This window comes from Streptomyces sp. NPDC034099, from assembly GCF_055575415.1.
This window is the reverse complement of record NZ_JBVISR010000004.1, coordinates 333,473-389,067: the sequence shown is the minus strand read 5'-3', so window position 1 is coordinate 389,067 and position 55,595 is coordinate 333,473. Positions and strand designations below refer to the sequence as shown.

51 protein-coding genes (2 of these 51 running past the window's edge) are annotated in these 55,595 nt (G+C 74.8%); 23 read left to right on the top strand and 28 right to left on the bottom strand.

Going from position 1 to position 55,595, the window contains the following annotated elements:
- Nucleotides 1–396, bottom strand: partial view of a helix-turn-helix domain-containing protein gene (locus ACZ56V_RS14235; protein WP_467378824.1) — the beginning only. It extends 486 nt beyond the left edge of the window; the window shows 396 of its 882 coding nt (coding positions 1–396); it begins with the start codon at nt 394–396; the stop codon falls past the left edge of the window.
- 386 nt (nt 397–782) lie between these two features.
- On the opposite strand from ACZ56V_RS14235, the gene ACZ56V_RS14230 reads away from it, so the two are divergent.
- Both ACZ56V_RS14230 and ACZ56V_RS14225 read left to right on the top strand, forming a co-directional pair.
- A complete protein-coding gene (locus ACZ56V_RS14230; protein ID WP_468942257.1) occupies nt 783–1,658 on the top strand; it encodes a helix-turn-helix domain-containing protein in 876 nt (291 codons plus the stop codon).
- On the top strand, nt 1,655–1,867 hold the full coding sequence (locus tag ACZ56V_RS14225; protein WP_398911539.1) for a DUF397 domain-containing protein: 213 nt from the start codon (nt 1,655–1,657) through the stop codon (nt 1,865–1,867). Before ACZ56V_RS14230 ends, ACZ56V_RS14225 begins: the two co-directional genes overlap by 4 nt.
- Nucleotides 1,868–1,878: 11 nt before the next feature.
- Here the strand turns inward: ACZ56V_RS14225 and ACZ56V_RS14220 are convergent, their stop codons facing one another.
- The 3 genes from ACZ56V_RS14220 to ACZ56V_RS14210 form a co-directional block, all read right to left on the bottom strand.
- Entirely contained in the window at nt 1,879–2,244 is a 366-nt protein-coding gene (locus ACZ56V_RS14220) for a PH domain-containing protein (protein WP_398911540.1), read from the bottom strand.
- A 102-nt stretch (nt 2,245–2,346) separates the two neighbouring features.
- Nucleotides 2,347–3,963, bottom strand: a complete 1,617-nt coding sequence (gene metG, locus ACZ56V_RS14215; RefSeq protein ID WP_468942253.1) for a methionine--tRNA ligase — start codon at nt 3,961–3,963, stop codon at nt 2,347–2,349.
- 120 nt (nt 3,964–4,083) lie between these two features.
- Complete coding sequence (locus ACZ56V_RS14210) at nt 4,084–5,466, bottom strand: VWA domain-containing protein (protein WP_468942251.1); 1,383 nt, start codon at nt 5,464–5,466, stop codon at nt 4,084–4,086.
- A gap of 264 nt (nt 5,467–5,730) precedes the next feature.
- Here ACZ56V_RS14210 and ACZ56V_RS14205 point away from each other — a divergent pair, with 264 nt between their 5' ends.
- Entirely contained in the window at nt 5,731–7,809 is a 2,079-nt protein-coding gene (locus ACZ56V_RS14205) for a PhoX family protein (protein WP_468942248.1), read from the top strand.
- Between the two features lie 9 nt (nt 7,810–7,818).
- Here the strand turns inward: ACZ56V_RS14205 and ACZ56V_RS14200 are convergent, their stop codons facing one another.
- The 3 genes from ACZ56V_RS14200 to ACZ56V_RS14190 form a co-directional block, all read right to left on the bottom strand.
- On the bottom strand, nt 7,819–8,208 hold the full coding sequence (locus tag ACZ56V_RS14200) for an ADP-ribosylation/crystallin J1 (protein WP_468942245.1): 390 nt from the start codon (nt 8,206–8,208) through the stop codon (nt 7,819–7,821).
- Nucleotides 8,209–8,252: 44 nt separating this feature from the next.
- Nucleotides 8,253–9,173 (bottom strand): hypothetical protein, encoded by a 921-nt coding sequence (locus ACZ56V_RS14195; protein ID WP_398911548.1) that lies wholly within the window; start codon nt 9,171–9,173, stop codon nt 8,253–8,255.
- A gap of 72 nt (nt 9,174–9,245) precedes the next feature.
- On the bottom strand, nt 9,246–9,743 hold the full coding sequence (locus ACZ56V_RS14190) for a hypothetical protein (RefSeq protein ID WP_467378839.1): 498 nt from the start codon (nt 9,741–9,743) through the stop codon (nt 9,246–9,248).
- A 77-nt stretch (nt 9,744–9,820) separates the two neighbouring features.
- Here ACZ56V_RS14190 and ACZ56V_RS14185 point away from each other — a divergent pair, with 77 nt between their 5' ends.
- Nucleotides 9,821–11,080, top strand: coding sequence for a PP2C family protein-serine/threonine phosphatase (locus tag ACZ56V_RS14185; protein ID WP_398911551.1), 1,260 nt, complete (start codon nt 9,821–9,823; stop codon nt 11,078–11,080).
- A 64-nt stretch (nt 11,081–11,144) separates the two neighbouring features.
- Nucleotides 11,145–12,212: a serine/threonine-protein kinase gene (locus ACZ56V_RS14180; RefSeq protein ID WP_467378841.1), complete on the top strand. Its 1,068-nt coding sequence runs from the start codon at nt 11,145–11,147 to the stop codon at nt 12,210–12,212.
- Nucleotides 12,213–12,227: 15 nt separating this feature from the next.
- On the opposite strand, the gene ACZ56V_RS14175 is transcribed toward ACZ56V_RS14180, so the two are convergent.
- The gene (locus ACZ56V_RS14175; protein WP_468942240.1) at nt 12,228–12,911 is read right to left on the bottom strand and encodes a hypothetical protein; all 684 of its coding nucleotides are present in this window, start codon (nt 12,909–12,911) and stop codon (nt 12,228–12,230) included.
- 382 nt (nt 12,912–13,293) lie between these two features.
- Entirely contained in the window at nt 13,294–13,476 is a 183-nt protein-coding gene (locus tag ACZ56V_RS14170; RefSeq protein ID WP_467378844.1) for a hypothetical protein, read from the bottom strand.
- Nucleotides 13,477–13,588: 112 nt separating this feature from the next.
- Between ACZ56V_RS14170 and ACZ56V_RS14165 the strand changes: the two genes are divergently transcribed.
- Nucleotides 13,589–14,938 (top strand): helix-turn-helix domain-containing protein, encoded by a 1,350-nt coding sequence (locus ACZ56V_RS14165; RefSeq protein ID WP_398911555.1) that lies wholly within the window; start codon nt 13,589–13,591, stop codon nt 14,936–14,938.
- A 25-nt stretch (nt 14,939–14,963) separates the two neighbouring features.
- Here the strand turns inward: ACZ56V_RS14165 and ACZ56V_RS14160 are convergent, their stop codons facing one another.
- The 5 genes from ACZ56V_RS14160 to ACZ56V_RS14140 all read right to left on the bottom strand — a co-directional run bounded on the left by ACZ56V_RS14160 (nt 14,964) and on the right by ACZ56V_RS14140 (nt 20,664).
- The gene (locus ACZ56V_RS14160; protein WP_468942236.1) at nt 14,964–15,827 is read right to left on the bottom strand and encodes a hypothetical protein; all 864 of its coding nucleotides are present in this window, start codon (nt 15,825–15,827) and stop codon (nt 14,964–14,966) included.
- A 135-nt stretch (nt 15,828–15,962) separates the two neighbouring features.
- Entirely contained in the window at nt 15,963–17,633 is a 1,671-nt protein-coding gene (locus ACZ56V_RS14155; protein WP_468942234.1) for a glycoside hydrolase family 13 protein, read from the bottom strand.
- A gap of 100 nt (nt 17,634–17,733) precedes the next feature.
- The gene (locus ACZ56V_RS14150; protein WP_398911560.1) at nt 17,734–18,714 is read right to left on the bottom strand and encodes a nucleoside hydrolase; all 981 of its coding nucleotides are present in this window, start codon (nt 18,712–18,714) and stop codon (nt 17,734–17,736) included.
- Nucleotides 18,715–18,824: 110 nt separating this feature from the next.
- On the bottom strand, nt 18,825–20,048 hold the full coding sequence (gene thrS, locus ACZ56V_RS14145; RefSeq protein ID WP_468942231.1) for a threonine--tRNA ligase: 1,224 nt from the start codon (nt 20,046–20,048) through the stop codon (nt 18,825–18,827).
- 244 nt (nt 20,049–20,292) lie between these two features.
- The gene (locus ACZ56V_RS14140; RefSeq protein WP_398911562.1) at nt 20,293–20,664 is read right to left on the bottom strand and encodes a DUF6479 family protein; all 372 of its coding nucleotides are present in this window, start codon (nt 20,662–20,664) and stop codon (nt 20,293–20,295) included.
- Between the two features lie 171 nt (nt 20,665–20,835).
- Here ACZ56V_RS14140 and ACZ56V_RS14135 point away from each other — a divergent pair, with 171 nt between their 5' ends.
- Nucleotides 20,836–22,467: a right-handed parallel beta-helix repeat-containing protein gene (locus ACZ56V_RS14135; protein ID WP_467378854.1), complete on the top strand. Its 1,632-nt coding sequence runs from the start codon at nt 20,836–20,838 to the stop codon at nt 22,465–22,467.
- Nucleotides 22,468–22,483: 16 nt separating this feature from the next.
- Here ACZ56V_RS14135 and ACZ56V_RS14130 read toward each other — a convergent pair whose 3' ends face one another.
- A complete protein-coding gene (locus tag ACZ56V_RS14130) occupies nt 22,484–23,362 on the bottom strand; it encodes a serine hydrolase (RefSeq protein WP_468942227.1) in 879 nt (292 codons plus the stop codon).
- 352 nt (nt 23,363–23,714) lie between these two features.
- The gene (locus ACZ56V_RS14125) at nt 23,715–24,647 is read right to left on the bottom strand and encodes a LysR family transcriptional regulator (protein ID WP_398911566.1); all 933 of its coding nucleotides are present in this window, start codon (nt 24,645–24,647) and stop codon (nt 23,715–23,717) included.
- Nucleotides 24,648–24,762: 115 nt separating this feature from the next.
- Between ACZ56V_RS14125 and ACZ56V_RS14120 the strand changes: the two genes are divergently transcribed.
- Nucleotides 24,763–25,818 (top strand): CE1 family esterase, encoded by a 1,056-nt coding sequence (locus ACZ56V_RS14120; protein ID WP_468942224.1) that lies wholly within the window; start codon nt 24,763–24,765, stop codon nt 25,816–25,818.
- A 17-nt stretch (nt 25,819–25,835) separates the two neighbouring features.
- Nucleotides 25,836–27,491, top strand: coding sequence for a penicillin-binding transpeptidase domain-containing protein (locus tag ACZ56V_RS14115; protein WP_468942221.1), 1,656 nt, complete (start codon nt 25,836–25,838; stop codon nt 27,489–27,491).
- A 45-nt stretch (nt 27,492–27,536) separates the two neighbouring features.
- Here ACZ56V_RS14115 and ACZ56V_RS14110 read toward each other — a convergent pair whose 3' ends face one another.
- Nucleotides 27,537–28,676, bottom strand: coding sequence for a cytochrome P450 family protein (locus tag ACZ56V_RS14110; RefSeq protein ID WP_468942218.1), 1,140 nt, complete (start codon nt 28,674–28,676; stop codon nt 27,537–27,539).
- A gap of 118 nt (nt 28,677–28,794) precedes the next feature.
- On the opposite strand from ACZ56V_RS14110, the gene ACZ56V_RS14105 reads away from it, so the two are divergent.
- Entirely contained in the window at nt 28,795–29,532 is a 738-nt protein-coding gene (locus ACZ56V_RS14105; RefSeq protein WP_468942215.1) for a TetR/AcrR family transcriptional regulator, read from the top strand.
- A 12-nt stretch (nt 29,533–29,544) separates the two neighbouring features.
- Here ACZ56V_RS14105 and ACZ56V_RS14100 read toward each other — a convergent pair whose 3' ends face one another.
- From ACZ56V_RS14100 to ACZ56V_RS14090, 3 genes are all read right to left on the bottom strand, one after another.
- Entirely contained in the window at nt 29,545–29,763 is a 219-nt protein-coding gene (locus ACZ56V_RS14100) for a twin-arginine translocase TatA/TatE family subunit (protein ID WP_398911571.1), read from the bottom strand.
- Between the two features lie 105 nt (nt 29,764–29,868).
- On the bottom strand, nt 29,869–30,324 hold the full coding sequence (locus tag ACZ56V_RS14095) for a tellurite resistance TerB family protein (protein ID WP_468942212.1): 456 nt from the start codon (nt 30,322–30,324) through the stop codon (nt 29,869–29,871).
- Between the two features lie 79 nt (nt 30,325–30,403).
- On the bottom strand, nt 30,404–31,381 hold the full coding sequence (locus tag ACZ56V_RS14090) for a sporulation protein (RefSeq protein ID WP_468942668.1): 978 nt from the start codon (nt 31,379–31,381) through the stop codon (nt 30,404–30,406).
- A gap of 270 nt (nt 31,382–31,651) precedes the next feature.
- Here ACZ56V_RS14090 and ACZ56V_RS14085 point away from each other — a divergent pair, with 270 nt between their 5' ends.
- The 6 genes from ACZ56V_RS14085 (at nt 31,652) to ACZ56V_RS14060 (ending at nt 39,802) form a co-directional block, all read left to right on the top strand.
- Nucleotides 31,652–33,043 carry a hemolysin family protein gene (locus ACZ56V_RS14085; protein WP_467378869.1) on the top strand — a complete coding sequence of 464 codons (1,392 nt, stop codon included), beginning with the start codon at nt 31,652–31,654 and terminating at the stop codon, nt 33,041–33,043.
- Nucleotides 33,040–34,062, top strand: coding sequence for a hemolysin family protein (locus ACZ56V_RS14080; protein WP_398911573.1), 1,023 nt, complete (start codon nt 33,040–33,042; stop codon nt 34,060–34,062). The genes ACZ56V_RS14085 and ACZ56V_RS14080 overlap by 4 nt, the downstream gene beginning before the upstream one ends.
- 328 nt (nt 34,063–34,390) lie before the next feature.
- Complete coding sequence (locus ACZ56V_RS14075; protein ID WP_467378873.1) at nt 34,391–35,632, top strand: sensor histidine kinase; 1,242 nt, start codon at nt 34,391–34,393, stop codon at nt 35,630–35,632.
- A complete protein-coding gene (locus ACZ56V_RS14070) occupies nt 35,629–36,303 on the top strand; it encodes a response regulator (protein ID WP_467378875.1) in 675 nt (224 codons plus the stop codon). Before ACZ56V_RS14075 ends, ACZ56V_RS14070 begins: the two co-directional genes overlap by 4 nt.
- A gap of 137 nt (nt 36,304–36,440) precedes the next feature.
- The gene (locus tag ACZ56V_RS14065; RefSeq protein WP_398911579.1) at nt 36,441–37,289 is read left to right on the top strand and encodes an ABC transporter ATP-binding protein; all 849 of its coding nucleotides are present in this window, start codon (nt 36,441–36,443) and stop codon (nt 37,287–37,289) included.
- The gene (locus ACZ56V_RS14060; protein ID WP_467378878.1) at nt 37,286–39,802 is read left to right on the top strand and encodes an ABC transporter permease; all 2,517 of its coding nucleotides are present in this window, start codon (nt 37,286–37,288) and stop codon (nt 39,800–39,802) included. Before ACZ56V_RS14065 ends, ACZ56V_RS14060 begins: the two co-directional genes overlap by 4 nt.
- Nucleotides 39,803–40,161: 359 nt before the next feature.
- Here the strand turns inward: ACZ56V_RS14060 and ACZ56V_RS14055 are convergent, their stop codons facing one another.
- Genes ACZ56V_RS14055 through ACZ56V_RS14045 form a run of 3 tightly spaced genes read right to left on the bottom strand, consistent with a single transcriptional unit; the run spans nt 40,162 to nt 43,765 of the window.
- Nucleotides 40,162–42,711: an FtsX-like permease family protein gene (locus ACZ56V_RS14055; protein ID WP_468942205.1), complete on the bottom strand. Its 2,550-nt coding sequence runs from the start codon at nt 42,709–42,711 to the stop codon at nt 40,162–40,164.
- 2 nt (nt 42,712–42,713) lie between these two features.
- Entirely contained in the window at nt 42,714–43,469 is a 756-nt protein-coding gene (locus tag ACZ56V_RS14050) for an ABC transporter ATP-binding protein (RefSeq protein ID WP_356367390.1), read from the bottom strand.
- On the bottom strand, nt 43,466–43,765 hold the full coding sequence (locus ACZ56V_RS14045) for a hypothetical protein (protein WP_398911582.1): 300 nt from the start codon (nt 43,763–43,765) through the stop codon (nt 43,466–43,468). The genes ACZ56V_RS14050 and ACZ56V_RS14045 overlap by 4 nt, the downstream gene beginning before the upstream one ends.
- Before the next feature lie 198 nt (nt 43,766–43,963).
- Between ACZ56V_RS14045 and ACZ56V_RS14040 the strand changes: the two genes are divergently transcribed.
- The 3 genes from ACZ56V_RS14040 (at nt 43,964) to ACZ56V_RS14030 (ending at nt 46,488) form a co-directional block, all read left to right on the top strand.
- Nucleotides 43,964–45,214, top strand: a complete 1,251-nt coding sequence (locus ACZ56V_RS14040; protein ID WP_468942201.1) for a sensor histidine kinase — start codon at nt 43,964–43,966, stop codon at nt 45,212–45,214.
- Nucleotides 45,215–45,354: 140 nt separating this feature from the next.
- Nucleotides 45,355–46,026 (top strand): hypothetical protein, encoded by a 672-nt coding sequence (locus ACZ56V_RS14035; protein WP_467378886.1) that lies wholly within the window; start codon nt 45,355–45,357, stop codon nt 46,024–46,026.
- A 258-nt stretch (nt 46,027–46,284) separates the two neighbouring features.
- The gene (locus ACZ56V_RS14030) at nt 46,285–46,488 is read left to right on the top strand and encodes a cold-shock protein (RefSeq protein WP_059299396.1); all 204 of its coding nucleotides are present in this window, start codon (nt 46,285–46,287) and stop codon (nt 46,486–46,488) included.
- Nucleotides 46,489–46,586: 98 nt separating this feature from the next.
- Here ACZ56V_RS14030 and ACZ56V_RS14025 read toward each other — a convergent pair whose 3' ends face one another.
- Nucleotides 46,587–47,936 carry a hypothetical protein gene (locus ACZ56V_RS14025; RefSeq protein WP_468942197.1) on the bottom strand — a complete coding sequence of 450 codons (1,350 nt, stop codon included), beginning with the start codon at nt 47,934–47,936 and terminating at the stop codon, nt 46,587–46,589.
- 113 nt (nt 47,937–48,049) lie between these two features.
- Here ACZ56V_RS14025 and ACZ56V_RS14020 point away from each other — a divergent pair, with 113 nt between their 5' ends.
- The gene (locus ACZ56V_RS14020; protein WP_398911586.1) at nt 48,050–49,288 is read left to right on the top strand and encodes a molybdopterin-dependent oxidoreductase; all 1,239 of its coding nucleotides are present in this window, start codon (nt 48,050–48,052) and stop codon (nt 49,286–49,288) included.
- A gap of 331 nt (nt 49,289–49,619) precedes the next feature.
- On the opposite strand, the gene ACZ56V_RS14015 is transcribed toward ACZ56V_RS14020, so the two are convergent.
- The 3 genes from ACZ56V_RS14015 to ACZ56V_RS14005 are packed head-to-tail and all read right to left on the bottom strand — an operon-like array spanning nt 49,620 to nt 51,792.
- Nucleotides 49,620–50,438 (bottom strand): class I SAM-dependent methyltransferase, encoded by an 819-nt coding sequence (locus tag ACZ56V_RS14015; protein WP_468942194.1) that lies wholly within the window; start codon nt 50,436–50,438, stop codon nt 49,620–49,622.
- Nucleotides 50,435–51,073, bottom strand: coding sequence for a TIGR04282 family arsenosugar biosynthesis glycosyltransferase (locus ACZ56V_RS14010; protein ID WP_398911588.1), 639 nt, complete (start codon nt 51,071–51,073; stop codon nt 50,435–50,437). Before ACZ56V_RS14010 ends, ACZ56V_RS14015 begins: the two co-directional genes overlap by 4 nt.
- On the bottom strand, nt 51,070–51,792 hold the full coding sequence (locus tag ACZ56V_RS14005) for a glycosyltransferase family 2 protein (protein ID WP_398911589.1): 723 nt from the start codon (nt 51,790–51,792) through the stop codon (nt 51,070–51,072). Before ACZ56V_RS14005 ends, ACZ56V_RS14010 begins: the two co-directional genes overlap by 4 nt.
- Nucleotides 51,793–52,227: 435 nt before the next feature.
- Here ACZ56V_RS14005 and ACZ56V_RS14000 point away from each other — a divergent pair, with 435 nt between their 5' ends.
- Both ACZ56V_RS14000 and ACZ56V_RS13995 read left to right on the top strand, forming a co-directional pair.
- Nucleotides 52,228–52,899: a response regulator transcription factor gene (locus ACZ56V_RS14000; RefSeq protein WP_468942191.1), complete on the top strand. Its 672-nt coding sequence runs from the start codon at nt 52,228–52,230 to the stop codon at nt 52,897–52,899.
- Nucleotides 52,900–52,901: 2 nt separating this feature from the next.
- Nucleotides 52,902–54,014: a sensor histidine kinase gene (locus ACZ56V_RS13995; protein WP_356367375.1), complete on the top strand. Its 1,113-nt coding sequence runs from the start codon at nt 52,902–52,904 to the stop codon at nt 54,012–54,014.
- A 52-nt stretch (nt 54,015–54,066) separates the two neighbouring features.
- Here ACZ56V_RS13995 and ACZ56V_RS13990 read toward each other — a convergent pair whose 3' ends face one another.
- Nucleotides 54,067–55,071, bottom strand: coding sequence for an NAD-dependent epimerase/dehydratase family protein (locus ACZ56V_RS13990; RefSeq protein WP_468942187.1), 1,005 nt, complete (start codon nt 55,069–55,071; stop codon nt 54,067–54,069).
- A 202-nt stretch (nt 55,072–55,273) separates the two neighbouring features.
- On the opposite strand from ACZ56V_RS13990, the gene ACZ56V_RS13985 reads away from it, so the two are divergent.
- Nucleotides 55,274–55,595, top strand: the 5' portion of a protein-coding gene (locus ACZ56V_RS13985) for an LPXTG cell wall anchor domain-containing protein (RefSeq protein WP_467378895.1). It continues 74 nt past the right edge of the window; the window shows 322 of its 396 coding nt (coding positions 1–322); the start codon lies at nt 55,274–55,276; its stop codon lies beyond the right edge, outside the window.

Genomic DNA, 55,595 nt, shown 5'->3' with positions numbered 1-55,595 from the left:
GGTGCGGTGACCGGGCCTGTTGCAGGAGACCGTGCGGGTGACGATCCGGCCGGTGGCGGTGCGCTCCCGACTGCGGATCAGGTAGCCGTGGGCTTCGAGTTCGTTCAGGGCGGCCGCGATGCGGGTGGGCCCCTCGGGGAAGCGGTTGGCGAGCGTCTTGATGTCGACGGCGGTGCCCGGCCGCACGGACTGGATGTAGCAGCCCAGTCCGATGGCGAGCCCGGACAGCTCCGGATGCTGCACCAGGTCGTTGCCGATCACCGTGAAGTTCTCGGTGTGGCGGACGTGGTCGTGGGTGACGCCGGCGAACGGTCTTCCCCCGGGCCCGTCGGGGTGGTTTTTGCGCGCGATACGGGACTGGGCGCGCAGGGGCGCGCTAGGGTTTTCGGTGTCCATCGGGAAGCCCTACTTCCTCGGTGGTCAGGCCCTCGCATCGGGATGCCAGTCCCGGCGGGGGCCGTCGCATGTCTGGGGTTGTCTGTCGTGTGCTGCTGGCGCCGAGCGTAGGGCACGCAACTGGGCGCATATCCAGCCCACTTGGGCATATTCACTCTCGGGAGTGACGCTGCGTGCCGGGAGGGAGGGGGTGGGGTTTGGTGGGGTTCTTTCTCTCCAGTGAGTAGTGCATAGGGGTCGCAGGTCGGACCGGAGCATGGGACCTCAGGTTCCGGTGGCTGCGGGGACGGGCCGAGGGGGATCTGTCCGGTCGTGTCCGGGCTTGTCGGGCGGTCGTTCACGGGTAGGGCGTGGCTGGCACGAAGCGGTACGACGGAGGGGCGCGCATGTCGGTGGACGGCGAGGTTCGGCAGCTCAGGACCGAGGCTGACGAGCCGGGGTGGGAGGTGGACCCGGACGATGAGTGGGGTGTGGCGGTCATCGCCACCGTGGGGCGGCAGTTGAAGCTGCGGCGCGAGGCGGTGGGCATGCGGGCCGGTGACTTCGGGAAGGCCGTGGGGTACGGCGAGGACCTCGTCTACAAGATCGAGGGCGGGAAGCGGATTCCCCGGCCGGAGTATCTGGAGAGGGCCGATGAGCTGTTGGGGGCGGGTGGGCTGCTCGCCGCGATGAAGGAGGACGTGGCGAGGGTCCGGTATCCGAAGAAGGTGCGGGATCTGGCGCAGATGGAGTCGCGGGCGGTCGAGATCGGGACGTACGTGTGCCACAGCGTCAGCGGGCTGTTGCAGACATCCGCGCATGCCAGGGCAGCTTTCGAATCACGACAACCCCCGTACTCGGAAGGCGAGGTCGAGCGCATGGTCGCCGCTCGCATGGCCAGGCAGTCGATCTTCGATCGGGACCCTGCCCCTGCCATCAGCTTCGTCCTGGAAGAGGCGCCTATCAGGCGCCCTCTTGGAGGCACAATGGTGTGGCGACAGCAGCTCGAACGTCTGTTGGAGGTGGGGCGGTTGCGTAACGTCACCCTCCAGGTGATGCCCACGCACCGCGAAACCCACCCCGGTCTGGACGGCAAGATCGAATTGCTGAAGTTCGAGGACGGAACGGCCGTGGGACGCTCCGATGGTGCTTTCAACGGGCGGCCGATCCACGACCCCAGGCACCTCCGCGTTCTTGAGCTGCGCTATGGCACCATCCGGGCGCAGGCACTCCCGCCGGGGGAGTCGCTGGCCTTCATCGAACGACTGCTGGGAGACACATGATCCACAAGGGCCCCACCGGGGACGCCTCCGAACTGGCATGGTTCAAAAGCAGCTACAGCGACGGCAACGAAGGTGACTCCTGCGTCGAGGTGGCGACCACGCCCGGCACCGTCCACGTCCGCGACTCCAAGCACCGTGACGCGAGCCCACGCCTCGCCTTGTCGGCGCAGACGTGGGCCGGGTTCGTGGCGTACGCGTCCGGGAGTTGACGTCCGGAGTACTACCGGGCCACGAACTGGGTCAGGATGGCCTGGACCTCGTAGATGTCGACGCCCTTGGTGAAGGTCTTCTGGATGGGCGCCTGGGAGCCGGAGAGCCAGATCTTCAGTTCGGCGTCCAGGTCGAAGTGGCCGGCCGTCTCCACCGCGAAGTGCGTGATGCTGCGGTACGGGATCGAGTGGTACTCGGTCTTCTTGCCGGTGATGCCCTGTTTGTCGATCAGGATCAGACGGCGGTCGGTGAACAGGATGGTGTCGCGTATCAGCAGGTAGGCGGCGTGCACCTGCTCACCGTGGCCGAGCAGACGCGCGTACTCCTGCTGCGCCTGGCCCGGATCGATGCTGTGCGCGTTGCCGAACAGTGCCATGGATGTCCCCCCACGTGAGCTGGTTCTTCGTTCGATCTTCGCAAACGCGGAGGGCCCGGGAGAAGCGTCCGCCTCTCCCGGGCCCCTGCTGTAGCGAGCGCGTTACGCGGCCGGCTTCTCCTCGAGACGCGGGAAGAGCACCGCGCCCTTGGTGACCGTCGAGCCCGCCGGCAGTCGGCCCCAGTCCGCCGCGTGCTGGACCTGCTGGTCCGCCAGGGCCCCCAGGGAGGGCTCGGCGCCGAGGGAGTCCCAGAGCTTCTGGGAGGTGTCCGGCATGATCGGGTTGAGGAGGACCGCCACCGCGCGGAGGGACTCCGCGGCCGTGTAGAGGATCGTCGCGAGGCGGGCCTTGCCCTCCGGGCTGTCGTCCTTCGCGACCTTCCAGGGCTCCTGCTCGGTGATGTAGCCGTTGACCTGCTTCACGAAGTCGAAGACCGCCAGAATGCCGCCCTGGAAGTCCAGCTCCTCGCCGATCTTCCGGTCGGCCTCCGCGACCGCCTTGGTCAGACCGTCGTGGATCGCCTTCTCCGCGTCACCGTCGGCCGTCGCGGCCGGCAGCTCGCCGCCGAAGTACTTGTTGACCATCGCCGCCACGCGGGAGGCGAGGTTGCCGTAGTCGTTGGCCAGCTCGCTGGTGTAGCGGGCGGAGAAGTCCTCCCAGGAGAAGCTGCCGTCCTGGCCGAACGCGATCGCGCGCAGGAAGTACCAGCGGTACGCGTCCACGCCGAAGTGCGTGGTCAGGTCCTGCGGCTTGATGCCGGTGAGGTTGGACTTCGACATCTTCTCGCCGCCGACCATCAGCCAGCCGTTGGCGGCGATCTTCCCGGGCAGGGGCAGGCCCTGCGCCATCAGCATGGCCGGCCAGATGATCGCGTGGAAGCGGAGGATGTCCTTGCCGACCAGGTGCACGTCGGCCGGGAACGTCGACTCGAACTTCTCGGGGTTCTCGTTGTAGCCAACCGCCGTGGCGTAGTTCAGCAGGGCGTCGACCCACACGTAGATGACGTGCTTGTCGTCCCAGGGGACCGGCACACCCCAGTCGAAGGTCGAGCGCGAGATGGAGAGGTCCTGGAGGCCCTGGCGGACGAAATTCACGACCTCGTTGCGCGCGGACTCGGGCTGGATGAAGCCCGGGTTGGCCTCGTAGTGCGCGAGCAGCTTCTCGCTGTACTCGCTGAGCTTGAAGAAGTAGTTCTCCTCGCTGAGGATCTCCACCGGCTTCTTGTGGATCGGGCACAGCTTCTGCCCCGCGTACTCGCCCTCGCCGTCGAGCAGCTCGCCGGGGAGCTTGTACTCCTCGCAGCCCACGCAGTACGGGCCCTCGTAGCCGCCCTTGTAGATCTCGCCCGTGTCGTACAGGTCCTGCACGAACTCCTGGACGCGGTCGGTGTGCCGCTTCTGCGTGGTGCGGATGAAGTCGTCGTTCGCGATGTCGAGGTGCTCCCACAGGGGCTTCCAGGACTCCGTGACGAGCTTGTCGGCCCAGGCCTGCGGGGTGACCCCGTTCGCCTCGGCCGTACGCATGATCTTCTGACCGTGCTCGTCCGTGCCGGTGAGGTACCACACCTTCTCGCCGCGCTGGCGGTGCCAGCGGGTGAGCACGTCGCCTGCGACGGTCGTATAGGCGTGGCCCAGGTGAGGAGCGTCGTTGACGTAGTAGATGGGGGTCGAGACGTAGTACGCCTTCGCCCCCTGCTTCTCGGTTCCAGTGGCCGCCATGGGCGAAATCCTACTGGGCCCGTGGAGATCGACTCACACGCGTTTCGGGGGGTGGACGGGGGGTCCTGCTCCCCGTCCACCCCCCGGGGGGTGGTGCGTGATCACGCGGTCGCGGTGCGGTTACGGGCGCCAGGTCGCCAGTACGCCCTCGTAGAGCTCCTTGTCGGTCAGCTCCTTGGGAGTCTCGCCGGCCAGGAAGTGCGACGCGTTGTCCGTCTTGAGCTTGCGGAGGTAGTCGAACGCCTTGTTCTCCGGGTCACCGAAGGCGACGAAGGAGAAGTGGACGTTCGGGTGGTCCGCGGCCGCCTTGGTGAGGGCCTGGGTGGCGGGGGTCTTGGCGTCGGGGGCGCCGTCGGTCTGGAAGACCACCAGGACGGGGGTGCCGGGGGCGTCCTTCTCGGTGTGGTGGGCGAGGACGGCCTCCACGGCGGCGTGGTAGCTGGTGCGGCCCATGCGGCCGAGCGCTGCGTGCAGCTCGTCGATCTTGTTCTCGTGGTCGGTGAGGGTCAGCTCGCCGGTGCCGTCCACTTCCGTGGAGAAGAACGTGACGGGGACCTTGGCCTCGGGGTCGAGGTGCGCCGCGAGGGCGAGGGTCTGCTCGGCGAGGGCCTGGGCGGAGCCGTCCTTGTAGTACGGGCGCATGGAGGCGGAGCGGTCGAGGACGAGGTGGATCTTGGCGCGGGTGCCGGTGAGATTGTATTTCTTCAGGGTGGTGCCGGCTGCCTTGTAGGCGGTGGTGAGGGCGGGGGCGCGGGAGCGGAGCTTCGCGGGGGGTGTGGCCGGCCCTGACGCCTCGGCTTCGCCTTCGGCGTCCGTGTTCCCACGGGGTGCCTCCGGCTGGTCGGTGGGCTTCGACGCCTCGGCTTCGCCTTCGGCGTCCGTGTTCCCACCCGCACCGCCCGTGCTGGTTTCGTTGTCGGGTGCTGGTGGCCCCTGTGGGGCGTCCTCGCCGTCGGCGGGTGCGGGTTCAGGGGTGGTGGTCGGCTCAGCCTTCGGCTCCGCCTCGGCTTCGGGTTCCGACTTGGCCTTCGGCTTCGCTTCGGGCTCCGTCTCCGCTTCGGGCTTCGCCTCCTGCTCGGGGGCTGTCACGGGCTCCGGGGCTGCCTCGGGCTCGGGCTTCGCCTCCTGCTCGGGGGCTGCCACGGGCTCCGGGGCTGCCACGGGCTCCGGGGCTGTCACGGGCTCCGGGGTCGGCTTCGGTTCCGGGGTCGGCGTGGTGTCCGAGGGGAGGTCCGTTGGCTTGGGGACCGTGATGTTGGCGAAGGCGGCCTTGACGAGGTCGTGCTCGTCGGGGGTGGGTTCCGAGCGGGGCTCGGGGATCTGGGAGGACTCCGGCTGGTCCGGGGTCCCGGCCGGCTCCGGGGGTGCGGTGGGCTGGGACGGGAGCTTCGGCTCCGGCTCGGTGACCGGCGGTGCCGTCTCCTGCGTCGCACCCTCCGCCTGTGCGGTCCGTTCCTTGCGTGAGCGGCCGAACGCGTTCCGCAGGAGAGTGAGAATGCCCATGAGCGCAACCCTTCGAGGTGAGTTGGTGCCGTCAATCCCTGGCCAGGACGGACACGTAAGGTTAGCGGTCCCGGCTTGTGATCTTGTGCAGGGTCTGACATGCGGGCGGCGACGCGTCAAGGCGGGATCGAGACGCAGCCGCAATTCCCCCACGGATTCCGCGGGTTCACCCTCCGTTCACCGCGACGCCCGGTCCCCGCACGTATGTGCACCTACGGTCGCGCTGACACCAGGGCATACAGGGATTCTCAAGGGGAGAACACAGTGCGCAAACTCCTGCCGTTGATCGGGACGCCGTCCGGTTCGCATCCTGGCGGCCGGTCCGCGATGACCTGCCGTTTCCGGTGTGGTGACGCCTGCTTCCACGAGGTGCCGAACACCAGCTCCAACGAGTACGCCGGCGATGTCATCGCCGGTGCGCTCAGCCGCCGTTCCATGATGCGCGCCGCCGCCGTCGTGACCGTCGCCGCGGCCGGTGCCGGGGCCGTCGGCGTGGCGGGGGCGCCGTCGGCGCAGGCCGCGCCCGCGGCCGGAAAGGGACACGGGAGGCCCTCCAAGGCGTCCGGTGCGCGGGGGCTGCGGTTCACGCCCGTCGCGCCCAACACCGACGACGCCGTGACCGTACCGGAGGGGTACCGGCAGGACGTCGTCATCCGTTGGGGTGAACCCATTCTGCGCGGGGCGCCCGCCTTCGACGCCGAGCGGCAGACCGCCGAGGCGCAGGCCGGGCAGTTCGGGTACAACAACGACTTCCTCGCGCTGCTGCCGCTGCGGGGCGAGCACGACCGCCGGCTCCTCGTCGCCAACCACGAGTACACCGACGAGGTGCTCATGTTCCGCGGCTACGACCCCGAGAACCCGACCCGTGAGCAGGTCGAGATCGCCTGGGCCGCGCACGGGCTGTCCGTCGTCGCCGTCGAGGAGGAAAGGAGGAGCGGGCGGCTGACACCCGTGGCGCGGCATCGGCTCAACCGGCGGGTCACCGCCACCACCGAGTTCCGGCTGACCGGCCCGGCCGCCGGGTCCGACCTGGTGAAGACCTCCGCCGACCGCACCGGCCGCAAGGTGCTCGGCACCCTCAACAACTGCTCCGGCGGCACCACCCCGTGGGGCACGACGCTGCACGGCGAGGAGAACTTCAACCAGTACTTCGCCAACGCCTCCAGCGCCACCGACAAGCGGTACGGCATCGGGACCGGTGCCACCGAGCGGAAGTGGGAGCGGTTCGACAAGCGCTTCGACGTGGCCCGGGAGCCGAACGAGGTGCACCGCTTCGGTTACGTCGTCGAACTCGACCCGTACGACCCGCAGTCCACGCCGCGCAAGCACACGCTGCTCGGCCGGTTCAAGCACGAGGCCGCGACCGTGCGGCTGACGCACGACGGGCGGCCGGTCGTCTACACCGGCGACGACGAGCGGTTCGACTACTTCTACAAGTTCGTCGGCAGCAAGCGGATGCGGCACGGCACCTCCCGCTGGGCGCGCGAGCACAACCTCTCGCTGCTCGACGAGGGCACCCTGTACGTCGCCAAGCTCAACGGCGACTCCCCGGCGATCGAGATCGACGGTACGGGCACGCTGCCGCGCGACGGCGAGTTCGACGGCGGTGGCGAGTGGATTCCGCTGGTCACCGCCACGGAGCGCGGTGCCGTCTCGCACGTCGAGGGGATGAGCGCCGAGGAGGTGTGCGTCTTCACGCGGCTCGCCGGGGACAAGGTCGGGGCCACGAAGATGGACCGGCCCGAGGACATCGAGCCGTCGCCGACCACCGGCAAGGTGTACGTCGCCCTCACCAACAACACCAACCGGGGCAAGGCCGGTTACGCGGGCCCCGACGAGGCCAACCCGCGCAACGCCAACAAGCACGGCCACGTCCTGGAGCTGACCGAGCGCTGGAACCGGGCCGACGCCACCAGCTTCGGATGGTCGCTGTTCCTGGTCGCCGGCGACCCGGAGGACCCGGCGACCTATTTCGCGGGTTTCCCGAAGGACCGGGTCAGCGCGATCTCGTGCCCCGACAACGTCGCCTTCGACGAGCACGGCAACCTGTGGATCTCCACCGACGGCAACGCGCTCGGCAGCCACGACGGGCTCTTCGGCGTCGCGACCAAGGGCGACCGGCGCGGTGAGCTGAAGCAGTTCCTGACCGTGCCGACCGGCGCGGAGACCTGCGGTCCGCTCGTCCAGGACCGGCGGGTGCTGGTCGCCGTGCAGCACCCGGGCGAGGTCGACGGCGCCTCCGTCGAGCAGCCGGCCAGCACCTGGCCGGACGGGCCCGGGAAGATCGTGCGCCCGGCGGTCGTGGCGGTGTGGCGCGCGGACGGCCGCGACATCGGCGTCTGAGCGACCGCCCTACGCCTGTGTGTGGAACTCCCGGACGACCTCGATGCGGCCCACGATGTGCCGGTTGAACTCCGGCAGCTCCTCCGCGGGGACCCACAGCTCCAGGATGGTCTCGCCGCCCGCCTGGCGTACGGGATAGCGCGCCAGGAAGGCGGTGTCGACCTCGAAGCGGGTGACGTATCCCGAGCCGGAGGCGGGGACGTTCCAGTCGCGGGCGATGCGGACGGCATAGTCCTCGTTGAGGACCGGGTAGAAGATCGGCTGCTCGGGCAGGCGCGGGGGCCAGGCCGTCCAGCCGGAGGCCTCGACGGGCGCCAGCTCCTCGGGGCCGGTGGGCCGCCAGAGGGTCGTCGTGCCGCTCTCGGTCTTCGTCTCGGGCTCGGGCTCGGGCTCGGTCATGCTCGGCGACGTTGGCCGCCGGGGTGCGGGCCCCGCCAAGCGGTTCAGAGCCGGGTGCGGGTGGGCCGGGGCGGGGCGGGCTCGCCGTGGGGCTCCGCGGGGGGCCGGTGGCGCGGCGGGCGCCCGTAGCGGCCCGTGAGCCAGGAGGCCAGGGCGACCGTGAGGCCGAGGGCGACGAGGAGCCAGGAGGCGGTGCGCAGGGTTTGGGTGAGGGCGTCGTAGACGGCGCCCGCGGCGGGGCCGTCCACCGGGCCGGGGAGTTCCGCCACGGTGAGCCGGCGGCCGACCAGTACGGCGAGGGCGAGCAGGGCGCCGCCGAGGGCGGTGCCGATCCCGGCGGCCGTGACGGCGCGGCGGCGGCAGGCGGCGACCGCGATGCCGGTGACCGCGAAGACGACGGCCGCCAGCGGCAGCCAGAAGGCGGCGACGTCGAGCACGCGGTAGCCCTTCCTGAGCCGGTCCGCCTGGTGGGCCGGGAGCACGGTGACCGCGGTGTGCCGGACCGGGATGCGCCGGGCGAAGGGCACGTGGTCCTCGGCGAGCCGGTCCCGCACGCGTTCGGTGACCGGGGCCAGGTCGACGGTGACCGCGCGTCCGGCGGCGCCGTCGTCGCGCAGGGCGCGCAGCACGGCGGCGTGGACGGTGCGGTTGGCCGCGTCCCAGCCCTCGTGGAAGGCCTCGGTGCGGGTGAACGACCGGGCCGCGTCCCGCACGAAGAGCCGCACGGTGCCGCTCACGGGACCGGCCGTGGCCTCGTCGACGAAGCCCGCGAACCCGGCGCCCAGCCGGTCGGCGGCCGCGTCGCGTACGTCCGGGTCGTCGGCGAGCGGGGCCATGGCCGCGACGTACCGGCCCGTGTCGGCCGGCCCGTGCATGGCCCAGCCCGCCAGCGTGGCGCACGGTGCGAGCAGGCTGGCGAGGACGATCAGGACGGCCGACAGGGCGCCCCGGAGGCGGGGGGACACCCTCCCAGGCAAACCCCCGCGCCCCCGCCGGGCGACCGGCGTGACTGCATTTGGCCCCCGGGGACGATCCGGTCAGGTGGTGCGGGTGAGGGTGCCGTGTCTGGCCGCCCGCGCCTCCTCGGCGTCCTGGTGGGTGGCGTAGTGGTAGTACAGCCCGGCGGTCACCGCCGCCGCGAGCAGCAGGGACACCAGGATGCAGGTGAACATGGCGACGCCGCTGCCCGAGTACAGGAATCCCAGCGCGCTGCCCGCGAACGCCCCCCACAGCACCGCGTGGCCCTCGCGCGGCAGCCGGTCGGCCACCGCGCGGACCACGTACCACAGGAGGGCGAACGCGAGCACCGTCATGAAGCCGAACAGCAGGTTCCAGCCGGTGACGGGGCCGCCGTGGCGGCGGATGGACGCGGCCCAGTAGCCGTAGACCAGGCCGATCGCGAGGGGCATCGCCCACTTCGCCAGCAGGTGGGTCCGCTCGCCGAGGACGTCGGGCGTCGTGGGCCCGGACGTGCCCGTGCCCGGGCCGGTGCGGGTGCCGGTGGGTGTTCCGCGTGTGGGTACCGCGTGAGCCATGAGAGCACTCCTCTCGCCTCGCCCCCTCTGCCCCCGTCTACCAGGGCACACCTGGGTGTGCCGGCCGGCAAGTCGGGATGCGGGGCGGTCGGGCGCGTGTTTCGCTGGGGCCCGTGAGGGGTCGTGTCCGCAGGCCGGTGCGCGCCCGGTGGCGGCCGCTCGGGCGGCTCCTGCACGCCGCCGGCCGGGGCGACGCCGTGTCCCGGCACGAGCTGCTCAGTGTGCGCGGGCGCACAGTGGCCTGGGTGTTCCCGCTGCTGCTGCTCATCGGCATCACCGCGGGCGACATCACCACCGGCGCCTTCGAGATCATCTCCTGGACCGTGCTGGTGCCGGGCGTCGCCGCCGCGATCTGCGGGGTGCGGGGCACGGCCGTGCTCGCCCTGCTCGCGATCGGCGTCTACGTCTGCGCCGACACCGTCTGGCAGCACCGCGACGAGACCGGGCTGCCCGGTCTGGTCCTCGTCGTCCTCGGCGGTGCCATCGCCGTGGTGGCCGCCGGGTTCCGGGTCGGCGGGGAGCGGCGCATGCTGCACATGCGGGACATCGCCGACACCACCCGCCGCACCGTGCTGCGTCCGCTCCCGGTGGGCTTCGGCGGCCTCGACCACGCCGCCGTGTACCTCTCCGCGGACAGCGAGGCCCGGGTCGGCGGCGACTTCTACGACATCCAGCCAGGACCGCACGGCACCCGGGTCCTCGTCGGCGACGTGCAGGGCAAGGGTCTCGGCGCGGTGGAAACGGCCGCCGCGCTGCTCGGCACCTTCCGTGAGGCCGCCTACCACGAAGCGGACCTCGGGACGGTCGCCGAGCGCCTGGAGATCCGCATGGTGCGCCACCGCGGGCACACCGCCGCCCTGGGCCGGGCCGACGGCGACCGGTTCGCCACCGCCGTACTGATCGGTTTCCCGCCGGGTCTGGCGGACGTCGTGGAGGCCGTCGTCTTCGGCCACGAACCCCCGATGGCGGTCGGTCCCCGCGGGGTGCGCGTGCTGCCGGTCGTGGGCGGGCTGCCGCTGGGCATGGCCGAACTGGCGCCCACCGGCCGGTCCGGGACGCCGCCGGTGCACCGGCTGCGTCTGGCCGCGGACGAGACGCTGCTGCTGGTCACCGACGGGGTGACCGAGGCCCGCGACCCGGCCGGGGTCTTCTACCGGCCGGCCGACGACATCGCCCTCGCCCTCGCCGTCGACCCGCGCAGCGCCGGGCCCGCGCGGCTGGTGTCCCTGGTACGGGACGGCACGCTGCGGCACTGCCGGGGCCGGGTGGCCGACGACACCACGGTCTTCGCGGTACGGCGGACACCGGCCGGTCCTGATCCGGCCGCCGACGGCTGAGTGCCCCGCTGTGCAGCCGCAGCGGTTACGGTGCTGCCGTACGTGATCGACAGGGGGAGGGGACATGCCCGGAACCGTGCTGCTGCTCGCGGCGTCGCCCGTGGGCCGTGGGTGCCTGGTGGACGCCGCCTCCGTGCTTCCCGTGCTCGCGGCGGTGCCGCCCGCCGTGCTCTCCGGCACGGACACGGCGAACGTCGTGGAACTCGCCGACCCGCTGGAGCCGCAGGCGGTCCTCACCCGGCTGCGGGCCGCGGCGGCGGCCCCCGGGCCGCTCACGGTCTACATCGCCGGGCAGCTCCAGCTGGACCGGCGCCAGCGCCTGCCGCACCTGGCGCTGGCCCGCACGACGCCGTCCACCGTCCGCTACACGGCACTGCCCTGGCACTGGATCCGCGAGGAGCTGCGGCTGCGGCCGAGCGGCGCGACGACGCTGCTGCTCGACCTGCACGCCGACCAGGAGACCTGGCAGTGGCTGCGGACCAGTCCGCTGGACTCCGGGCGCAACAACGCCGTTTACGGTCGCATCGCGCCCCCGCCGGCCCGGCGGACGGTGGCCGTCCCGTCGTACATGCGGGGCGTCGCGACGATCCTGCGCAGCGGGCACCGGCCGCCGCCGGACGAGCTGCACCAGCAGGCGCTGGCCCGGGCCGCGGCCGACACCGCGGGCAGCGGTGCGGACCTGGTGCTGACGGCGCCGGGGCCGGTGGCGGGCGATCCGCACGCCGTCATCGCCGCGGCCGTGCGGTCCCGGCGGCACGGTGACGCCGACGCGCTCGCCGCCCGGCACGAGCGGGCCGCGGCGCAGGCGCACGGGCCCGCGTCCGAGGACGCGCTGCACTGGACCGAGGTCCGGGCCGACCTGGCGATGTTCGCGGGGGACCCGGTGCGCAGCTGCCGGACCTGGCTGACGGTGGCCGAGGCCCGGCTCGGCGCCGGGCAGCCCCCGCAGGCGCCCGCCGTGGAGGCGGCCGTCGACCGGGCGCACCACCAGTGGGGGCTGATCCGCGACGCCGGACGGGCCCGCGAACTGGGCGCGGCCCTCGCCGCGCTGCGCGGCCGGGTACCGGGCCGCCGCGAGGGCGCCCTGGACCACGTCCAGCGCGAACTGAGCCGCCTCCAGACCCAGGGCTGAGCCGACCGGTACCCGCTAGGCGCGTCCGGCCCTGGCCCGGGTGCGGCGGCCCGACTCCAGGATGCCGTTGATGATCTGGGTGTGCCGGCCCTTGAGCGCGGCGACCGGTACCTCGATCTTCCGGTGTTCCTCGTGCTCGCTCTGCCGTTCCTTCACGCTGTCCTTCTCGTGCCAGCGCAGTTCCGGGCCGCCCGCCTCGACGTACGGGATGTCCGGGACGGTCTGGAGCACCACACGCGCGCCGGTGTTCGGATCGGGCAGCTTGATCCAGAAGTGGTCGGGGGCGGCGACACCGGCGCTCACCTTGTAATTGCACACGACCCAGGCCGCCGGGCGGTCGGTGGCGATCCGCAGGCCGTGGGAGGTCACGAAGGCGCGCACCGACTGTTCCATGAACGGCCGGACGTCCCCTTCGGCGGGTGGCCGCACCCTGTCGGGGTCGAAGGCCAGTCCGGCGGCCGTGATGGAGGCCCGCAGCTGGCCCAGTTCGGCCTTGACCGCGGGAGCGAGCTGGTCGAGCTTGCTGTCGTCGACGAAGGGCATGCTGGTCAGGTACTCCCAGCAGTCGCCGTGGGAGATTCCGGTGTCGTCCGTGGCCGCGCGCACCGCCCACTCCCAGCACGCGGCCTGCTCGCGGTCCTTCGGCAGTTTGCGTCCTCTGCCACCCTTGTAGGTGTCCTCGTGCCCGAGCATGCTCACCGCGAGCGGATCGATCTCGCCCTCGGTGCTCTCCTCGTGGCCGCGCTTCGGCGCCCGCTGTACGGGGCCCCGTGCAGCGCGCCCGGATGCCCGGACCGGCGGAGCGACTCCGTGACGGCGTCGTTCCCGGCGCTCTCCTGCAGACCGAGCAGCCGAGCCGTTCCCGGGTCCTGCTCGGCGCGGCGGACGGTTCGCCGTGGTGCCGCGGCGGACTCCCGTTCCTCGTCCCGGTGGTGTGTCCGCACGTCCGTTCCTCTCCGCGCCGGATCCCGTCAGGGCTTGACCTGTCTGTCTGTCGGAGCGCCGACGGGGAGCGGGCAAGGGGCACGATCCGTGCCCGTCGGGGCAGTGTCCGTCGCCCCCGGTGCCGCCCCCACGCCCCTCAACGGTTCACCGAGGCCGGTTCGCCCAGGTCCGAGGCGCTCTCCTCGGCCGGTGCGGGGGCGTGGTAGCCGGTCGCGGCCGTCGGGCCCGCGTTCCCGGCCAGCAGCAGGCAGGCCACGGCGGCGACGGCCGCGGCAAGGGCTCTGGCGTAACGTTCGGCGGTGCGGGAGCGTACGGGCACGGCGTCCTCTGGGGGATGAGGGAGTGTGTCAAGCACGGTTAAGCGCGCTTAATACACCGTTTAACCTAGAGCCGTCCGAGCCGAACGGCAAGAGCCTCATGGGGAGTTGGCAGTGGGGGACCGTGACGACCGAAACGCCATCGGACGCCGGGTGCAGCGGCTGCGGGCCGAGCGCGGGATGACCCAGCGCCAGCTCGCGGAGCCGGCCTACACCCCCGCCTACATCTCCACCCTGGAGGCCGGCCGCGTCCGCCCCTCCGACGAGGCGCTGCGGCACCTCGCCGAGCGGCTCGGCGTCGGCTACGACGAGCTGGCCACCGGACGCCCCGCCCACCTCGCCACCGACCTGCGGCTCAGGCTCACCGAGGCACAGCGCACCCTCGCCACCGAGGGCGCCGAACAGGCCGCCGACCAGTACGCCGGGCTGCTCGCCGAGGCCGAGGCGTACGAACTGGCCGAGGAGCGGGCCGCCGCGCTGCTCGGGCTCGGGGAGTGCGCCGTGGAGACCGGCGAACTGACCGCCGGACGCCAGTACTTCGAGCGGGCCGAACAGTGCCTCGTGGAGGCCGGCGCCCCGCTGCCCGCCCGGGTCCCCGCGCTGCGCGGACGGGCGCTGGCCCACTACCTCGCCGGTGAACTGCGCTACGCCGTCTACCTGCTGGAGTCCACCCTCGACGAGCTGAACCGCGGCGGTCTGCACGACCCCGACGCGCTGCTGCTGCTCTACGCCAGCGCGATCGGCCCGTACATGGACATGGGCGCCCACGCGCGCGCCGCCCAGGCCGCCGAACTCGCCCTCTCCCTCGCCCCCAGCGCCGGTGACCCCGCCCTGGTGGCCCGCATGCACCGCTCCGTCGCCCGCACCCTGCTCGCCGAGGGCCGCCTCGCCGACGCCGACGCCTCGCTCGCCAAGGCGGCCGAGCTGTACCGGACGCTGCAACTGCGCACCGAGCTGGCCAACTGCCACTGGATGCGGGGCTACGTCTGCGCCCAGAACGGTGAACTCCCGCGCGCCGAGGCGGAGATGCGCGAGGCCCTCGACATGCTCTCGGCGACCCGCGCCGCCCTCTACAGCAGCCAGGTCGCCGTCGAACTGGCCGACGTGCTGCACCGGCGCGGCAAGTCCGAGGAGGCCGCGGACCTGCTGCACGGCGTCCTCGACGACCTCTCCTCCGAGCGCGGCGCCGTGCACTCCGCGGGCGCCCACCGGCTGCTCGGCATCATCGCCGAGGACGCCCGGGACACCGAGGCCGCCGAGGAGCACTACGTCCGTGCGCTGAGCCTGCTGGAGCGGGCCGGCGCGGCCGGTGACCTGGCCGACCTGTGCCGGCTCCTCGGCGACCTGCTGCGCCGCACCGGCCGCGTGGAGGCGGCCCTGGACGCGTACCGCACCGGCCTCGGGCACCGCACCGCCCCCGGCACGACCACCCTGGGCCCGGCGCCCGCCCAGCCGCCGCTGTAGCCCCGGCCGGCGCCCTGCCGGGGGATCACACCTGGGCCCGGCCCTGTCGCCGTGCCTCCGTCAGGCGTCCGGTGCCGACCTCGACGGACGTCCGGGTGGCGTCGTCGGCCGGTTCGCCGAGGGTGCCGTTGGTGAGGCTGATCGCGTCGTCGCCGATGCGGACGGCGACGAGGTCCACCGTGAGGACCCCGCCCCGGGGCTCCGCCTCCGGCTCCGCCTCTGTGTCCGTCCCGTCGTCCGCCCCTTCGTCCGGCGCCGCGTCGCCCAGCGTGACCCGCAGGCCCCGGCGGGCGTCCCCCGCGTCCGGCAGCGGCAGTTCGGTGACCCGGACGTCCCGGGTGGTGCCGTGGGCGGCGGCCCGCGCCGCGAAGTGCCCGCACGTCTCCGGCAGCGTCCCGAGCCAGGCCAGCGTCCGTTCCAGGTCGGCGGCGCGGTAGGAGGTGACCCGGTAGTGCAGCTGGGCCCCGCCGTCCGCGTCGTCCAGGGCGGCCGCGGCCCGGGGTGCGGTGGCGGCGTCCGTGCCGAAGAGGTCCTCGGTGTAGAGGACGTCCAGCAGCCGTCGGCAGTCGGACCGTCCGGCGGTGGCCTTGAGCAGCCCGTCGCGCCAGGTCGCGGCACCCCGCGTGGGCTCCCAGGACTCCCCCAGGTCGGCCGCCGTGATCAGGGCCGCCCGCGCCTGCCCCCGGGTGAGCACCGGCGGCAGGCCCGGTGTCGCGAGCGCGGCCGGGGACCGCGCGGCCGGCGGCGCCGTGCCGGCCGGCCCGTCCGTCCCCCGCCCGCCGACGGCACAGGCGGTCGCCGTCAGCGCCAGCACCGCCGCGAGCGCGGCGCCGAGCAGCGGACGGGCGGCGGGGACGGGCGACGGACGGGCGGCGGGGGCGTGCTGCATCGGTGCCTCCTGGCGGGCCGGTGCGACCGGCGCCGTTCAGGATCGGTCACCCCTCCACGGCACCACCGTCCCCGCCGCGCCACCAGCGTGCGCGGCCGTCCGGGTGAGAGCGCCCGGCGACCGCGACCGGCCCGGCTACAGGCCCAGCCACACCGTCGTGTCCGGGCCCAGCCGGCCGTCCTCCAGCGGCGCGCTGCTCAGCAGCACCTCACCGGCGGGCAGGTCCACCGCGGTGCCGGAGAGGTTGGTGACGCAGCGCCAGCCGTCCGAGCGGTCGAACCGCAGCACCCCCGTCGGGACGTCGTCCGACCAGGTCAGCGCCTCGCCGTCGAGCAGCTTGCGGCGCAGCCGCAGGGCCGTGCGGTACAGCTCCAGCGTCGAGCCCGCCACCCCGTCCTGGGCCTGGACGGCGTACGCCGCGAAGCCCGGCGGCTGCGGCAGCCACGCCCCGCCCGCGCCGAAGCCGTACGAGGGCCCCTCCGTCGTCCAGGGCAGCGGCACCCGGCAGCCGTCGCGGCCCTTGCGGACGTGGCCGGTCTGGTCCCAGATCGGGTCCTGGAGGACCTCGGTGGGCAGGTCGGCCACCTCGGGCAGCCCCAGCTCCTCGCCCTGGTAGAGGTACGCCGAGCCGGGCAGCGCCAGCATCAGCAGCGTCGCCGCGCGGGCCCGGCGCAGCCCGGCCGCCGGGTCGACGGCGGGGGCGTGGCCGCCGGACAGCAGCCAGGCGTCGGTGTCCGTGTCCGGCGGCAGGACCAGGCGGGTGGAGTGGCGGACGACGTCGTGGTTGGACAGCACCCAGGTCGCCGAGGCGCCGGCGGCCCGCGCGTCGGCCAGCGAGCCGGTGATGACCTCGCGCAGCTCGGCCGCGTCCCAGCCGGTCTGGAGGTACTCGAAGTTGAAGGCCTGGCCGAGTTCGTCCGGGCGGGCGTACAGCACGCGCCGGGCGCCCGGGACCCAGGCCTCGGCGACGGCCGTGCGGGGCGGGGTGTAGGCGTCGAGGATCTTGCGCCAGTCGCGGTAGACCTCGTGGACGTCGTCGCGGTCGTAGAAGGGGTGGGTGCCCGGCGCGAACTGCGCGAGGGCCGCCTCGCCGCTCAGCTCGGGGGCGCCGAGGTCGCGCAGCGGCTCGGTCAGGTCCTTGACCAGCGCGTGCGCGACGTCGACGCGGAAGCCGTCGACACCCCGGTCGCACCAGAACTTCAGCGTGGTGCGGAAGTCGGCGCGGACCTGCTCGTTCTCCCAGTTCAGGTCGGGTTGCTGGGGGGCGAAGAGGTGCAGGTACCACTGTCCGTCGGGCACCCGCTGCCAGGCGCTGCCGCCGAAGACGGACTGCCAGTCGGTGGGCGGGAGTTCGCCGTGCGCGCCGCGGCCGTCGCGGAAGACGTACCGGTCGCGGGCGGCCGAGCCGGGACCGGCGGCCAGGGCCTCCCGGAACCAGGCGTGGCGGTGCGAGGTGTGGTTGGGGACCAGGTCGACGATCACCTTCAGGCCCAGCCGGTGGGCCTCGGCGGCCATCGCGTCGAAGTCGTCCAGCGTGCCCAGGCGGGGGTCGACGTCGCGGTAGTCGTCGACGTCGTAGCCGCCGTCGGCGAGTTCGGACGGGTAGAAGGGGCTGAGCCAGAGGGCGTCGACGCCGAGGGCGGCCAGGTGGGTCAGGCGCTGGGTGACGCCGCGCAGGTCCCCGAGCCCGTCGCCGTCGGCGTCGGCGAAGCTGCGGGGATAGACCTGGTAGATGACGGCCTGCCGCCACCAGTTGGGGTCCTTGGACGACAGATCGGGGGTGCTGGCGGTGCTGCGTACGGTCACGCGGCCTCCTTCGCGGTACGTGCGGGCGGCACGAACTGATCTGGTACGTCTGTCCAGATCACCCGAAAAGCGAACCCGCGCGCCCGCGACGCGCCGGTGATTACGCCTCCGTGCGCTCGACCGTGCTGAGGTACAGGTCCACGTACCGGGTCACGTCCACGTCCAGGGCCACGTCGACGAGGGGCTGTTCGCGCATGCCGTCGTGCAGTTCGGACTCGCCGACGCGCAGCCGCCGGTCGACGAGGGTCTGGCCGCGGGAAGGGCCGGGGGCCAGGGACACCTCGACGGGCAGCCGGTGGGTGGTCAGGCCCGCCGGGTCGATCACCGCGCAGACCGCGCCCGCGTCGCCGAGGCCGCCGCCGGGGTCCGCGGCGTCGGTGGCGGGGCCGCGGTGGGCGAGCAGCTCCCCGGCGAGCCGGGTGCCGGGCTCGGCGCTCGCGCGCAGCCGCCGTACGTCCGCGCCGGGCACGACCACCCGCTCGAACACGTCAAGGCCGTACATGGTGATCGGCACCCCGGCGGTGAGCAGGATCGCGGCGGCCTCCGGGTCGTGCCACACGTTGAACTCGGCGACCGGCGTCGCGTTCCCGGTGGCCACCGCGCCGCCCATGAACACGATCCGCTCGATGTTGCCGGTGACCTCCGGGTGGGTGCGCAGCAGCAGCGCGATGTTGGTCAGCGGCGCGGTGGGGATCAGGGTGACCGGGCGCGGGGAGGCGAGGATCTCCCGGCGCAGCAGCGTCACCGCGTCCACGTCGGCGGGGGCACGGGTGGGCGCGGGCAGCCCGAGGTCGCCCATGCCGTCGGCCCCGTGCACGTGCCGCGCGGTGCGCACGCCCTCGATCAGCGGCCGCTCGGCACCCCGGGCGACGGGAATCTCCGGAGCACCGGCCCGCTCCAGCACGGTCAGCGTGTTCCGTACGACCCCCGCCACGTCGGTGTTCCCGGCCACGCAGGTGACCGCGCGCAGGTCCAGGCGCGGGTGCCGGACCGCCAGCAGCAGCGCCAGGGCGTCGTCGATGCCGGTGTCGCAGTCGATGATCACCGGAATGGGCTGCTGCTGCTCGGAGACGGTGCTCACGGCCGGGGCTCCTTGTACTTCGCGGGGGACGCCGATGCGGCGACCTTACGCGGACGTGACCGGACCCCCGGCTCGGCGGTGTGCGGGTCCGCTTCGGCTGGAGTGCGGGCTCAGTCGGACGGCCACAGTCCGGGGCCGCGGGCCTCGACCCGTTCGGTGACCCGGCGCAGGAACTCGGCGCCGGGCAGCGGGCCCGGGCGGCGGCCGTCGCGCAGGCGTACGTCGACCAGGTCGCCGTCCTGCGCCTCCCGCGCGCCGATCACCGCCTGGTACGGCACCTTCCGCGCCGCCCGGACCCGGGCGCCGAGGCTGCCGCGCTCCGGGTCGGCGACCTCGGCCCCCAGACCCAGCTCGGCGGCCCGCCGTACGAGGGCGTACGCCGCCTCCCGCTGCGCCGCGGCCACCGGCAGCACCACCAGCTGCACCGGGGCCAGCCACGCCGGGAACGCGCCGCCGTGCGCCTCGATCAGGTGGGCGACCGCTCGTTCCACGCTGCCGATGACGCTGCGGTGCACCATGACCGGACGGTGCCGGGTGCCGTCGGGGGCGGTGTAGCGCAGGCCGAAGCGTTCGGGCTGGTGGAAGTCGATCTGGACGGTCGACAGGGTCGACTCGCGGCCCGCCAGGTCCTCGATCTGCACGTCGATCTTCGGGCCGTAGAAGGCCGCCTCGCCCTCCACCGCCTCGTACGGCAGTCCGTCCAGGGCCTCTTCGAGCAGCGCGGTGGCCCGCCGCCACAGCTCCGGGTCGGCGACGTACTTGCCGCCCGGCCCCGGCAGGGACAGGCGGTAGCGGGCGGCCCGGATGCCGAGGTCGGCGTGGGCGCGGCGGATGAGCCCGAGGGCGGCGCGGGCCTCGTCGGCGGCCTGGTCCGGGGTGCAGAAGATGTGCGCGTCGTTGAGGTGGATGGCCCGCACGCGGGTCAGTCCGCCGAGGACGCCGGACGGCTCGGAGCGGTACATCGCGCCCAGCTCGGCGATGCGCAGGGGCAGTTCGCGGTAGCTGCGGGAGCGGGAGCGGTAGACCAGGGCGTGGTGCGGGCACAGGCTCGGCCGCAGCACGACCTCCTCGGCGCCCAGCTCCATCGGCGGGAACATGTCGTCGCGGTAGTGCTCCCAGTGCCCCGAGATCTCGTACAGCTCGCGTTTGCCGAGGACGGGCGAGTAGACGTGCCGGTAGCCGGCCCGGCGCTCGGCCTCGCGGACGTACTCCTCCAGGGTGTGGCGGACGACCGCGCCGTCGGGCAGCCAGTACGGCAGGCCCGCGCCCATGAGGGGATCGGTGTCGAACAGCGCCAGTTCGCGGCCGAGCCGCCGGTGGTCCTCGTGGTGCATGGTGGTCTCCCTCGGAACGGTCCACAGGACGAGCACCACGCGGCGAAGCCCCGGGGCACTCGCCCCGGGGCTTCGGACTTCTGGTCAGCAGTCAGCGCGCCGGGACGGTCCCCGGCGTCGTCATCGACAACAGGCAGGCGCGCTTCATGAGAGCGACCGTACGGGGGGCCGGGCGCGGGCGCGAGCGGGTTTCGTCCGGACGGAAGCCGCCCCGCACGGTCACCCGCTCGTGTCGCCCGCGTCCTCAGACGTGTCCCGGCCCACCGCTGCCGAAGGCTCCGCTCGACCCAGGCTGCCAGCGGCGCCGTTTCTGGTCGTCGCCGCGGCGGCTGCCCGAGTGGTGCAGCTCGTAGGGCATGAGCCGCGGGCTCCCGTCGCTGTTCAGGGGGATCTCGTCGGGTTCGCGCATCTCCCGCTCCTCGTGGACCGCACCGGTGGCCGGGAGGTGCGGCTGCTCGTCGGCGCGGGGGCGGTCGGGCTCCCGGTCCATGACGCGCATGCCGGTGCGTACGGCCCAGATCAACCCGCCGGCGATCACCAGCCCGATGATGAAGACCACCGTCACCTTGAGCCCGCCCGAAGGCGCGGCCAGCACTACATACGTTGCCGTACTCATGTTCTGATTATGTACCCCCAAATGAGATAAAGCGCCCGATATATCCGCAGGGATGCCCGTGCGGATGCGCCCGCGATTGGGACGGGCCGGTGGCTGGTACCCGGCCGGCACGGGGCGGACCGGCCTCGGGCCGCCGTCCCTCCCGCGCGTCACCGGTGGAAGGAGCAGCCCATGACCGCGCCGTTGACGGCGGACGCCCATGAGTACGGCCTGGTCGGGGACGGGACCGCCGACGACCGCCCGGCCCTGCAGAAGCTGGTGGACGCCCTGGGCGACGCCACCGCCGAGGACGGGCGGCCGCGCACCGTGCGCGTGCCCGCCGGGCGGTACGTGATCCGGAACATGCCGGTGCTCTGGCGCAGCGGCGTCTCGCTGGTCGGCGCCGGACGCGGTGCCACGTGCTTCGCCCTCGCCAATCCGGGCGCCCCCACGCAGCCGGTGCCCCTGGCCTGGTTCACCACCGCGCAGCACGGCGCGGGACGGGACCACCACATCGCGGACGTCACCTTCGCCCACTTCGAGATCGACGGGCTGGGGGTGGCGACCGAGGAGTACGAGGTGCTGGCCAAGGGGCTGGGCCTGCAGTACGTGCTGCGCGGGCGCTTCAGCGACCTGTACATCCACGACACCGCCGCCACCGGCTTCGGGTGCGACTTCCTCCAGGACACGGTGGTGGAGGGGGTCCTGACCGAGCGGTGCGGGCGGCAGGACCCCGGCGAGAAGATGGGCGGCGCGGGCATCGGGATCGGGGTCGGCGGGTGGGGGCCGGTCGAACGGCTGGCGGTGACCGACTGCACCGCGCGCGGCAACGGCACCAACGGCATCTTCCTGGAACTCCAGCAGGAGGAGTGGGTCCCGCCCCGCGGCATCCGCGTCACCGCCTGCCACACCGAGGACAACCGCTACGGCATCTCCGACTGGGGCGCCGACGGCCTCCAGGTCACCGGCTGCACGATGCTCGGCAACCACGTCGCCGGGTTCGACGTGTCGGCGCAGGGCACGACCAGCGTCGGCGGGCGCGGCGGCCTCGTCACCGGGTGCGTGATCGACGGCAACGCGGGGGACGGGATCGCGCTGGGCAACACCCCCGGGCCGTACGGCTTCCACGGCAACCGGGTCGGCAACAACGGCCGGTACGGCTACTGGGAGCACAACCTGGCCGGCGGCGACCAGGAACCCGCCACGGACATCGTCCTGGAGTCCAACGACATTCACGACAACGCGCTGGACGGCATCCGCGTCGACGCCCCGCTGCACGAGCCCGCGATCTTCGGCAACCGGATCCGGGGCAACGGCCGCCGCGCCGCGCCACCGGCGCGAGGGGGCGGCGAGGGCGTCCGGTGCGGGCCGCTGTCGCTGACCGATGAGCGGGCCGACTGGCTTCCGGGCGGCCATCGCGGCAAGGAGCTGACGGTCGGCGGCGACCCCGAAGGGGCCGAGGTCACCGCCGTGGTCGTCGACAACACGGCGACCCGGCTCACCCTCGCCCCGGTGCGCCCGGGAGCCGGCACCGCGTGGCCCGACGGCACCCCCGCGCCCGGCACCGCCTACCGCCTTCCGGACTCCCCGGCCCCGCGCGCCGGTCTCACCGCCGCCGCTGCCGTGACCCACCCGTACGTGCACGGCAACCGCGTCCGGGACGACGGGCACCCTCGCACCCAGATCCACGCCGTGTGGATCGCGCCCGGGGCCGTCTGGACGGGCGGCCGGGTCTCCGGCAACGACTTCAGCGGCAATGGCTCGGCCTCGACCCGCTTCGACTCGGCGCCCAGCGGCGGGCGCTGGCGCGACAACGCGGGGTGAGGCGGCGGCCCGGCCGTCAGGGTGCGCGTAGTGCGTCCACCGCGATCCGGGCCGCGGTGCCGATCACCGCGTCCGCCGCCGGGAGCACGGCCGCCGTGTGGGCGGTGCGGGTGAAGACGGCCACGGCGTAACGGCCGCCGTCGGGGTATTCGACGACGCCGACCTCGTTGCGCAGGGTCGGCAGGCTGCCGGTCTTGCCGGCCACGTGCACGTCGTCGAAGGGGAAGCCCGAGGCCAGGCGGTGCGGCCACACCTGGAGGCCCATGATCCGGCGCATCGCGTCGCCGTACTCGGGCGGACAGACCTCGTCCCGCCACAGGGCGCCGAGCAGGCGGGTCATGTCGCGGGGGGTGCTGTGGTTGGTGCGGGCCGGGTCCAGGGCGCGCAGCCGGGTGATGACGTGCGGGTCGGTCAGCGCCCGGGCACCGGCGGGCCCGGCGTCCTCGCGCATGGTGCCCAGCATCTCGCCGAAGCCGTACACCGCCCGCGTCCGGGTGAGGCCGAGCCGGGCCGTGGTGCGGTTGACGGCGTCCAGACCGACCCGGCGCAGCAGCAGATCGGCGGCGGTGTTGTCGCTGACGGACATCATCAGGTACGCGGCGTCGCGCAGGGACAGCCGGACCGGGTCGAGCATGGCCGCGAGCCCGGTGGGCCCCGGGGTGCGTCCGGCGGGCGGGCACTCGACCTGCTCGGTGAGGTCCAGCTCCCCGGCCGCCGCCAGCGCGTGCAGCGTCACCAGGACGCACAGCTTGTGGACACTCGCCGTGCAGACCGGCTGGTCCGCCCCGGCCCCGACCTGCGCCCCCGAGTCGATGTCCACGGCGTGCAGCCACCCGGTGACCCCCGCGTCGGCGAAGGCCGCGTCCAGCCGGGCGGCGGTGGCGGTGTCGGTCATGACCGGGCCTCCGGTGCCGAGTGGCGTCCCGCGGACCGAACGACCATCACGACGCGCGCACCGGCCCGACCGGGTGCCTCCCGGAGGGCACCGCCGAACGCGGAGGGCATCGGGCGTCGGCGGTGGGTGCCGGTGGGGTGGGTCGGTCGGTGGCCGGGGGGCGCGGTGTGGGTCGTGACCGGGTCTGCGTCCGGTGCCGGGCGGGGGCTCACCGGGCGGTTGGCCGCAGTGCCCGGCGCATCGGTCCGGACGGACCCTGCCCGGAGGGCACCGCCGAACGCGGAGGGCATCGGGCGTCGGCGGTGGGTGCCGGTGGGAGGCGTCGGGTGGGGGTCGAAGGGGGCGGGCTCGGTCACAGCCAGAACTCCGATGCCGGGCGGAGGTGCAGGGGCCGGGCCGGTGTCTCGGCGTGGGCGTCGGCCGTGGTGCGCAGGGCGTGGGTGGCCGCGTCCGCGAAGGCGCCGACGGCGGCGTCGCCGCGCCCCTTGGGCCAGGCCGCGGAGTGCCGCCAGGCGGGCGGCGCCCCGGCCAGCGGACGCCAGACCAGGTCCTGGTCGCCGGGGGCCACGAGCCGGGTGTCGCGGGGCCCGAGGGCGACGGCCCCCGACGAAAGGACCAGACCGCGGACGAAGCTGGCGCCCTGGCCGTGCCGTACCGCGGCGGGCGTGTAGCCGCCCCGGGCGCAGGCGGTGAGCAGGTCGTCGTAGACCGCGGGGGCGTCGGCGCGCGGGAAGAGCACCAGGTCGTACCCGGTGAGGGCGGCGAGCGGCACCTCGTCCAGCTCCGTCTGGGGCGCGCCGCGCGGCAGCAGGACGCCGAGGTCGCGGCGGAGCACCGGGCCCAGCTCCAGGCCGGTGACGTCGCACGGGTGGTGGATGAGACCGACGTCCAGCTCGTGGGCGGCGAACCCGGCGAGCTGCTGGGCGGTGGTCAGCTCGTGCAGCTCCAGTTCGAGGCCCGCGTGCCGACGGCGGAAGTCGGCCAGCAGCGCGGCGACCGTCTCCCCGGAGATGTCCGGGGACAGGGCTGCGCGCAGCAGACCGCTCTCGCCGTCCCGGATGCGGCGCGCGGCGGTCCGCAGCGCCTCGGCGCGGGCCAGCAGCTCACGGGCCTCGGCGAGCAGCAGCGTGCCCGCCTCCGTGATCGTCACCTGGCGGCTGGTGCGCTCGAAGAGCCGGACGCCCAGCTCCTTCTCCAGCCGCTGGATGCGCTGCGACAGGGGCGGCTGGGCCATGCCGAGCCGGGCGGCGGCACGTCCGAAGTGTGACTCTTCTGCAACAGCCACAAAGCACTCCAGGTGCCGCACCAGGTCCACGACCAGTAATCATATCGGTGATTGATCGATCCGACATCCATATCGGTCTTGGACAGGGGTGCGGCGGGGTTGCTCTCCTCGGGCCATGCGCTCCTTCCGTGGCCGTGCCCATGACCGTCGCCCCGCGCCCCGCGCCCGCCGGTGGCCCGGCGTGCTCGCCCTCGCCCTCGCCCCCGTACTCCCCCTGGCCGGCTGCGCCACCGACCCGGACGCCGACACCGGCTCCGGCCGTCCGGCCGCGGCGCCGTCGGCGAGCGGCCCGTCCGCCGGCGGTACGGGCACTCCGGCGCCGGAGGTCCGCGCACGGCTCCGGGTGGACGGTGGCGTCCGCCAGTACCTTCTGCACCGGCCCCCCGCCGTCGACGACGGCCCGAGGCCGCTCCTCATCGCCTTCCACGGCCGCGGTGCCGACGCCGCCGAGCTGCGGGCGAAGACCCGGCTGGAGCGGGCCGCCACCGCGCGCGGCATGCTCGTCGCCTTCCCCGAGGGCCTCGGCCACGGCTGGGGCGCGGGCACCCGGGCGACGAAGCAGCGCCCGGACCCCGGCCTGGACGTGCGGTTCACCGAGGCGCTGATCAAGCACGTGGTCCGCACCGAGCGGGCCGACCCCGACCGGGTCTACGTCGCCGGGTTCTCCAACGGCGGTTCGATGGCCCTGCGGATGGCCGCCGAGCGCCCCGCCCTGCTGGCCGGCGCGGCCTCGGTCTCCGGCCAACTTCCCACGGGGGCCGCCGCGGTGGAGCCCACCGGGCCCGTCCCCGTCATGGTCGTCTACGGCGCCGACGACCCCGTACGGCCGCTCGCGGGCCTGCCCTCCCCGCCGCCGGACCCCGAGGAGCCGATCCTGCCGACCCGGTCGGCCCGGGACAGCGCGGCGGCGTTCGCGGCGGCCGGGGACGCGGGCGAGCCGGTCACCCGGGAGGAGAAGGGCTACGACCGGACGGTGTGGCGGCTCAAGGGCGGTGCGCCCGGCGGCGAGCGGCGGCCCGGTGGCGGCACCGTGCAGCTCCTCGTCGTCGAGGACGCCGGTCACACCTGGCCGGGCTCGACCGTCCCCCCGCCCGAGGGGTTCGGCCCCGTCAGCAAGGCCCTCGACGCCACCGGCACGATCCTCGACTTCCTCACCGGCCCCGGCCGCTGACCGACAAGGACCTTCCCATGCCCGACGCTCCTCACCTCGCCTCTCCCCACCTCACCCCTCCCCGCCGCCGCAGGCCCCGCAACGGGGTCCGGGCCGTCGCCGCCGTGGGAGTCGTCCTCGCGATCGCCGCGGGCGGCTCGTACGCGGCCGGGTTCGGCCCCTTCGCGCGCGGCGACGACGGACCCGACCCCGCCGCGATGGAACAGGCGCGCGCCTTCCTCGCCGACTGGGCCGCCGGGCGCCTGCCGAGCGCGGCCGGCCGCACCACCGAGCCCGGCAAGGCACAGGAGGTGCTCCAGAGCTTCACCGCGGGGCTCGACATCGAGAAGCCGAAGCTGACGGCGGCGGACGACGGCGCGAAGGAGGAGAAGGACGGCACCCTCGGTGTCCCCTTCACCGCCCGGATGCCGGTCACCGGCCTGGGCACCTGGACGTACGAGTCGCGGCTGCCGTTGCGCGAGCAGGGCGACGGCAGCTGGAAGGTGGACTGGCGGATGTCCCTGGTGCACCCGCGGCTGAGCGAGACGGAGAAGTTCCGCCTGGAGCGCGAGGAGACCGCCCCGCCGAAGGTCACGGACCGTCAGGGGGTCTCCCTCGTGGGCGACGCGTACCCGTCCCTGGCCCCGCTCCTGGGGCGGCTCGCCGGTGACGCGGGCGGCGGCGGTCCGCGCGGCGCGGTCGAGCTGGTCGACCGGGCCAGCGGCGAGACCGTGCGCACCGAGGCGTCCTTCGGCAAGAAGCCCGACCCGGCGACGGCGGGCCGGCCCGTGCGCACCACCCTGGACGCCGGCTGGCAGGCCGCCGCGGAGCGGGCCCTCGGGGAGGCCGACGGCAAGAACGCCTCCCTCGTCGCCCTGCGCGTCGACAACGGCGAGGTCCTGGCCCTCGCCAACTCGCCCTCCTCCGGCTTCAACCGCGCCGCCTCCGGCACCTACGCGCCCGGCTCCACCTGGAAGATCGTCACCAGCAGCGCCCTGCTGCTCAAGGACGCGGTCGCGCCCGACGACGTCGTGGACTGCCCCAAGTACCTGACGGTGGGCAAGGAGTTCCACAACGTGGAGACGTCCGAACACCCCGGCGCCACCTTCCGCAAGGACTTCACCGAGTCCTGCAACACCGCCTTCATCAGCCTGCGCGGCAAGCTCGACGACGCGGAGCTGGGGAAGGTCGCGCGCACCTACTTCGGGGTCGGCCAGGAGTGGCACGTCGGCATCCCGACGTACGACGGCTCGGTGCCGGCGCCCAAGGACGAGACGGAGAAGGCCGCGTCGATGATCGGGCAGGGCCGGGTCCAGGCCAACCCCCTGATCATGGCGTCGGTGACGGCCACCGCGGTGTCCGGCGAGTTCCACCAGCCGTCCGTCACCGCGGGCAACGAGAACGGGACCCGTACCGAGCCGCTCCCGGACGAGGTCGTCACCCAGCTGCGCGGGCTGATGCGGGCCACCGTCACCGACGGCACCGCGCGCGTCCTGGCCGACCTGCCCGGTGAGATCGGCGCCAAGACCGGCACCGCCGAGGTCTCCGACGACCAGGACAACAACGGCTGGCTGGTCGCCCACCGGGGCAACGTCGCCGTCGCCGCCGTCGTCGAGGAGGGCGTCACCGGCGGCGGCTCGGCGGGACCGATCGTGCACAGCCTGCTGTCGGCCGTACCGGAGGACCCGTCCTGATCCCGGCCCGGCTCCGGCGCGGTCCCGGTGCCGACGGCCCGCGGATCAGCCGAGCCGCACCGGCAGCTCCGTCAGCCCCCGCAGCAGGGTGCTGGTGCGCCAGGTGAGCGCCGCCGGGTCGGCGGCGAGGGCGAGCGCGGGGTGCCGTTCGAGGAGCAGGCGTACGGCGACGGCGGCCTCGACGCGGGCCAGCGGGGCGCCCAGGCAGTGGTGCGGGCCGTGGCCGAAACCGAGGTGGCCCCGCGGGCGGCGGCCGATGTCGAAGCGGTCGGGGTCGGGATGGTGCGCCGGGTCGCGGGAGGCGGCGGCGAGGGAGACGAGCACCGAGTCGCCCGCCGCGATCGCGGTGCCCGCCAGCTCCAGGGGCTCGGCCGCGAAGCGGAACGCGGAGGCGTGGACGGGGGAGTTGTGGCGCAGCGACTCCTCCACGGCGCTCTCGGCCAGCTCCGGCTCGGCGCGCAGGCGGGCGAGCTGGTCGGGGTGGGTGAGCAGGCTGTGGACGGTGGCCGAGATCAGGTTGACGGTCGTCTCGTGCCCGGCGACCAGGATGAGGAAGGCCATGCCGAGCAGTTCCCCGGCGGTGAGTTCGCCGGTGTCGGCGGCGGCGACCAGGTCGTCGAGCAGCGTGCCGTCCGGGGTGCGGCGCTTGGCGTCGGTCAGCTCGGTGAGGTAGCCGGTCAGGGCGTCGGCCGCCGACCGGGCCGCCTCCGGCGAGGTGGGCATCACCAGCTCGTTCGACCAGGTGTGGAAGCCCCCGCGGTCGCTCTCCGGGACGCCCAGCAGCTCGCAGATCACCGTGACCGGCAGCGGCAGCGCGTACCGGGCGACCAGGTCGGCCGTGCCCGTTCGCGGCAGCGCGTCCAGCAGGTCGTGCGCGATGCGCTCGACGCGCGGGCGCAGGGCGGCGGTCCGGCCCGGTGTGAAGTGCCCGGCGACCAGCCGGCGCAGACGGGTGTGCTGCGGCGGGTCGCTCTGGAGCATGTTGTGGCCGATGGCGTGCCCGCCGTCGCTCTGCCAGGACGCGGAGTGCCGGATGTCGTTGCGCAGCCGCGGGTCGGCGAGCGCGGCCCGCGCCGCGTCCCGCGTCACCACCAGCCAGCTCTCCCCGCTGCCCGGCACGAGCACCCGATGCACGGCGCCCACGGTCCGCAGGGCGGCCAGTTCCTCGGGGGTGGGCGCGGTCACGGGGCCTCCTGGGAAACTGAGTTAAACGGGGAGTACTCCCCGTTTACTTCGCCGACGATAGCATCGGCACCCGGAGCACGGGGAGCACTCCCCGGTTCGTACGACCCGGAGGGCGAGGATGACCGTCGGCGCACGCGACGGAGCGCCCCGGCAGCGACGTGACGCGCGGCGCAACCGGGAGCTTCTGCAGGAGGCGGCCCACGAGGTGTTCACCGAGCAGGGGCTGGACGCGCCGCTGGACGTGATCGCGCGCCGGGCGGGGGTGGGCAACGCGACGCTCTACCGCCACTTCCCCACCCGCGCCGCCCTGGTGGACGCCGTGTTCCGGGACTCGCTGACGGGCACGATGGACGCCGGTGAGCAGGCCAGGAAGGCCCCGGACGCGTGGGCGGGGCTCACCGCCTACCTGGAGGTGGTCTTCCGTACCCTGGCCGCCGACCGCGGCTCCAACGACCTCATGACCACGCATCTGAGGGGGGTCGAGAGCCTGGAGGCCGTGCACGAGCACAACCGCCGGACCGTGGCCGCCCTGCTGTCCCGCCTCCGCGACGAGGGCACCGTCCGGGCCGACGTCACCACCGAGGACGTGCTGTTCGGACTCGCGGCACTCGGCCGCGCGGTCCCGGCGCTGACCGCCGCGACGGCGACCCCGGACGCGACGGCGACCTCGGATGAGACGGCGACCGCGCCGGATGCCTGGCGCCGCCCCCTCGCCCTCTTCCTGGCGGGTCTGCGCACCGCACCGGCCGCCGCGCCCCTGCCCGCCCCCGCGCTCACCGCCGCCGAACTCGGCGAGGTGCTGCGCGAACTGGGCCCGCACCGCACCCGCGCCGGGGACCGCGAGCCCGGCACGTGAGGCGGGCCGGCCTCAGTCCCGGGAGCCGGTGCCGGGGTCCTCGCGCTTGACCGTCTCGCCCTGGATGACGCGCGGCGTCCCCGGTTCGTCCGCGTCCCTCGTGGCGCGCGCCTCGGCCTTGAGGATGCGGGCCGACCTGCCCGCCGAGCGGGTCAGCTCGGGAAGCTTCTTGACGGCGATGACGGCCGCGACGACGACGAGAATGATCGCGAGCTCGCTGAGTCCGAACACGGCGCTCCCCTGGTGAACGTACGGTGCGGGCCCGCGGCACGGGCCCGCACCCGGAATCTACGGCAGGACCGGCGGACCGGGCAGGCCCCGGGCGCCCGCGGGGTCTCAGAGGTCGAACTCGTGCGGCGGCAGGTCGAGGGCGTAGCACGCCTCGCGGACCACGGCACGCTCGTCCTTGTCGAAGTCCCCGTCGGCGCCGCCGATCACGATGCCGATCTGGATCACGGCCCGTGCCTCGGCGGGCTTCTTCTTCGCCTTGGCGATCTCCTGAAGGATGCCGACCTTGCCGAAGGCGAAGTCGGCGGTCAGCTTGTCCAGGTTGTCCTCGAAGCGGCGGCGCAGGTCGTCGGCGGGGAAGTTCTGCAGCACCTCGTTGGCCGAGATCAGCTGGGCGACCCGCTGCCGCTCCGAGGGGTCGACGCTGCCGTCGGCCGCGGCGACCAGCGCGCACATCGCCATGCTGGCGTCGCGGAAGGCGCCGCTCTTGAGGTCGTTCTTCTTCGCCGCGAGCTGCGTCTGCATCTGCGACGCGGACTCCTTGAAGCGGTCCCACAGGGCCATGAGAACTCCGTACTCCGTACCGGTCGGACGGGAGTCGCAAACGACCCCGGCCCATTGCTCTACATCACTGTAGAAGCTATCAGTCTTCCCCGTCCCCGTCCCCGCCCTCGTCCTCGGAGTCGCCCTCGAAGAGGTCCCCCACCTCGTCGACGGCCTCGGCCGCCACCATCCCCACGGCGATGCCCGCGGCCCCGGCCATGGCGGCGGCACCGACCCCGGACTCGTGGCCGTACACCGCGTGGGAGCCGTACGACGCGCGGTGCTCGACCAGCTCCTGGACCCAGCCGTCGACGAGGGCGGTCCAGTCCCGCGGCCCGGCGGGGCCCTCGTGCGGGACGGTGAAGCGGCTGACCGCGTCGTGGCCGCCGTGGCCGTCGGCGAACGGGCCGCCGCGCTTGTCCGCCTCCAGCACCACTTCGAGGGCGCCCGGCACGGCCAGGAAGGTCAGCTCGATCTCGTCGACCTGGTGGGCGTAGCGCGGGGGCGGTGTCAGCTCGATCTCCTGGTAGAAGGGCAGCCGCTGCCCGGTGCCGCCGATGCGGCCGTACTCCAGGTCGGCGGAGCGGAAGCCGAAGCCGAGCCCGCCGAGGGCCTCCAGGACGGCCTCCTGGGCCGGGAGCGGCGCCACGGTGAGCGGGTCCAGGTCGCCCCGGTCCCGGGCGCCGGCGACGGCCAGCTCGGTGCGCACGCCGAGCACGATGCCCAGCGGCTGCCCGTACAACTCGGTGGCCGGGGTCTCCCAGGGCAGCGTCACCGTGAACGGGATGCTCGTCTCCTCGCCCGCCGCGAGCCGGAAGGCCCCGCCCACGGTGTGCCGGCCGAAGACGACGACGCCCTCGCTGTCGACGCCCTCCCCGTCGCCGTGCTCCTGGTGCTCGGTCTCCACGCGGGCCACCAGCTCCAGCGCGACGTGCTCGACGTCGTGGCCGGCGCTGCCGCCGACCAGGTGGACCCGGCCCGACAGCGTGCCCCCCGGCCGGGCGGCGCCCGGGTCGAGGACCGTGTCCACCGTGGGTCCGCCCACGCCGAGGGAACCGAGCAGCCGCTTGAACACCATCGAGGCGTTCACTCCTTCACGTTCGTGCGGGGAACAACCGGAACCGTCCGGCCGTTCTCTACAGGCGAGTAGAAGCATAGGGGTCCCAGGACTCCCGATCTCTTTGCTCGTCCTTTACCATGAGGGAGAACCCTCGGGCGCCCGGCTGGTACCGGTGCCCACCGACCCCGTTAAGGAGTCCCGTTCCGTAATGGAGCCTCCCAGTACCGGCCGTGCCGCGGCCGGCCCGCCCGTGCCCCCGTATGCGCGTGAGGGAAGCGGGGTGGCACGGTGACCGAGGTCCTGCTGCTCCTGCTGGCCCTCCTCCTCACCCTGGCCTGCGCCGTCTTCGTCGCGGCCGAGTTCTCCCTCACCACCGTCGAGCGCTCCGACCTGGAGCGTGCCGCCGAGTCCGGTGAGCGCGGTGCCGACGGCGCCCTGAAGGCCGTCCGCTCCCTGACCCTCCAGCTGTCCGGCGCCCAGCTCGGCATCACGGTGACCTCGCTGGTCATCGGCATGCTGGCCGAGCCGTCGATCGCGGTGCTGCTGCGCGGCCCGCTGACGGCGATCGGCCTGGGCGGCGCCGCCTCGACGGTGGCGACCCTGCTCGGCGTGGTGCTGTCCACCGTCGTCCTGATGGTCGTCGGCGAGCTGGTCCCCAAGAACTGGGCGATCTCCCGCCCGCTGGCCGTCGCGAAGGTCGTCGCGGGCCCGCAGCGCGGCTTCACCACCGCCTTCGGCCCCTTCATCCGGCATCTGAACAACACGGCGAACCGTTTCGTGCGCCGCTTCGGCCTGGAACCGGCCGAGGAGCTGGCGTCCGCCCGCAGCGCCGAGGAACTGGTCGCCCTCGCCCAGCACTCGGCCGCGGAGGGCGCCCTGGAGGCGGACTCGGCGGAGCTGTTCGTGCGCACCCTGCACCTGAGCGAGCTGACCGCGGAGAACGTCATGACGCCGCGCGTGGACGTCAAGGCCCTGGAGGCCCACGCCACCGCCGCCGACGCCGCGAACCTCTCGCACGCCACCGGCCTGTCCCGCTTCCCGGTCTACCGGGACAGCCTGGACGAGGTCGTCGGCACCGTCCACATCCGCGACGTGCTGGCCCTGGAGCCGGACAGGCGCCGGGCCACCCCCGTCACCGAGCTGGCCACCGCGCCCCTCCTGGTGCCGGACAGCCTGCCCGCCGACCGTCTCCTGGAGCGCATGCGCGCCACCCGCACCATGGCCGTCGTCATCGACGAGTACGGCGGCACGGCGGGCGTGGCGACCGTCGAGGACATCGTCGAGGAGGTCGTCGGCGAGGTGCGCGACGAGCACGACCCGGTGGAGATCCCGGACCTGCTGCCCGCCCCCGCCGGCGCCGACGGCCGCGCGGCCTGGGAGGCCGACGGCTCGCTGCGCCTGGACCACCTGGAGCGCATCGGTTTGACCGCGCCGGAGGGCCCGTACGAGACCCTGGCCGGACTGGTCGCCACCCAGCTGACGCGCATCCCCGCCAAGGGCGACGTGGTCGCCCTGGACGGCTGGCGCATCGACGTCGTCGACGTCGACCACCACCGCGCCGACCGCCTCCGCGTCACGGCCCCCGCGCCGGACGACGCCGCGCCGGCGCACGAACCCGCCTCGCACGAACCCGCCTCGCACGAACCGGCGGCGCACGATGAGCGGGAGCTGGCCCGATGACCGTCGTACAGCTCCTCATCGGCGCGCTGACGCTGCTGACCAACGCGTTCTTCGTGGGCGCCGAGTTCGCCATGATCTCGGTGCGCCGCAGCCAGATCGAGCCGCGCGCGAAGTCGGGCGACAAGCGCGCCCGGATGACCCTGTGGGGCCTGCAGCACATCTCCCAGATGATGGCCACGGCCCAGCTCGGCATCACCGTCTCCTCCCTGGTGCTCGGCGCGGTCGCGGAACCGGCCATCGCGCACCTGATGGAGCCGGTGTTCGAGGCCGTCCACATGCCGCACGCGCTGGTCCACCCGGTCGCCTTCGCGATCGCCCTGGCCCTGGCGACGTACCTCCACATGCTGATCGGCGAGATGATCCCGAAGAACATCGCGCTGGCCGCCCCGGCGACCACCGCGCTGCTCCTGGGCCCGCCGCTGGTCGCCCTCACCCGGGCCCTGAAGCCGTTCGTCTTCGGCATCAACGCCTTCGCCAACACGCTCCTCAAGCTGCTGCGGGTGGAGCCGAAGGACGAGGTCGAGGCCGTCTTCACCGACGACCAGCTGGCCCGCATGGTGGTCGACGCCAGCGAGGCCGGACTGCTCACCCCGGCCGACGGCGAACGCCTGCGCGACGCGCTGGAGCTGGGCACCCGCCCGGTCGGCGAGATCCTGGTCCCGGCCCAGAAGATGCGCACGGTCCCGCACACGGTCACCCCGGCCGAGCTGGAGCGCATGGCCGCCGACGCGGGCTACTCCCGCTTCCCGGTCACCGGCCCCGGCGGCACCGTCCTCGGCTACCTGCACATCAAGGACACCCTGGGCCTGACCGACCGCGAGAGCCCCTTCCCGCGCACGGCCCTGCACCGCGTCACCCGCGTCCGCATCGACACCCCCCTGGACGACACCCTCACCGCCCTGCGCGCCGAGGACAGCCACCTGGCCGCCGTCACCGGCGAGACGGGCTCGGTCCTGGGCTTCGTCACGATGGAGGACGTCCTGACAGAACTGGTGGGCCCGACGACGCCGGTGGCCTGACCCCGGGGACCTCGCCCCGGTGCGGTTCGTCTCCTCCGGCGACGGGGACGTTCGTATCGCCGGAGGAGACGCGCGTGGCCATGGTCGGCCTGTTCTGGATCACCGAGGGGTGTGTGACGGAGGGCGACCCGATCGGCCGGCGCCGGGACGAGCCCGGGGACGTCCCCCCCCGCCAGGGGCCAGCGCCTGGTGCTGCTGCGGGAGTGGACGGCGGCCTCCGTCTGACGGGCCGCCCGGGCGCGGGGCCCCGACCCCCTACCGGGGTATCACCCCGGCTTGGCTCTCCAGGGTGACGGCGCGGCTTCGCCCGGCACCTAGGGTGGTGGCCATGACCTCAGTGGAGGAGCAGCGCCCGCGCGCGCTGCTCGCGGGGGCTTCGCGGCGGTGGGTGCGACTGCTGCCGTGGGCCGTGGCGTTCGTGCTGTGCGTCGCCCTGCTGCCCACCACCATCGTGGTCCTCACCGCCGACTACGGCCTGAACGGCGGCGTCGCGAGCGCGCTGGCCGTCGGGCAGGCGGCACCGCTGCTGCTCGCCGTCGTACGGCCGCTGCATGCCTGGTACCTGGTCTTCGCCGCGGACGTGGCCGGGGCGCTCGCCCTGCTCACCGTCGACTTCCAGGAGCGGCTGCTGTGGCCGTTCCCGCCCATGGGACTCGTCGGGTACGTCGCCCTCTGCCTCGCCCTCGGCCTGCGCGAGCGGACCCGGACGCTGGTGCTGGTGTGGCTGGCGACGGCGGGCGCGAACATCGGGCTGGGGTTCGTCGCCCCCCACGGCGCCGGTGCCAGGGAACTGCTGCTCACCATCCTCGGAGGCATCGCGCTCCTGCTGGGCGGCGTGCTGCGCGAGCGGTACGAGGTGCGGCGCAGGCTGGCCGAGCAGGAGACGATCAGCGAGGCCGAGCGGGGCCGGCGGACGCTGCTGGAGGAACGCGCCCGCATCGCGCGCGAGCTGCACGACGTGGTGGCCCACCACATGTCCGTCATCACGGTGCAGGCGGACACCGCCGAGTACCGCCTCGCGGCGCTGTCGCCGGACGTGCGGGAGGAGTTCACGTCCATCGCGGCGACCGCGCGGGAGTCGCTCGGCGAGATGCGGCGCCTCCTCGGCGTGCTGCGCAACGAGGACGCGCACGGCGAACTCGCGCCCCAGCCCGGCCTCGCGCAGATCGGGCAGCTGGTGGACGCCACGGCGCGGACGGGCGGGCCGGTGGAGTTCACCCCCTGCGACGCCGAGGTGCCCGAGACGGTGGGCCTGTCGGCGTACCGGATCGTCCAGGAGGCCCTCGCGAACGTCGTACGGCACGCGCCGGGGGCCGCGACGCACGTGTCGCTGGCGGTGTCGCGGCCGGCCGACGGGCAGGGCGGGGAGCGGCTCACCGTCCTGGTGGTCAACGATCCGCCGCCCCAGCCGCCCGCCGGGCCGCTGGAAGTGGGCGGCACCGGGCACGGCCTGGTCGGCATGCGCGAGCGGGTGCGGCTCGTCGGCGGCACCCTCGACGCGGGTCCGCTGCCGGACGGCGGCTTCCGGGTCGCCGCGCAACTCCCCCTGACGGAAGAGGACTTCACGTGACGATCCGCGTCATCATCGTCGACGACCAGGCCATGGTGCGGGCGGGCTTCGCCGCGTTGCTGGCCGCCCAGAGCGACATCGACGTGGTGGGCGAGGCTCCCGACGGCGCGCAGGGCGTCGAGCTGAGCCGGCGCACGCATCCCGACGTCGTGCTCATGGACGTGCGGATGCCCGAGATGGACGGCCTGGAGGCCGCGCGCCGTCTGCTGTCGCCCCCGCCGGGGGTGACGCACCGGCCGCGGGTGCTGATGCTCACCACGTTCGACGTCGACGACTACGTGTACGAGGCGCTGCGGGCGGGCGCGAGCGGCTTCCTGCTGAAGGACGCGCCGCCGGCCGACCTCATCGCGGCGGTACGGGTGGTGGCCTCCGGCGACGCGCTGCTCGCCCCCTCCGTGACCCGCCGCCTCATCGCGGACTTCGCCAAGCAGCGCCCCGTGGAACGGGGCAAGCCCGCACTGCGGCTCAAGGGCCTGACGGAACGCGAGACCGAGGTCCTCACCCTGGTCGCCCGCGGCCGCTCCAACTCGGAGATCGCCCAGACCCTGGTGCTGGCCGAGCAGACGGTGAAGACGCACGTGAGCCGCGTCCTGACCAAGCTCGACCTGCGCGACCGGGCCCAGGCGGTGGTCTTCGCGTACGAGTCGGGGCTGGTGGCCCCGGGGGAGTAGTACGGCCCTCCTCCTCCCCCTACCGCGGTAGGGGTTCCACATTGGCTCCCGGGTATGACGCCCGGCGCCGAGCCGTCCCCGCACTCTTCCCCTCGTCACACAGACGCACCTGACGCACGGATGAGGGAGACGGCACCATGAGGCTACGCAAGGGCAAGCGGCAGCAGGCGGGCGACCGGGCGGGGGTGGACCACCGCTCCGGGGCCCCGGCCGCCACGCCCGGCCTCGCCGTCGAACTGCGCGGGGTCCGGCGCCAGTACGGCCGCGGCGCGGGCACTGTGCACGCGCTGGCGGGCGTCGACCTCGGCCTCCCGCGCGGCACCTTCACCGCCGTCATGGGCCCGTCCGGGTCAGGCAAGTCGACGTTCCTGCAGTGCGCCGCCGGGCTCGACCGGCCGTCGGCGGGATCGGTGCGCCTCGGCGGCACGGAGATCACCGGCATGAACGAGAACGAGCTGACCGAGCTGCGCCGCAGCCGCCTCGGCTTCGTCTTCCAGGCGTTCAACCTGCTGCCCTCGCTGACCGTGGAACAGAACGTCCTGCTGCCCCTGCGCCTGGCCGGGCGGCGGCAGGACCGCGGCCGGGCGGCGGCGGTCCTCGCGCAGGTCGGGCTCGCCGACAAGGCGCGGCGCCGGCCCGGCGAACTGTCCGGCGGCCAGCAGCAGCGCGTGGCCGTCGCCCGCGCCCTGGTCACCACCCCCGACGTGATCTTCGCCGACGAGCCGACCGGCGCCCTCGACACCGGCACCGCCGCCGAGGTTCTCGGGCTGCTGAGGCACGCGGTGGACACCCTCGGCGCCACCGTCGTCATGGTCACCCACGACCCGGCCGCGGCCGCCTGGGCCGACCGTGTGCTGTTCCTCGCCGACGGGGCCTTCGCCGACCAGCTGGAGCGGGGTTCGGCGGAGCGGATCGCGGCCCGGATGACCGCGCTCACCGGCCGTACCCGGGCGATGGCCGGGGCCGGCGCGGGGGTGGCGGCATGAGCGTCAAGCCCAACGGCCTCGCCCGCGCGGCCGTGCGCTTCAAGCCCGCCTCGTTCGCGGGCACGTTCGTCGCGCTGATGATGTCGGCGCTGATCGTCGCGGCCTGCGGGGTACTGCTGGAGACCGGCATCCGTGCCTCGGTACCGGCGGAGCGGTACGCGAACGTGCCGGTCGTCGCGGCGGCCGACCAGTCCGCGCGCGTCGTCGCCGACACCGTCGACGGCCCCGAGGAAACCGCCTACCCGCTGCCGGACACCGCCCGCGTGGACGCGGGGCTCGCGGCGAAGGCCGCCGAGGTGCCGGGCGCGGCCACCGCCGTACCGGACTTCACCTTCCCGGTGCACGGGGGCGCCGCCGCCTCCGGCGGGCTCACCGGCCACGGCTGGGGCTCGCACGCCTTCACCGGCACCGCGCTGTCCAAGGGCGCCGCACCGCACCCGGGCGAGGTGGTCCTCGGCGCCGACGCGGCCCGCGCCGCGCGGCTCGGCGTCGGCGACACCGTCGCGCTGGAGACGGCCGCCGGGCCCGCCGCATTCCGGGTTTCCGGGCTGGCCGAGGCCGGTGCCGGGGACACCGCGGGCGAGGGGGCGGGCGGCGGGGGCACGGCCTGGTTCGCCGACGCCGAGGCGTCCGTGCTGGCCGGGCACCCCGGCAAGGCCGACGCCGTCGCCGTCCTGGCCGAGGAGGGCGTCGACACGGACGCCCTGGCCGCCGCCGTGGGCAAGGCCCTCACCGGGTCCGGCGCGCAGGTGCTCACCGGTGACGACCGCGGCGAGGTCGAGGACCACGGGCTGGCGTACGCCAAGGAGACGCTCTTCGCGGTCGGCGGCTCCTTCGGCGGGATCGCCACCCTGGTCGCGGTCTTCACCGCGGCCGGTACGGTCGCGCTCTCCGTCGGCCAGCGCACCCGCGAGTTCGCGCTGCTGCGCGCCGTCGGGGCGACCCCGCGGCAGATCCGGCGCGCGGTCGCCGCCGAGGCGCTGCTCGTCGCCCCGCTCGCCGGGCTGCTCGGCTGCCTGCCGGGCATCGGGCTCGCGCACTGGTGGTTCGGCCAGATGCAGGACCGCGGGGCCGTCCCGGAGGCCGTCGGCCTGCACGTCTCGGGATTCCCGCTGCTGGCCGCCGTCGGCGTGGGGCTGCTCACGGCGCTCGGTGCCGGCTGGGCGGCCGGGCGCAGGCCCGCGCGGATCAAGCCGGGCCAGGCGCTCGCCGAAGCCTCGGTGGAGCGGCTGCGGCCGGGTGTCGTCCGTACGGTCCTCGGTCTCGCCGCGGTCGGCGGCGGTTCGGTGCTCGCCGGTGTGGCGGCCTCCGCCGCCGGTTCCGACGCGGCCAACGCCTCCCTCGGCGTCGTCATGCTCTTCATGCTGGCCGTCGCCCTGCTCGGGCCGGTCCTGGCCCGGCTGTGCGCGGCACTGTTCGGCCTGCTGCTGCGCGGCGGCGGCGCCTCCGCGTCGCTGGCCGCCGCCAACTCCCGTACCAACGCGCGCCGGCTGGCCTCCGCGATCACCCCGATCGTGCTGGCGATGGCCTTCGCGTCGACGCTGGTCTTCATGCACACCAGCGAGAGCCACGTCGCCTCGGAGCAGCTCCGCGAGGGCGTCACGGCGGACCACGTCATCACGGACCCGGCGGGCCTGCCCGCCGACGCCGCCGACCGGGCCGCCCGCGCCCCCGGTGTGGACGCGGCCGTGAGCCTGCTGGACACGCAGGTGCTGGTGCCCGTACGCGGCGGCGGCGAGACCTCGTTGCAGGGGACGGCGACGCAGGGCGTCTCGGGCTCCGGCGCGCAACTCGCCAAGGTCCAGGACCTGGACGTGCGCGAGGGCAGCCTGGACCGTGTGGGCCCGGGCCGTATCGCCATCGACCGGACCCTCGCCACCGCCACCGACGTCGGTCTCGGCGACAAGCTGTCGCTCTACCTCCCCGACGGCACGAAGGCCGCCCCGCAGGTCGTCGCGGTCTACGGCCGCGGCCTGGGCCTGCCGGCGGTGACCATGGACCGCGCGTCCCTGGACGGCCATGTCACGTCCGCCTTCGCCGACACCCTGCTGGTCAGCGGCGGCGACGCCGAACCGCTCACCGCGCTCGGCGAGGTCACCGACGCCTCCGGCTACGCGCTCGCGCAGAACGTGGACCGCGAGTTCGGCGCCTGGGCCAACTACATGATGGCCGCCGTCCTGGGCGGCTTCGCCGCCGTCGCCGCGGTCAACACCCTGGTGATGACGGTCCTGGACCGCCGCCGCGAGCTGCACACCCTCCGCCTCGTCGGCTCCACCCGGCGCCAGGTGCTGCGCATGCTGGGCTGGGAGAGCCTGCTGGTGTCGGCGGCGGGCGTGGCCCTGGGCACCGCCATCGCCATGATCACCCTGACCCCGATGATGCGCGGCCTGACCGGCGAGTTCCCGCACGTGCCCCCGCTGCTCTACGCCGCCTTCGCCGCCAGCGCGGGCGCCCTCGCCCTGGCCTCCGTCACCCTCCCGGCCCGCACGGCCCTGCGCGACCGGGGCGCGTGAACACCGGCCGATCACCCGGACCCGCCCTGCCCACCGCGGACCCGCCCCCGCAAGGAGCGCCTGCCGGCGGCCGGGTGCCGCCGCCCCGGCCGGCGGCGGTTCGGCTGCGGGGGCGTGGCTGCTGCGTGGACCTGGTCGGCGTCCGGGACGCGGCCGTTGTACGGGAACCCAGCCGGCCGGGAGGCGCAGGCCGTGATGGTCCTCCAGCCGCTCGTCCGGTTGCGGGGTCGCCGGCCGCACGCCGGGCAGGGCCCGTCAGCCGTTCGCCCGGCCGTGAGGGCCGTGTGCCGCGAGGGCGTCGGCGGGCCGCCGGGCGTGTACCGGCCCGGCGGCCCGCGTCTCCCCCGCCCGCCCCGGCGTCAGCCGGTTCGCAGGGCGTCCGCCGGAGGGGTCCGCAGGGCGTGACGGGTGGGGAGTTCGATGGTGAGGTACGCCGTCAGCACCACCGTCGCCGCCACCGCCGGGAGGAGCCAGGCCGGGCCCGCCGGCCAGGGGTGGCCGAGGAAGCCCTGGCCGAGGAGGGCCAGGGGCACGGCGGACAGCAGGAGGCCGGAGACGAGGGCCGCGGCGGCGATCACCGCGGCCTCGCGGCGCATCATCGCGCGGATCTGCCGCGGGGTCGTGCCCACCAGGCGCAGCGCGGCGATCTCCGCCCGGCGCTGGGCGGTGGCGGCGACCAGCTTGTTGGCGATGCTCAGCAGCAGATAGCCGAGGAGCACCACGACCACCGCCAGGTTGATCCACACCTCGGGCGGCGCGTCCGCACCGGTGGCGTCCGGGGCGGTGCTCGCGACGGCGAGCCCGGGACGGCCGGCGGCCAGGTGGGCGAGCGCCCGCCCCGCCTCCCGCGTGCCGTCGGTGCGGACCAGGGCCCGCTGGTCGAGGCCGGTCGTGGTGTGCCCGGCGGCCAGTTCGCGGGAGAGGACGACCGGGCCGAAGCCCAGCCCCCGGTCGTACACGGCGACGACCCGGGCGTCGACGCGCGCCCCGTCGCCGAGCACCAGCCGCACCCGCTTGCCGAGCCCGGCGCCGCGCGTGCGGGCCGCCTCGCGGCTGACGGCGACCGTCGCCCCGGTCAGCCGGTCCAGGCCGCCGTCCGTCACCCCGAGGTCCACGACGTCCCCGGCGTCCGGCGCCAGGATCATCGCCGGGGCCGACTCGGCCGCGGGCTCGCCCAGCTCCTCGTACTCCCACACCACCGTGGTCGTCCCCGCCGGTTCCGCCGCCCGTACGCCGGGCACGTCCCGCACGGCGGACAGGGTGCCGTCGGGCAGCCCGCCCAGGGCCGGTGCCGTCAGCTCGTACTGGGCGAGGGTGCCGGTGCGGGTGTCCTCGGAGGTGGCGGCCAGCACCGTGGTCTGGGTGAGGGTGTAGGTCAGCACGAAGACGATGCCCATGGCCAGCGGACTGACCACCCCCGACAGCCGCAGGGCGTAGGCCCGTACGTTGGACAGCGCCAGCCACGTCGGCGCCGCCACCCCGGGCCGCAGCCGCCGTACGACGGCCTCGCCCGCGCTCCGGACCAGCGCCGGGCCGGAGAGCGACAGGCCGATCGCGGCGAGGATGCCCGCGATGGACGTGACCGCGGCCCCGAGGACCGTCCGGGACAGCAGCGGCACCACCGAGAGCGCACAGGCACCGAGGATCAGCAGCAGCCCAGCGGTGGTCCGCCCCCGCGGCGGTGTGCGCGGCTCGCTGCGCGACTCGGCGACCGCCTCGGTGGCGGGCATCCGCGAGGTGCGCCAGGCCGCGCACCGGGCGGAGAACCGTACGGCCGCCACCACCAGGAGCAGGGTGGCGAGCGCGGGCAACGGGCTCAGCGCGAGCGGGAGTTCGTCCGGGAGGACGTCGCGGCCGGCCAGCATGTCCCGGAAGCGTCCCGCCAGCAGGTAGCCGACCGCCACGCCCGGCACCAGCGCGATCACCGCGACGACCGTCGACTGCGCGGCGGCCAGGCGGCGGATCTGCTTCGGGGTCGCGCCGACGGCCCGCATCAGCGCCAGGTCGCGGCGCTGCCCGGCGATGGTCACGCCCAGCGCGCCCGCGACGACGAACCCGGTGATCAGCAGCACGATCCCGCCGAGCGAACCGGCGAGCAGGATCAGCAGCGAGCGCGCCGACCCCACACCGGGTGCCACCGCCTCGCCCCGGTCCGCGCCGGTGGTCACCTGCAGACCGGTGCCCGCCACTTCCTCGCGGACGGCGGCGGCGACCCGTTCTCCGACACCGTCGGCGGCCCGCAGGCCGACCAGGTCGACGGTCCCGGCGCGCGGGCCCTCGCTCCCGGCGTCGCGCCCGGCCAGCGCGGCGGCCGTCCGGTCCGCGAAGTAGACGCCGCCCGCGCCCGGGGCGTCGACCAGTGCGGAGACCCGGTAGTACGCGGCGGGGCGGCCGTTCGCCACGACCCGGACCCGGTCGCCCACCGCGAGGCCCGCCGCGTCGGCCGCCGTCGCGTCCACGGCGACCCCCTTCGCGCCGGACGGCGCCCGCCCCTCGACCCGCGCGCCCGCCAGCAGCCGCGTCGAGGACCAGCCGTGGCCCGCGGTGGCCGGGTCCTGAGCGACGGGGACGGGCCGGCCACGCCCGTCGAGCAGCGCGGCGGGGAAGCCGATGTCGCCGACGGCCGCGGTGACGCCGGGCAGGGCGGCCAGCCGGTCGACGAGCGAGGCCGGGACCGCGGCCCGCTCGGGCAGCGCGATCGGCAGGTCACCGCTCGGGTGGAACTCCTGCTCGGCGGCGACCACGACGTCCGCGCCGCCGAGCCGACCGGGCGGCAGCTGCGAGCGCAGCCCGGACTCGGCGAGCACGCCGGTGGTGGTGATCAGGGCCGCGCCGCCGAGCACCGCGCACGCCACGGCGAGCAGTGCGGTGATCCGGTGCGCGGCCATGCGCAGGGCGAGGTGCAGCATGTCTACCGCTCCCCCAACGCCACGAGCCGCTCGGCCAGTCGCGGGGCCGTCGGCCGCTCCAGGGCCTCGACCACCCGGCCGTCGGCCATCACCAGCGCCCGGTGGGCGCGGGCCGCGGCGGCCGGGTCGTGGGTGACCATCACCACGGTCTGACCGAGGTCGTCGACGAGTGCGCGCAGCAGCCCGAGCACCTGGTGGGCGCTGCGCAGGTCCAGCGCGCCGGTCGGCTCGTCCGCGAAGACGACGGCGGGCTTCGCCGCCAGCGCCCGTACGACGGCGGCCCGTTGCTGCTGGCCGCCGGACAGCTCGGCCGGGCGGTGCGACAGCCGGTCGGCCAGCCCCACCCGTTCGGTCAGTGTCCGCAGCCAGTCCCGGTCCGGGCGCCGGCCGGCCAGCCGCAGCGGCAGCGTGATGTTGTCCTCGACGCTGAGCGAGGGGATCAGGTTGTATGCCTGGAACACAAAACCGACGCGTTCGCGGCGCAGTTCGGTGCGCCGGGTCTCGTTCAGGCCGGAGATCTCCTGCCCGTCGATGCGGACGCTGCCGGACGTGGGGGAGTCGAGGCCGGCGGCGCAGTGCATCAGCGTGCTCTTGCCGGACCCCGAGGGCCCCATCACCGCGAGGAACGTGCCGTGTTCCACGGTCAGCGACACCTCGTCCAGGGCCCGTACGCCGCCCGGGTACGTCCGGGCGACCCGGTCCAGGGCGATGGCGGGCGCCCTGCGCGCGGTGACGGCCGGAAGGGCGGCGGTGCTCATCGCCGCCCCCGCAGACCGCGCACGACGAGGGTCCCGGCGGCGAGCACGGTGACCACGCCGCTGGCCAGGTGCAGCGCGGTCGCGGCACCGGTGAAGGAGAGGGCCATGTTGGCGACCGCGCTGAGCACCACCACGGCCCACAGCAGCGTCCGCAGGACGTCCCCGCGGGAGACGGCGTCCGGGCCGTCGCCGGGGCCGGAGCCGGGAACGGCCCGGGGTGTGCCCAGCCGATAGGGGTCCCGGTGGTCCTGGTGGTCCGGGTGGTTCCGCTGGTCCCGGTGGTCCTGGTGCGTCATGGCTGCGGCCTCCGTCGGCGTCGCTCTCGGTGGTCTCCGACGCTATGGACCGGGGCCCCCGGCGGCCGATCCCGTGGGCCGCCCGGTCCGAGGTACAGCAGGCTGTACTTTCCGGCTCCGCACCCGTCACCGGCCCGTACGGCGGCATAGGGTCGGCCACGCCGGAGCGGGGCCCACCGCCCGGAGGGAGGCAGGCGGATGACGGTGCCGATCACATCCGTGCGGGAGACCGCCGTACGGACCCTGCGCGCCGCCGGTGCGGCGACGGGGCAGCTCGTCGGCGGTCTCGGCACGGCGTTCCTGGCGCTGGGCGTGCTGCTGCTGGTGGCCCTGGCCGCCGTGGCCGCGCCGGTCGGCGTGGGCCTGCTGCTCGCCCCCGCCGCCCTGCGTGCCCTGCACGGGCTCGCCCGCCGGGAACGGGAACGCCTGTCCCGCCGGGGCATCGAGATCGTCCCGCCCGACCCGCCGCCCACCCGGCTGCGGCCCGCCCTGGCCGACCCCACCACCCGGCGCGAGCTGAGCTGGCTGGTCCGGCACGCCACCCTGGGATTCCTGCTGGGGCTGCTCGGCTTCCTGCTGCCGTTCTGCGCCGTCCGGGACGCCACCTTCCCGCTGTGGTGGCGGCTGGTCCCCGAGGACGCGACGACCACGTCCGTCGGTGTCGGCACCGCGCACACCTGGCTGGACGCGCTCGCGGCGACGCTGCTGGGCGTGGGCTGGACCGCGATCCTCCTGGGCCTGGGACCCGGCATGGCCCGGCTCCAGGCGGCCCCGGCCCGGCGGCTGCTCGCGGCGGGCCCGGACACGGACCTGTCGCTGCGGGTGGCGGAACTGACCGCCACCCGGGCCGCGGCGCTGGACGCGCACGCCACCGAACTGCGCCGGATCGAACGGTCCCTGCACGACGGCGCGCAGAACCGGCTGGTGTCGGTGACGGTGCTGCTCGGCGCGGCCCGGCGGATGGCGGCGCGCGACCCCGCCGGGGCGGACGAGCTGCTGGAACGGGCGCAGTCCGCGGCGGAGCAGGCGCTGGCGGAGCTTCGTTCGGTGGCGCGGGGCATCCTGCCGCCGGTCCTGGCCGACCGCGGCCTCGCGGACGCGCTGTCGGGGCTGGCGGCGGACTGCGGGGTGCCGTGCCGCGTCGAGGCCGACGTGCCCCAGCGGTGCGCGGCGTCGGTCGAGGCGACGGCGTACTTCGTGGTGGCCGAGGCGCTCACCAACATCGCGAAGCACAGCGGTGCCGCACGGGCCTCGGTCACGGTCCGGGCCCGTGGGGGCCGGCTGCGCCTGCTGGTCGAGGACGACGGCCGGGGCGGCGCCGACGAGGACGGCGGCTCGGGCCTGACCGGCATCCGCCGCCGCGTCGCGGCCCTGGACGGCACCCTGCGCCTGACCAGCCCGCCCGGCGGTCCCACCGTCCTCGACGTGGACCTCCCCTGCGGGAGCTGACCCACCGGGACGGGGGGCGGGGCCCGCAGTACGGTGGAGGAACCGGGGGCATGCCGCGCACCGGCCCCGACACCGGTGCCGCTTCCGGCGATCGACGACGCCGGGCCGGATCCGCCCGAGCCCGGGGCAGGACTCGCCTCATGACGGTGCACGTGCCGGTGCGGCCGGCGACCACAGAGCCTCCCGAGCGGTCCGCCGGAAACCACCGGCCGGGCCCGCGGCGTCCGGGGCGGGTGTACGGCTCCTCGCCGCAGGCCGGCGAACGGCTGCGGCCACTGACCCGGCGTCAGATCGAGGACCGCTTCGCCGAGCTGGGCGACCTGTACGCGCAGACCTCCGGCGGCGGCCCCCGGGCGTGGAACATGGCCCGCGGCGCCTTCCTGCGTCACCTGGGCGCCGACGTACGGCGTCCGGGCTTCTGCCTGCTGATAGCGGAGACCACCGTTCTGACCGGCTGTGCCTACGGCTACCCCGTGCCCGGCGGCGACCCGCGCGGCGTGCGGGGCCTGGCGCCGTACCTGCCCAGGACCGTGCTGCCCGTCGCCGCGTCGGGCGGGCTCTTCCTGGTCTCCGGGATCGTCGTCCCGGCCCGGGTGCGCCGACAGCACCAGGACCGTGCCTGGAACCTCGCCCGGCGCCTGCAGACCCGTCTGCTCGCCGAGCACGACGCCGCCCTCGGCATCACGCTGGTGGACCGCACCGACGGCGCGACCGTGCAGGCACTGCGCTCCTGGGGCTGGCGATACGCCGAGGGCGACACCCTTCAGTCGTCCGTGCTCGGCCGGTACGGCGTCCTGGTCCTCGGACGCTGAGCGGCACCGCGGCGAACGGAAATCTCGTCCCGCTGAAACAATTATTCGTCCGGCGCGGGAATAATTGTCCGGCGGGGAAAAGGGTAGATCTTTGCCGGTGATTTCTTCCCTGGCTGTTGATGTATTACGTGCTAGGCTGGACATCAGTTGCAGTTGTGGTTGCCATTTGTGTTACCGGGTTTCCCGGGCAGGTGATCATCGCAGCGATGGGAGGGCCCGCACGGTGTGGGCCTTCAGCACTGCCTAGGAGAAAAAAGCATGGCTTCCGGTACCGTGAAGTGGTTCAACGCCGAAAAGGGCTTCGGTTTCATCGCGCAGGACGGCGGCGGCGCCGACGTCTTCGCCCACTACTCGAACATCAACGCGCAGGGCTTCCGTGAGCTCCAGGAGGGCCAGCGGGTGAACTTCGACGTCACGCAGGGCCAGAAGGGCCCGCAGGCGGAGAACATCGTCCCCGCGTAACACTGCGCGACGTACGCCCGGCGTACGTCCACGTTTGTATCGAGGGCCCGCACCGCACGGTGCGGGCCCTCGGCGTGTGTGTGCGCCCGCGCCCGCCGTCACCAACCGGTGGCCAGCAGGTGGTTGAGGAGCAGGGCCAGGACCGCCTGCGCCGTCAGCCAGCCGCGCGGGCGGGTGAGGAAGGCGCAGGCCGCGAGGAGCCACAGGGCGAAGGGGAGCCAGATGCGTTCCGTCTCCGCCTTGCTCATGCCCGACAGGTCGGCCGCCAGCAGCGCGATCAGCGCGGCGGCCACGAGGAACGCCAGCCGGATCTCCCCGGCCCGCCCGCCCCCGGCCCGCCACCGGACGGCCAGCACGCCCCCGGTCCGCCGCAGCCCCGCCGCCGTCGCCAGGCCCGTGATGAGCACCGTGCAGGCGAGGTTGGCCCACACCCAGTAGCCGTACGGGCGGACCCCGCCCGCGCCCTCGTAGTAGCGGGTGACCAGCAGGCGGTACGCCTCCCACCAGTCGAACCCGGCCATCGTGAACGCCACCGGCACCGCCGCCGCCCCCGCCAGCAGCGGCACGAGGAGCACCGGCCGCTCCCGCACCCCCTGCCGGCCGAGCAGCAGCACCGCCGCCGCGATCACCGCGAACAGCGTCAGGCCGTACGAGAGGTAGCAGGTCAGCCCGAACAGCAGTCCCGAGCCCGCCGCCCACCACGGAGAGCGCCCGGTGACCGCGAGGGCCAGCAGCGCCACCGCCCACGCGGCGACCGCCGCGAAGCAGCCGTCGGCCGACGTGCCCAGCCACACCGCGGCCGGTGCCAGCACCAGGAAGGGCGCCGCCCGCCGGGCGAGCCGCTCGTCCGCCAGCGCCCGCACCGCCACCAGCACCGCCACGCCCCCCGACGCGCCCACGGTGATGGTGAACGCCCCGGCCCAGCCCCCGCCGCCGAGCCCGATCCGGTCGAGCAGCACGTAGATGAGCGTGGCCGCCGGGGGATGCCCTGCGACGTGCGCGGGCCAGTTGTCGGGGGAGTGCAGCAGGATGTGCCCGGTGAAGTCGCGCAGGGTCGCCGGGACGTCGTGCCAGCGGTCGATGACCGAGAGGTACTCCTGGCTCGTGGTGAGCCGTCCGGCGACCCCCCGTTCCCACCCGTCGACCAGCGCCAGCGACCAGATCCAGGCCAGCGCCCCGCCCCACGCCGCGGGCAGCAGCGCGCGCCACGGCAGCCGGGCGGCGACGGCCGGGCCGTACGCCACGACCGCCGCCGCGACCAGCAGCGCGGCCGGGGTGCCGGGGCCCGGGTGCGGGTCCCAGCGGCCCAGCAGCGGCGGCCAGCCGACGATCAGGTCGTCGTAGGTGTACGCGTACCGGCCGACCAGGACGGCGGCCGTCACGAGCAGCACGGCGGCCGCCGCGGCGTACAGGTCGCGGGGGACGGAGCGCTGGCGGGTCGAGGTCACCCCGGCACCGTAGGCCGGGAGATCACGCGGCGGGCGGTGCGCGGGGCGGACGTCAGCGTTTCGTCATGGGTCGCGGACCGTCCGGAGGGCATCTCCCGGCCTACGGTCGGCACATGCGCGACCTCGCCCCACGGCTTCCCTCCTCCCCGGGTTTCTGGCGCAGCCCGCTGCGCGGCCCCTGGTTCACGTCGGTGCTCGGCCTCGTCCTGCTCGTCGGCATCACCGTGCTGTTCGTGACCGGGCTGCTCTCGTACGCCGCCTACAACCCCGATCTGTCGCCGGTCAACGACAAGACCCCGGACAAGGGGGTCCTCGGCTTCTACCTCTTCGCCTGGCCGACCGACCCGCCCTGGCTGTACCGCCTCACGCAGGGCGTCCACGTGACCCTCGGGCTGGTCCTGATCCCGGTGCTGCTGGCCAAGCTGTGGTCGGTGGTGCCGAGGCTGTTCACCCTGCCGCCGGTCCGCTCGCTCGCCCACGCGCTGGAGCGGATCTCGCTGCTGCTGCTGGTCGGCGGCGCGCTGTTCGAGTTCGTCACCGGGGTGCTCAACATCCAGCTGGACTACCTGTTCCCCGGCTCCTTCTACCCGCTGCACTTCTACGGCGCCTGGGTCTTCTTCGCGGCGTTCGTCGCGCACGCCGTGCTGAAGACGCCGGCCGCGCTGCGCAACCTCCGGGCGATGCGCGAGGAGCGCGACGACCTGGTCTCGCCTCGGCCGGCCGCGCCCACCGTCTCGCGGCGCGGGGCCCTGTGGTTCGTCGGGGGCGGCTCGCTCCTGATGTTCGCCACCAGCGCGGGGCGCGGGTTCGACGGGCCGCTGCGGGCCACGGCCGTGCTCTCCCCGCACGGCGGACCCGAGCCGGGCAGCGGTCCGAACGGTTTCCAGATCAACAAGACCGCCGCCCACGTGGGCATCGACCCGGCCGAGACCCGTGCGGACACCTGGCGGCTCGTCGTCACGGGCCGCGCGGGAACCGTCCGGTTCAGCCGGGCCGAACTGCTCGCCATGGAGCAGCACGGCGTGGCCCTGCCCATCGCCTGCGTCGAGGGCTGGTCGACGTCCGACCAGTGGTGGCGCGGGGTGCGGCTGCGGGACCTGGCCGCGCGCGTGGGCCACGAGGACGACCCGCCGGACGTGTTCGTCGAATCCCTCCAGCGGCGCGGCGCCTTCCGCAGCGGGGCCCTGCGCGCCAACCAGGTGGCCGACCCGCGCTCCCTGCTCGCCCTGTACGTCAACGGCGCGGAGCTGAGCCCGGACCACGGCCACCCGGCCCGGATCATCGTGCCCGCCGCCCCCGGCGTGCTGAACACCAAGTGGGTGGCCCGGATGACGTTCGGAGACCTGGGATGAAGCGCGTACGCGGGGTGCGCGGGCTTCGGCCCCGGATCGGCAGCCCCTTCCAGATCCTCCTGCTGGCCTGCTCCTTCGCGCTCGCGGGCTACGCGGGCGTGCGGCTGCTCGCCGACGACTGGCTCGGCGTGGCCCTCTGGTTCGTGGGGGCGGCGCTCCTGCACGACCTGGTGCTGCTGCCGCTGTACTCGGTGGCGGACCGGGCGCTCACGCGCGGGCTCGGCGCGGTGCGCCACCGGGAGTGGACCTCGTACGTCCGGTTCCCGGCGGCCTGTTCCGGGCTGCTCCTGCTGGTGTGGTTCCCGCTGATCGGCGGCCGGGTCGACGCGAGCTACGCGGGGGTCGCCGGGCTGTCGGCGGACGGCTTCCTCACCCGCTGGCTGCTGATCACGGCGGCGCTGTTCGGCGGCTCGGCGGTGCTGCTCGCCGGGCGGCTGCTGCGCAGCGCGACGAAGCGGCGCTCCCCCGACGTCCACTGACCGGCGGTCCGCCAGCCGGCGGCGCCCGCACGGCGCAGCAGGGCGCGGGTGCCGATCCGGGCCCAGGGGAACGGGCTGCCCGCGGTGCGGGCGCGGGCGTCGGTGACGTCGACGAGCTGCACGTGGGCGCGTTCGTCGACGTCGGCCGGGGCCGTCTCGGCGATCAGCAGGCCGCCGGGTGCGAGCAGGGCGGCGACGCGGGCGAGCAGGGCACGGGGGTCGCCGCCGATGCCGATGTTGCCGTCCATGAGGAGGACGGTGTCCCAGCGTCCCTCGCCGGGCAGCGGCTCGAACACGGAGCGCCGCAGGGACGGCCCGCCGAGCCGCACGGTGCGGGTCACGGCGGCCTCGCTGACGTCGATGCCGAGCACGGTCCGGCCCCGGGCGGCGAGTTCGGCCACCAGTCGGCCGGGTCCGCAGCCCACGTCGAGCACGGCGCCCTCGGAGCGGTCCAGCACCTCCAGGTCGACCGCGTCGGCCCGGGCGCACCAGCGCTCCACCTCCAGCGGCAGCAGCCAGCCGTCGGCGCGGCGCAGGAACAGCGGCCCGTGTCCCGACCGCAGGGCGGCGGTGTAGGGGTCGGAGGCTTCCCACGCGGGGTCGGGGGTCTCCCGGGCGGGGTGGGGGGACGGCCGGCCGGGGGCGAGGCGCGTGGTCCCCTCCGCCTTCACCGGCTCGCCCGCCGGTCCGGGGCCGGTGTGCAGACCGCCAGCCGGGCGGCGAAGCGGCCGTACGGGGCCAGGGCGGCGACGGCGCGGGCGTCGGCGGCGGTGTCGACGTCACGCAGGGGCGGCAGGTCGCACACCCGCAGCCCCGCCGTCAGGAGCCGCTCGCGCTGCACGGCTCCCGTCACCGGCGTCGACATGGGCACGCCCCGCAGCAGGGCGGGCTCCGGCCGGGCCAGACCGAGGGCCCAGAAGCCGCCGTCCTCGGCCGGGCCGAAGTACGCGTCGCAGTCGCGGAAGTCCACGTCGAGCAGGTCCGGCGTCACCTGGGGGGTGTCCATCCCGATCAGCAGGGCGGGCCCCGCGCACCCGGCGAACGCGTCCGCGAGGCGTGCGTCGAGACCGCCCGCGCCCTGCGGTACGACGTCGAAGCCGGGCGGCAGCCAGGGGCCGGGGGCGCCGTCGAGCACAAGGACCCGGCGCCGCGCGGGCGTCGCGGCCACGGCGCTCAGGGTGTCGGCGAGGGCCGCCTCGGCCAGCGCGGCCGCCTCGGCGGGGGTGAAGGGCGGGGTGAGCCTGGTCTTGACCCGGCCGGGGCGCGGTTCCTTGGCGATGACGAGGAGGGTGGTCGTGGCGGTCACCGGACGCCGCTCCGCTCGCCGGTCCCCGCACGGCCGGCCGGCGGCTCGGCCAGCACGCGGCGCATGTCCCGCACCGCGTGCCAGGTGCCGCGCCAGGTCCCGGTCACCTTCGAGGCGCCGGTGCGGGGCAGGTACGGGACGTCGTGCTCGGCGATCCGCCAGCCCGCGTCGGCCGCCCGGACCACCATCTGGAGCGGGTAGCCGCTGCGCCGGTCGGTGAGACCGAGGCCGAGCAGCCGCTCGCGGCGGGCGGCGCGCAGCGGGCCGAGGTCGTGCAGCCGCAGGCCGGTGCGGCGGCGCAGCATCCGGGCCAGGGCGAGGTTGCCCGCACGGGCGTGCACGGGCCACGCGTCCCTGGTCCGCGGTCGTCGGCGGCCGAGCACGAGGTCGGAGGTGCCGGCGCGGACCTCGTCCACGAAGGGGATCAGCAGGGACGGGTCGAGGGAGGCGTCGCAGTCGCAGAAGCAGACGATGTCGGCGGTCGCGGCTCTCAGCCCGGCGTGGCAGGCGGCGCCGAAACCGCGGCGCGGCTCGGTCACGACCGTGGCGCCGAGCGAGCGGGCGAGGTCCGCCGAGCCGTCGGTGGAGCCGTTGTCGACGACGAGCGCACGCCAGCCGGCCGGCACGCGGTCCAGGACCCAGGGGAGGGCCCCGGCCTCGTTCAGACAGGGGAGTACGACGTCGACGTCCGGAGCGGGCGAGGTGGTCACGGCGTTCACCCTACGAACCGGAACCGGACGAATCGGGCTTCCACTCCTTACGAAACACGGACGTCGGCGGCCCGGCCGCCCACGGCAGGCACACCGACGAGGACACGGTGCGAGGCTGGGCACATGCACCAGCAGCCCCCCGAGCCCGCTCCACCGGCCCCGTCGGCCGCCGAACCCGCGACCGTCCCCGCGGCCGGGCCTGCGACCGTCTCCACGGCCGGATCCACGGCCGCCCCGGTGGCTGGACCCGCGCCCGAATCCACCGCCTCTCCTGCGGCGGAGCCCACGGCGGTCCCCACGGCTGGACGCGCGGCCGAACCCGCCGCCGTCCCGGGGGCTGGTCCTGAGGCCGAATCCGCGGCCGCCCCGGCGGCCGAGCCCGCAACCGCCTCCGCGGCTGAACCCGCAGCCGAATCCGCCGCCGCCCCCGCCCGGGTTCTCGTCGTGGACGACGATCCCACCGTCGCGGAGGTGGTGGCCGGTTATCTGGTGCGTGCCGGTTATCGCGTCGACCGGGTCGGTGATGGGCCGGCCGCGCTCGAGCGGGCCGCCGTGAACCGTCCGGACCTGGTGGTGCTCGACCTGATGCTGCCCGGCATGGACGGACTGGAGGTGTGCCGGCGGTTGCGCGGACGGGGGCCGGTGCCGGTCATCATGCTGACCGCGCGGGGCGACGAGGACGACCGGGTCCTCGGCCTGGAGGTCGGCGCCGACGACTACGTCACCAAGCCGTTCAGCCCGCGGGAACTGGTGCTGCGGGTGGAGTCCGTCCTGCGCCGCACCCGGCCGGCCCCGGCACCCAGCCCGCCGTCCGCGGCCGGTCTCACCGCCGACCCGGCCTCCCGCAGGGCCACCAAGAACGGCACCGAACTCGCCCTCACGCTCCGCGAGTTCGACCTTCTCGTCTTCTTCCTGCGCCACCCCGGGCGGGCGTTCGCCCGGGAGGAGCTGATGCGCGAGGTGTGGGGCTGGGACTTCGGCGACCTGTCCACCGTGACCGTCCACGTCCGGCGGCTGCGGGGCAAGGTCGAGGACGATCCGGCCCGGCCCCGGCTGATCCGGACGGTGTGGGGCGTGGGCTACCGCTTCGACCCCGCCGGCCGGGAGGCGGACTGACCGTGCACGCCACGCTCCTCATCGCCCTCTACGCCTTCGCGGGCGCCGCCGCCACCGGCCTGCTGGGCGCGGCCGTGCTGCGCCTGATCCGGCGGCGCTCACTGACCGCGTCCCTCGCCGTGGTCGCGGCGGTCGCCGTCCTCGCCATGCTCGCCGGCACGCTCGCCGTCGCGTGGGCGATGTTCCTGTCCCCGCACGACCTGTCCGTCGTCACCACCGTCGTGGCGATGGCGGCCGTCGTCTCCCTGGCCACGGCGCTGCTGCTGGGCCGCTGGGTGGTCGCCCGCAGCCGTGAACTGGCGGCGGCGGCCCGCTCGTTCGGCGACGAAGGCGACTACGCGGCCCCCACCACCCCGGCGACCGCCGAACTGGACGCGCTCAGCCGCGAACTGGCGGCCACCAGTGCCCGGCTCGCCCGGTCCCGGGAGCGGGAGCGGGCCCTGGAGACCTCCCGGCGCGAGCTGGTCGCCTGGATCTCGCACGACCTGCGTACCCCGCTGGCGGGGCTGCGCGCCATGTCCGAGGCGCTGGAGGACGGGGTCGCCGCCGACCCCGACCGCTACCTGCGGCAGATCCGCGCCGAGGTGGAACGCCTCAACGACATGGTCGGCGACCTCTTCGAACTCTCCCGCATCCACGCCGGCACGCTCGTCCTCAGCCCGGCCCGGATCTCGCTCTACGACCTGGTCGGCGACGCCCTCGCGGGCGCGGACCCGCTCGCGCGCCGGCAGGGCGTACGGCTGGTCGGCGACGCGGTGGCGGCCGTACCGGTCGAGGTGGACGGCAAGGAGATGAGCCGGGTCCTGGGCAACCTGCTGGTCAACGCGATCCGCCGCACCCCGGCCGACGGCACGGTCGCGGTCGCCGCCGAGCGGTCCGCCGACGGCGTGGTGGTCTCCGTGACCGACGGCTGCGGCGGCATCCCCGAGGAGGACCTGCCGCGGGTCTTCGACACCGGCTGGCGCGGCACCCACGCCCGTACGCCCCCGGCCGGGGCGGGTCTGGGCCTCGCCATCGTCCGCGGCATCGTCGAGGCCCACCGCGGCCGGGCCACGGTCCGCAACATCCCCGGCGGCTGCCGCTTCGAGGTGACCCTGCCGCTGGCGGAGGCCTGACCGGCGCGGCGCCCGCTCCGGCGGACCGTGCCGCCGGCGCGGGCCCCCTGCGTCACGCGCTCCGCAGGCCCGCTCGGGCGAACTCCCGCATGCCCTCGGCGAATCCCACCCGGGGGCGCCAGCCCAGCTCGGTCCGCAGGCGGGCGGAGTCGGCGGTGATGTGGCGGACGTCGCCGAGGCGGTACTCGCCGGTGACGACGGGCTCGGGGCCACCGTGGGCGGCGGCCAGCGCGGTGGCCATCTCGCCCACCGTGTGCGGCTCACCGCTGCCGGTGTTGTAGGCGTTGAGGGCACCCTGTGGCGGCCCGGCGGCCTCCAGCGCCGCCACGTTCGCCGCGGCCACGTCCCGCACGTGCACGAAGTCCCGGCGCTGGCGGCCGTCCTCGAAGACGCGCGGGGCCTCGCCGCGGGCCAGCGCGGAACGGAAGAAGGAGGCGACACCGGCGTACGGGGTGTCGCGGGGCATCCGGGGGCCGTACACGTTGTGGTAGCGCAGCGACACCGCCGTCCCGCCGGTCGTCCGCGCCCAGGCGGCGGCCAGGTGCTCCTGGGCCAGCTTGGTCGTGGCGTACACGTTGCGCGGGTCGGCCGGGGCGTCCTCGCCGACCAGCCCCGGTGACAGCTCCGCACCGCACTCCGGGCACGCGGGCTCGAACCGGCCCGCGTCCAGGTCGGCGACGGCGCGCGGTCCCGGCCGCACCACCCCGTGCCGGGGGCACGCGTACCGCCCCTCCCCGTACACCACCATCGACCCGGCGAGCACCAGCCGCGGGACGCCCGCACCGGCCATCGCGGCGAGCAGCACGGCGGTGCCGAGGTCGTTGCGGGAGACGTACTCCGCCGCGTCGGCGACCCCGTCGCCGAGGCCGACCATCGCCGCCTGGTGGCACACGGCGTCCACCCCGGCCAGCGCCCGCCCGAGGGCCGCCGGATCGCGCACGTCGGCGCCGGGGTCCTCGCGGACGTCGTAGCCGACGGGCTCGTGCCCGTGCTCCCGCAGGGCCTCCACGACGTGGGACCCGATGAAACCGGCGCTGCCGGTGACCAGTACGCGCATGCCCGCCACGCTAGGCCCGCCAGGGCGCCGGACCGGGCTCGCCGCCCGGCACGTCACGGGTCCGTAAGGAGCGCGGGCGGCCGCGACCGCCCCGGCGACTTTGCCATTCCTTTACAACCCGCCCGGTCCCCGCCTCGTCTCTCCGTCCGACCCGCATCACCACCCCCCACGTGGTGCGCCGACGACGAGAGAGAGCGACCCGATGCGCCGAACCATCCTCACCGCCGTGGCCCTGGCCTGCACCGCCGTACTGGCGGGCACCGCGCCCGCGTTCGCCGACGGCCCCACCCCGGTCCCCTCCGCCCCCGCCGAGAGCGCCCCGAGCCCCGGCACCGGGCCGGGCGACGCGACCCCCGCGCCCGCCCCGTCCGTCAGCGTCCCCGCCGCCGAGCCGACCGAGGCACCGGCCCCCGCGCCCGCCGACGGCCAGGTCTCCGTCGTACCCGAGGGCGCGGCCGACACCGGGGTGGCGGCGCCCACGGACCCCGCCGGGACCGACGCGTCCGTGGTCGGGGCGGGCGCCG

Excerpts from the sequence above, each read along its gene's own strand:
- ACZ56V_RS14200 (WP_468942245.1), bottom strand. The coding sequence starts at position 8,208 with ATGACCGAGCCCGAGCCCGAGCCCGAGACGAAGACCGAGAGCGGCACG.
- ACZ56V_RS14220 (WP_398911540.1), bottom strand. The coding sequence starts at position 2,244 with ATGGCACTGTTCGGCAACGCGCACAGCATCGATCCGGGCCAGGCGCAG.
- ACZ56V_RS14230 (WP_468942257.1), top strand. The coding sequence starts at position 783 with ATGTCGGTGGACGGCGAGGTTCGGCAGCTCAGGACCGAGGCTGACGAG.
- ACZ56V_RS14115 (WP_468942221.1), top strand. The coding sequence starts at position 25,836 with ATGCCCGACGCTCCTCACCTCGCCTCTCCCCACCTCACCCCTCCCCGC.
- ACZ56V_RS14080 (WP_398911573.1), top strand. The coding sequence starts at position 33,040 with ATGACCGTCGTACAGCTCCTCATCGGCGCGCTGACGCTGCTGACCAAC.
- ACZ56V_RS14120 (WP_468942224.1), top strand. The coding sequence starts at position 24,763 with ATGCGCTCCTTCCGTGGCCGTGCCCATGACCGTCGCCCCGCGCCCCGC.
- ACZ56V_RS14020 (WP_398911586.1), top strand. The coding sequence starts at position 48,050 with ATGCGCGACCTCGCCCCACGGCTTCCCTCCTCCCCGGGTTTCTGGCGC.
- ACZ56V_RS14060 (WP_467378878.1), top strand. The coding sequence starts at position 37,286 with ATGAGCGTCAAGCCCAACGGCCTCGCCCGCGCGGCCGTGCGCTTCAAG.
- thrS (WP_468942231.1), bottom strand. The coding sequence starts at position 20,048 with ATGCACCACGAGGACCACCGGCGGCTCGGCCGCGAACTGGCGCTGTTC.
- ACZ56V_RS14075 (WP_467378873.1), top strand. The coding sequence starts at position 34,391 with ATGACCTCAGTGGAGGAGCAGCGCCCGCGCGCGCTGCTCGCGGGGGCT.
- ACZ56V_RS13990 (WP_468942187.1), bottom strand. The coding sequence starts at position 55,071 with ATGCGCGTACTGGTCACCGGCAGCGCCGGTTTCATCGGGTCCCACGTC.
- ACZ56V_RS14190 (WP_467378839.1), bottom strand. The coding sequence starts at position 9,743 with ATGGCTCACGCGGTACCCACACGCGGAACACCCACCGGCACCCGCACC.
- ACZ56V_RS14030 (WP_059299396.1), top strand. The coding sequence starts at position 46,285 with ATGGCTTCCGGTACCGTGAAGTGGTTCAACGCCGAAAAGGGCTTCGGT.
- ACZ56V_RS14105 (WP_468942215.1), top strand. The coding sequence starts at position 28,795 with ATGACCGTCGGCGCACGCGACGGAGCGCCCCGGCAGCGACGTGACGCG.
- ACZ56V_RS14065 (WP_398911579.1), top strand. The coding sequence starts at position 36,441 with ATGAGGCTACGCAAGGGCAAGCGGCAGCAGGCGGGCGACCGGGCGGGG.
- ACZ56V_RS14135 (WP_467378854.1), top strand. The coding sequence starts at position 20,836 with ATGACCGCGCCGTTGACGGCGGACGCCCATGAGTACGGCCTGGTCGGG.
- ACZ56V_RS14040 (WP_468942201.1), top strand. The coding sequence starts at position 43,964 with ATGACGGTGCCGATCACATCCGTGCGGGAGACCGCCGTACGGACCCTG.
- metG (WP_468942253.1), bottom strand. The coding sequence starts at position 3,963 with ATGGCGGCCACTGGAACCGAGAAGCAGGGGGCGAAGGCGTACTACGTC.
- ACZ56V_RS14035 (WP_467378886.1), top strand. The coding sequence starts at position 45,355 with ATGACGGTGCACGTGCCGGTGCGGCCGGCGACCACAGAGCCTCCCGAG.
- ACZ56V_RS14050 (WP_356367390.1), bottom strand. The coding sequence starts at position 43,469 with ATGAGCACCGCCGCCCTTCCGGCCGTCACCGCGCGCAGGGCGCCCGCC.
- ACZ56V_RS14160 (WP_468942236.1), bottom strand. The coding sequence starts at position 15,827 with ATGCAGCACGCCCCCGCCGCCCGTCCGTCGCCCGTCCCCGCCGCCCGT.
- ACZ56V_RS14130 (WP_468942227.1), bottom strand. The coding sequence starts at position 23,362 with ATGACCGACACCGCCACCGCCGCCCGGCTGGACGCGGCCTTCGCCGAC.
- ACZ56V_RS14095 (WP_468942212.1), bottom strand. The coding sequence starts at position 30,324 with ATGGCCCTGTGGGACCGCTTCAAGGAGTCCGCGTCGCAGATGCAGACG.
- ACZ56V_RS14090 (WP_468942668.1), bottom strand. The coding sequence starts at position 31,381 with ATGGTGTTCAAGCGGCTGCTCGGTTCCCTCGGCGTGGGCGGACCCACG.
- ACZ56V_RS14185 (WP_398911551.1), top strand. The coding sequence starts at position 9,821 with ATGCGGGGCGGTCGGGCGCGTGTTTCGCTGGGGCCCGTGAGGGGTCGT.
- ACZ56V_RS14045 (WP_398911582.1), bottom strand. The coding sequence starts at position 43,765 with ATGACGCACCAGGACCACCGGGACCAGCGGAACCACCCGGACCACCAG.
- ACZ56V_RS14140 (WP_398911562.1), bottom strand. The coding sequence starts at position 20,664 with ATGAGTACGGCAACGTATGTAGTGCTGGCCGCGCCTTCGGGCGGGCTC.
- ACZ56V_RS14225 (WP_398911539.1), top strand. The coding sequence starts at position 1,655 with ATGATCCACAAGGGCCCCACCGGGGACGCCTCCGAACTGGCATGGTTC.
- ACZ56V_RS14055 (WP_468942205.1), bottom strand. The coding sequence starts at position 42,711 with ATGCTGCACCTCGCCCTGCGCATGGCCGCGCACCGGATCACCGCACTG.
- ACZ56V_RS14180 (WP_467378841.1), top strand. The coding sequence starts at position 11,145 with ATGCCCGGAACCGTGCTGCTGCTCGCGGCGTCGCCCGTGGGCCGTGGG.
- ACZ56V_RS14210 (WP_468942251.1), bottom strand. The coding sequence starts at position 5,466 with ATGGGCATTCTCACTCTCCTGCGGAACGCGTTCGGCCGCTCACGCAAG.